The sequence below is a fragment of the Brevibacterium oceani genome, assembly GCF_017948325.1.
Taxonomy (GTDB): Bacteria; Actinomycetota; Actinomycetes; order Actinomycetales; family Brevibacteriaceae; genus Brevibacterium; species Brevibacterium oceani.
In genome coordinates this window covers 3,049,760-3,107,430 of sequence record NZ_CP072846.1, presented here as the reverse complement: position 1 = coordinate 3,107,430, position 57,671 = coordinate 3,049,760, and the positions used below count along the sequence as shown (strand labels likewise).

Here is a 57,671-nt window from a genome sequence, read left to right as displayed (position 1 = left end):
AACTGCCAAGTCGTGGAGGTACGGCCCTCAGGAAGCGCGCCAGTTGCTCTGGCGTCCTTCATCGATGAGGCGAGTGCATTCAGTTTTTCACCCAGCAGCAGAGACGCGACCGTTGCGGATGTGGGGAGTGATCGTTTGGGCGGTGGCGTATTCGGCACGCCCCACAGTGATGCACCGATCACTTGGCCTCCATCTATCGCCACATGTCCGGTCCCCGCGGCCGCATAGCTTTCGACGCTCGGCCAATAGAAGATGGCGATGGCATCAAGACGCTGGTCACGGCTCATCTCCGCTGGCGGAAACAGCCAGTTGATGAGCGGGTCGTTGGCAAAGGCCCGGGCAATGAGCGTGCGTGCCCGCGGTCCGTGGTCAGGGGTAATGCGCGCAATCGAGAGTCCCATGCGCTCATGCTACGCGGTGCGGTGCAGCTGACATGGCTCGGTTGCACGGAAAGGGGCTGGGCTGCCGCTTGGTCGCAGAGCCCACGTCGTGAAGTGCCTCCTCGGTGGACTGTTTGGTCGATCCACGGCGATTCAGGCGCTCAGAACGCCGGGGATCGACCAAACAAATGATGGAGTAGGCAGGTCGGCCTCGAGACGACGGTGGAGCGCCGAGACCACTGTGTGCGCACAGGTGTCTCGGCGCTCCACCGTTGTCTCGGCGTGCGGCGCCCCGCAACCCTTCAGCGGTAGGAATTGCGCAGGTCGCCGATGAGCGAACGGGTCACCTCGGTGAGCGACCCGGTGGCGCCGAAGACCTTCTGCAGGCGCTGGTAGGGGACACCGCGTTCGATGATCGTCGTGATCGAGTGCAGCTCCTCGGTGCAGCCGAGGCGTTCGGCGACCGGGGACAGACGTTCGATCTCATCGGCCAGGCACTCGGTGACCAGCCGCTCGTCGGCGGCGGCATTTTCGATGATGATGGCATCCATGCCGTAGCGGGCGGCTCGCCACTTGTTCTCGTTGTGGAACCAGTCGGGCATCGTCGGCAGGGTCTCACCGGCATCAAGGCGGGCCGACATGTCGTCGACGAGGCACTGGATGAACGCGGTGATCGCGAGGATCTCCTCGAGTGTCGGCAGTCCGTCGCAGACGCGGACCTCGACGGTGCCCCAGTGCGGGGCGGGACGGATGTCCCAGCGGATCTCGTTGATGTGGTCGATGATGCCGGTGGTGAGCATGTCGTCGACGTACTTCTCGTAGTCGGACCACTGTTCGAACTGGAAGGGCAGCCCGGCGGTGGGCAGCTGCTGGAACATCATCGCCCGGTTCGAGGCGTACCCGGTGTCCGTGCCGCCCCAGAACGGGGAGGAGGCGGACAGTGCCTGCAGGTGCGGGACGTAGGCGAGCAGGGCATTGACGATCGGCAGCACCTTGTCCCGGGAATCGATGCCGACATGGACGTGGACGCCGAAGATGAGCATGTTCCGACCCCACCACTGGGTGCGGTCGACGAGTTCGAGGTACCGATCCTTGGCTCGGACCTCCTGCGTGTGCCACTGGGCGAACGGATGGGTGCCCGCGGACATGAGCTCGACGCCGCGAGCCTCGGTGAGGCTCCGCAGCGCACCGATCGAGGCAGCCAGATCCTCGGCGACGGTCGACACCTGTTTGTGGACGCCGGTGACGAGCTCGATGGTGTTCGTGAGCATCTCACCGACGATCTTCTTCTCGAAGTCGGGAGCATGCTCGGCCACATCCGTCAGCAGGGTCTCGGCGGCAGGGGTCAGGTCCAGGCTCTGTGAGTCCAACAGAGCCAGTTCCCATTCGACACCGAGGGTGGAGCGGGGAGAGCGTGCAAAATCGACCATGGGTCGATCATAATCGCGCGGACCCGTTTCGCCTGATTCGGCGGTGCGTTTCGGACTGTGTGATCGCGCGCTGTCCTCACGCGGCCTGTCGCACACCCTCGACGATCCGTCGTCCCGACTCGGTGTCGAAGAGATGCAGACGCGCGGCATCGGGCACGACCCGGACGTTGTCACCGCGGCGGATCGTCGACCGTCCGGCGACCCGGGCCACGACCGTCCTCTCTTCGCCGGGCAGACCCGCCCGCCCGTGCACATAGGCATCGGCGCCGAGCTCCTCGACGAGGTCGACCGTGACATCGAAGCCGTGTTCACCCTCGGTGCGCAGGTCCTCGGGACGCACCCCGACGGTGACCGTCTCACCCGTGACCTGGCCGCGCTGCTCCGCGCTGAGTTCGATCTGCACGTCGCCGAGGCGCAGCGTCGACCCCTCGAGACCGACCTCGACGAGGTTCATCGCGGGAGATCCCATGAACCCTGCGACGAAGAGGTTCGCCGGCCGGTCGTAGAGGTTCGCGGGCGTGTCGACCTGCTGCAGGCGTCCGTCGGCGAGGACCGCAACGCGGTCGCCCATCGTCATCGCCTCGACCTGGTCGTGGGTGACATAGACGGTGGTCACGCCGAGGCGGCGCGTCAGTGACGCGATCTGCGCACGCGTCTGCACCCGCAGCTTCGCATCGAGGTTCGACAGCGGCTCGTCCATGAGGAAGACCTGCGGGGAGCGGACGATCGCCCGGCCCATCGCTACGCGCTGTCGCTGTCCGCCGGACAGCGCCTTGGGTTTGCGGTCGAGGAAGGGCTCGAGGTCGAGCAGCCGGGCGGCCTCCTCGACGCGTTCGTCTCGCTCGTTCTTCGTCACGCCCGCGATCTTGAGGGCGAAGGCCATGTTCTCGCGCACGCTCATGTGCGGGTAGAGCGCATAGTTCTGGAAGACCATCGCGATATCGCGTTCGCGTGAAGAGAGTGCGGTGACGTCGTTGTCGCCGATGCGGATGTGTCCGGAATCGACGGGTTCGAGCCCTGCGAGCATGCGCAGGGTCGTCGACTTCCCGCAGCCGGAGGGCCCGACGAGGACGAGGAACTCCCCGTCGTCGATGTCGAGACTGATCTCGTCGACGGAGGGTGCCAGTGCCTCGGGGTACTGACGCAGTGCTTTGTCGAAGGTGACAGTGGCCATGATGTTCTCAACCTTTCGCGGATGCGGACGCATCCGATGATCGACGGTGATCGTGCAGTGAGTTCTCGTGCGTATAGGTCCGGTACTGCTGCCGCACCCGAGACGGTCTCGGATGCAGGGTGGCGACGAGTTCGACCGGCCACTCCGGCAGCGACCCGGTCAGCGTCCATGCCGCCTGCCGGGCGGCACCGATGGCCACGTACTCGGCCTGTTCGGGGACATCGATAGGCACCGTGAAGATGTCGCGGGCGACCTCGCGGACCGCTGGATTCCTGGCCGCCCCGCCGATGATGAGCAGACGGCGGGCTTCGAGACCTTGCGCGAGGACCGCGTCGAGTCCGTCCGCGAGTCCGCAGAGCATGCCCTCGACGAAGGCCCGGGCGACGTTCTCGGCCGAGGCGTTGGCCAGGGTCATCCCCTCGAGCCGGGCGGTGGCATCGGGCAGGTTCGGAGTGCGCTCGCCCTCGAAGTAGGGCACGAGCGTGATCCCGTTCGCCCCCGGCCTCGAGGCCAGGGCCAGGGCCGCGACCTCGTCGTGGCTGATGCGCAGCAGGGTGCTCGCCGAGACGAGGACCCGCGCGGCGTTGAGGGTCGCGACCAACGGCAATCGCCCTCCGTCGGCGGAGGCGAAGCCGGCGACCGTGCCGCTGCGATCGGCGATGGGCAGGTCCGTGGTGCCGAAGACGGTGCCCGAGGTCCCGATCGAGACGACGACATCCCCCGAGGTGACCCCGAGTCCCAGTGCGGCCGCAGCATTGTCGCCGGCCCCGGGCCCGACGACGATGCCCTCGGCCGTGTGCCCGGCCGCCTCGTTGGGGGAGAGGACCCGGGGAAGGATGATCGCCGAGGTGGCGCTCGGGCCGGTCCCCACGGCTTCACGGGCGTGCTCGCCGAAGGCGATGCGGAAGAGATCGAGATCGTAGCCGCCCGAGGCCGGATCGAAATAGGCGGTGCCGCTGGCATCGGAGGCGTCGGTGACGAGGGCGTCGAGCACGGGTCCGTTGGCCGAGGAATCGGCGGATCCGTACCCGAGGAGCCGCCAGGTCAGCCAGTCGTGGGGGAGGGCGACAGCGGCCACCTCGGCGGCATTGGCGGGTTCGGCGTCGCGCAGCCAGCGCAGCTTCGCGCCGGTGAAGGAAGCCACCGGCAGGACACCGGTGCGGGCGACGAGATCCTCGGCCCCGACCTCGGCGATGAGGTCCCGGGCGGCAGCGTCGCTGCGCAGGTCATTCCACAGCAGCGCGTCACGGATGACGCGGCCCTCGGCATTGAGAGCGACGAGTCCGTGCTGCTGGCCGCTGATGCTCACGGCCGCGACATCGTCGAAGCCACCGGCGGACTCGATCGCCTCCTGCAGTGCGGTCCACCATTCCTCCGGGTCGACCTCGGTGCCGGGAGGGTGCGGGGCCGAACCGGTACGCAGGATGTCGCCCGTGTCGGGGTCGGCGATGACGACCTTGCAGCTCTGCGTCGAGGAATCGATGCCGGCAACGAGGCGGCGGGCGACGGTCATGACTCCTCCTCGGCGGGAGCAGCCTCGGTGGGACCAACCTCGTCGGGTGTGGCCTCGTCCGGGTCAGCCTCGGCGAGCACGGCGTCGGCGAGGGCACGGTCGATGACGGCGACGTCGAGGATGCCCGCCGCACACGCCGCCCGCACCGCACGGGCGCGTTCGGCCCCGCGGGCGACCCCGACGGTCGTCGTGGCCCGGCGCAGCTGGTCGAGAGTGACGGCGATGACGCGATTATCGATCGTGGTCACGTCCTCACCGGCGGCATCGAAGAGACGCCCGGACGCCTCGGCGACGGCACCGTCATCGATGCCAGCCTGACGCTGGGCGAGGGTGCACTTCTCCCACACCGAGGACAGCCCCTCGGCCCACGAGGCGACGGAGACCACGGCGAGATCGAGGTCGTCGGCGGCGGCGAGCGTGCCCGAGATCTCGGGCAGGGCGCGCAGGTCGGAGGCGGTCTCGGCCTCGGTGACGAGCAGCGGGGCCGGCAGGCGGACCACGCTCACAGCCGGATCCTGTCCCAGCCGGGTGAAGATCTCGGAGCTGGGACGGTGGGATTCGAGCCGCAGCGCACCGGCGAGCTGCACGATCGTGCACCGCGGCAGGGCCGGAGTGAACGCGGCCGCAGCGTCGAGGGTGCGCGACCAGGACAGGCCGATGCGCATCCCCGCCCGGGCCCTGCGGCCGACGAGTGCGAGGGCGGCCCGGCCCATCTGCTGGGAGGCCTCGGCCTGGTCGGGGATGTCGACGATGACGACCGAGTCCAGGCCGAGGGCGGCAGCCGTGCGTTCGGACAGGCTGTCGCCTTCACCGGCATCGGTCTCGATCGTGATCGTGACGACCCCGGTGTCGACGGCCTCCTGGAGGAGGCGGGCGACTTGGAATCGGCTCAGCCCGTTGGCCTTGCCGATCTCGACCTTCGACCGGCCCTCGAGGTAGTGATCGCGGGCCAGCTGCGCGAGGAATCTGCGGTGGCGGGCAGTGGGTGCTGTGCTCATCATCCTCCCTTCGGCGTCGACGACTTTGTGTTCGCTCATATGTGAAGTCTTGCACATCTGTGTGTTCCGTGACACAGTATTGCACATATGAGCACCGATGCTCATATGAATTTCTCGAAGCGAACCCGATGGCGGGCGGCAATCCCGCGATGATGAGGGAAGGCACAACGATGAAACACCAGATCACGGGCCGAGGCGCCACCTGGGCGGCCATCGGCATGGTCGGAGCACTCGCACTCTCTGGGTGCGGCGGGGCCGGCGGCAGCTCCAGCGGCGGGGGAGGCGATGAGGTCAATGTCCTCATGGTCAACAATCCGCAGATGCAGGACCTGCAGAAGCTCACGGCCGACCACTTCACCAAGGACACCGGCATCAAGGTCAATTACACCGTGCTGCCGGAGAACGAGGTGCGAGCGAAGATCGGACAGGAATTCGCCGCCCAAGCCGGCAACTACGACGTCGCGTCGATGTCGAACTACGAAGTCCCGACGTATGCGAACAACAAGTGGCTGACCCCCATGGACGAGGGCGTCGCCGATGCCGAGGGCTTCGACCAGGACGACATCCTCACCCCCATGGCCGAATCGCTGAGCGTCGATGACACGATCTACGGCGAACCATTCTACGGTGAGGGCTCGTTCCTCATGTACCGCACGGACATCTTCGACAAGGCCGGAGTCGAGATGCCGGAGAACCCGACCTGGGACGAGGTCGCGAAGCTCGCGGCGAAGGTCGACGGGGCGGAGAAGGGCACGAAGGGCATCTGCCTGCGCGGCCTGCCCGGCTGGGGCGAGATGTTCGCTCCGCTGACCACGGTGGTCAACACCTTCGGCGGCACCTGGTACGACGAGGACTGGAACGCCCAGGTCGATTCGAAGGAGTTCAAGGAAGCCACGAACTTCTACGTCGACCTCATCAAGGACCACGGCGAATCCGGTGCCCCTCAGGCCGGGTACACCGAATGCCTGACGAACCTGCAGCAGGGCAAGGTCGCCATGTGGTACGACTCGACCGCCGCCACCGGCACCCTCGAAGCCGATGACTCACCGGTCAAGGGCAAGATCGGCTATGTCGCCGCACCGGTGAAGGAGACCGAGTCGAGCTCGTGGCTCTACACCTGGGCCTGGGGCATCCAGGCCGCCGGCAAGAACCAGGACGCCGCGAAGCAGTTCGTCGCATGGGCCTCGTCGAAGGACTACGAGGAGACCGTGGCCGAAGAGCTCGGCTGGCAGCACGTGCCGGCCGGCAAACGGACCTCGACCTATGAGAACGCGGACTATCAGAAGGCCGCGAAACCCTTCTACAAGCAGACCGAGGACGCCATCAACTCGGCCGATCCGGAGAACCCGGGTGTCCAGCCGCGGCCGACACTGGGCGTGCAGTTCGTGACGATCCCGGAGTTCGCGGACCTCGCCACAGGCATCTCCGAAGACGTCAGCTCCGCCATCGCCGGACGCACCACCGCGGACAAGGCGCTGGAGAAGGGCCAGAAGGAAGCCGAGAAGGTCGGAGACAAATACAAGAAGTGACCGTGCGGCCACAGCGTTGACTGCGCAGCCTCGGGGCGGATGATCGACCCCGCCCCGAGGCACAGGCCCTCGCCCGCGCAGACCCTGCCCCCGAGGAGCGACCCCAGCCCCGAGGCCGCACCCGCTTCAGCCCCACCACCGCCCCACAATGCGAAGGATGTTCGACGTGTCAGCACCCGCCGCCGAGCGTGCATCGAGACCGATCACGCCGCCGAAGACCCCAGCCAAGGACCGATGGCTCAAACGCGCGCCCATGCTGCCGGCGCTGATCTTCGTCATCATCGTCACCCAGATCCCGTTCGCGATCACGATCATCATCTCGTTCATGAACTGGAACGCGGCCTACCCCGATGACATCGCCTTCGGCACGCTCCAGAACTACGTCACCGTGTTCACCGACTCGAACCTGCTGCGAGCCGTGCTCGTCACCGTCGGACTCACGGTCGGGGTGGTGCTCGCCTCGGCGCTGTTGGGGTTGGGCATCGCGCTGCTGCTCGACCGGAAGTTCATCGGCCGCGGATTCGTCCGCACCCTGATGATCACCCCGTTCCTCGTCGTGCCCGTGGCCGCGGCGCTGCTGTTCAAGCACGCGATCTTCAACCCCTCGTACGGTCTGCTCAACGGGCTGCTGACCGTGGTCTTCGGTGACAACGCCCCGCAGCCGGACCTCATGTCCTCCTCACCGCTGCTGGGTATCGGGCTCGTGCTCGTGTGGCAGTGGACGCCGTTCATGATGCTCATCATGCTCGCCGGACTCCAGTCACGGCCGATGGACGTCTACGAGGCGGCGCTCGTCGACGGCGCCGGACCCTGGCAGACCTTCCGCTTCATCACTCTGCCGCACCTGCGCCGCTACATCGAACTCGCCGCCCTGCTGGGCACGATCTACATCGTGCAGAACTTCGACATGGTCTTCACCATGACCTCCGGCGGACTGGGCACCGCCACCCTGCCCTACGTCATCTACCAGGAGTTCTTCGTCGCGCAGGACTACGGAGTCTCCTCGGCCGTCGGCGTCATCGTCGTCATCGCCTCGCTCATCATCGCGACCTTCGCCCTGCGCACCGCATCCACCCTGCTCAAGGAGGAGAACTCATGAGCACCCCCGAGACCCAGGCGCCCCTGAGCACCCGCCCCGAGCCCGGCATCACCCCCACCCCGACCGAACCCGGCTCACCCGGTTCCGTGGGGCCGCCTCGGCGGAAGGCGAACGCACCGAGGCGGCCCGGCCAAGGTCGGACCGGAAAGATCCTGCTCGGCCTGCTGGCCTGGCTCGTCGGGCTGCTGTTCGTCTCACCGCTGTTGTGGATGCTGCTGACCAGCCTCCACGCCGAGACCGACGCATCGACGAACCCGCCGAGCTTCTTCGCCCCGCTCACACTCGACTCGTATGTGAACTTCTTCGGCGGCGGCAACGGCGCGAACCCGTGGCCGTTCCTCATCAACTCCGCCGTGGCCGCGATCGTCTCGACCCTCATCGTCCTCGTCCTGTCGACGATGGCCGCGTATTCCCTGGCCATCCGTCGCATCGAACGCTGGTCCGATGTGCTCTTCTTCCTGCTGTCGACGAAGATGCTGCCGATGGTCGCCGGTCTCCTGCCCGTCTACCTCGTCGCGAAATCAACCGGCATCCTCGACACGTGGCTGCTGCTCATCATCATCTACTCGGCGATGAACATGCCGATCGCGGTGTGGATGATGCGCTCCTTCCTCGCCGAGGTGCCCATCGAAGTCCTCGAGGCCGCCGAACTCGACGGCGCGCGGCTGCCACGCGTGTTCGTGCAGATCCTGCTGCCGCTGACCGCGCCGGGACTGGCCGCCACGGCGCTCATCTGCTTCATCTTCTCGTGGAACGAACTCCTCTTCGCCACCGTGCTCACCTCGACCGCGGCATCGACGGCTCCGGTGTTCCTCACGAGCTTCGTCACCTCCCAGGGGCTGTTCCTGTCCCAGGTGTGCGCGGCCTCGCTCATCATCTCCGTGCCGGTGCTCGTCGCCGGAATCGCCGCCCAGGACAAACTCGTCCAGGGCCTGTCCATGGGAGCCGTCAAATGACCGCACCGACCCCTGCCGGAAACCCCGATCCCCGCCGAGGCGGCCCCACCCTGGCCGCGTCCGCGCAGAACCTCGATCTGTCTGAGCAGAACCTCGCCGAGGTGGCCGACCGCGGTATCACCGTGCCCACCTATGATCGGTCGGCAGTGCGGCCGGGCATCGTCCACTTCGGGGTCGGAGGTTTCCACCGAGCGCATATGGCGATGGTCCTCGACGACCTCATGCAGGCAGGATCGGCCACCGATTGGGGGATCGTCGGCGCCGGTGTGCTGCCCCACGATATTGCGATGCGTGATGCGCTGGCCGGCCAGGACCACCTCTATTCGCTCACCCTCAAACACCCGGACGGTGCCAAGGAACGGAGGGTCATCGGGTCGATCATCGACTACCGGTTCGGTCCCGACGATCCTGCCGGCCTCCTCGAGCTGCTGACCGATCCGACGATCCGCATCGTCTCGCTCACCGTCACCGAGGGCGGGTACAACGTCAACCCCGTCACCGGGAAGTTCATCACCGATGAACCGACGATCGCTGCGGACGCCGAGGCGCTGCGGGCCGGTACACTGCCGGCGACGGTCTTCGGGTATGTCGTCGCCGCGCTGAGGCAGCGACGGGAGGCCGGCACTCCGGCGTTCACGGTGCAGTCGTGTGACAACATCTCGGAAAACGGGGAGGTCGCCGCGAAGATGTTCACGGCCTTCGCCCGTCTAGTCGATTCCGAACTCGCCGAGTGGATCGAAGCGAACGTGGCCTTCCCGAACTCGATGGTCGACCGGATCACTCCGGCCACCACCGATGCGGACCGTGCTGAGCTGCTCACCGACACCGGTCTCACCGATGCCTGGCCAGTCGTGGCCGAACCCTTCTTCCAATGGGTGCTCGAAGACGCCTTCACCGACGGTCGCCCGCCGTACGAACAGGCACGGGTTCAGGTCGTCGACGACGTCAAACCGTATGAGCACATGAAGCTGCGGCTGCTCAACTCCGGACACCAAGGATTGGCGTACTTCGGTCTGCTCGGCGGGTACACCTTCGCGCACGAAGCGATGGCGAACCCGGACATCCCGGCCTACCTGCGCCGGTACATGGATGACGAGGGCACACCGAGCCTGGCACCCCTGCCCGGCATCGACCTCGAGGAGTACAAGGACACGCTCATCGAACGGTTCAGCAACCCAGAGATCCGCGACACTCTCGCCCGCCTCGGCGCCGAATCCTCCGACCGCATCCCCAAATGGCTGCTTCCCGTGGTCAGGGACAACCTCGCCTCGGGCCATCCCGTCGAGGTGGCCGCGGCGATCTGCGCCTCCTGGGCCCGCTACGCCGAAGGCCACGACGAGACCGGCGGTCGGTTCACCATCGTCGACCGCTACGCCGAGGAGCTGCAGGCGGTCGCGAGCACACAGGACGCCGACCCGCTCGCCTTCATCCGACAGGAGCAGTTCTTCGGGGATGTCGCCGAAGATCCGCGCTTCACCGAACCGTACCTCGCGGCACTGACATCACTGCACGCACGTGGAGCGAAGGAGACCGTGCGGCGCTTGGCCGCCGGCGAAGCGCTGTAAGCAGCCCGGCTCGGGAAAGCTGAGGGGGTCGGCCCGAGCAGGTCGGCACTGTCGGGTTGTGGGCTCGTCCTGGTGAGCAGTTCAATGGGCGCCGAGTCAGGGTCAGCGTCTAGCATGGAGGCATGTTGCGTTCTCGCCTGAGCATTCTGGCCCTGACCACGACTCTCGCGCTCGCCGGCTGTTCCGGTTCGACATCCGCGCCCGACGGGGAGAAGTCCCCGAACGGATCCGGCCAGCAGGCAGAGGCGCAGACCGAGCAGACTCCGCAGCAGGACCCTGCCGACATCGATCCGTCCGATTACGAAGATGAAGCCGCCGAAATCGTCGACGGCTTCTCCGATGACGAACTCGCCGGCTCCCTCATCGTCGGCACGTGGAACGGCACCGACACGCAGACTCCGGTGGACATGATCAAGCAGAACCACCTCGGCGGAGTCATCGTCATGGGGTACAACCTGTCTGAGAATCCGACGAGTGACCAGGTCACGGGGCTGACGAAAGCGCTCAAGGGTGCGCGCACGAAGGGTCAGCCGGTGTCGATCGGCGTCGACCAGGAGGGCGGCCCGGTGTCCCGGCTGAGTTCGGCGGCACTGCCGTTCCCACCACTCATGGGGCTGGCCGCGACCGATGACTCCGATCTCATCACCGAAGCGACGACGGTGCAGGGGCAGAACCTCACCGACCTCGGCTTCACCATCGACTTCGCCCCGGACTCCGATGTCACCGTGGGGCCGAAGGACAAGGCGATCAACGTCCGCTCGGCCGGCACCGACCACAAGGACGCCGCCGACGTCGTGGCCGATGCGGTCACCGGGTACAAGGCCGGCGGGGTCGGCAGCTCGGCGAAGCATTTCCCCGGCCACGGCCGCCTCGGCGTGGATTCGCATGAGAGCCTGCCCGTGTCGGAGAAATCGATCGACGAGCTCGAGGACACGGACCTTCTGCCGTTCAAATCCGCGGTCGAGGCCGACGTGCCGATGGTGATGATGGGCCACATCGGCCTGCCCGATGCGAAGACCACCCCGGCCACACTCAATAAGAAGGCGTATTCGGCGCTGCGGGACAAACTCGACTTCGACGGCGTCATCATCACCGACGCTCTGAACATGAAGGCCGTGCCGCAGAATCTCAAGGGCGGGGAGACCGTCAAGGCGCTCGCCGCCGGCGCGGACCTCGCGCTCATGCCACCGGACTCGGGTGCCGCGCAGAAGGCGATCGTCACAGCCATGGGTGATGGGACGCTGAAGAAGAAGGACCTCGAGGAGAAGTCCGAACGCGTCGTCGCCATGCAGCTGGCCACCGCGGAAGCGCAGAAGAGCGTGAAGGCGGAGGACTCGGGAGAGTCCGGGAACGGTTCCGACGGGAAGAAGACCCTCACCGAGGTGGCCGAGAAGTCCCTGACCGTGCTCAAGGGCGAATGCTCCTTCGACGGTACGGACTCGCTCTCGATCGTCGGAGGCAGCGACAAGGAGAAGGCCGAACTGACGAAGGCGGCCGAGGACGTCGGACTGAGCGTCGGATCGGGCGGAACTTCGGTGAGCCTGAGTCCGTCGACCTCAGCCGATGTTGCCGTCGGCACCGCGGCCCCATGGACGATGCGCAGCACCTCGGCGAAGTCGGCGGTGACCGCCTATGATTCGAACCCCTACGCGTTGAAAGCCGTGGCGAAATGGCTCAAGGGCGACCTCAAGGCTTCGGGCAAACTGCCCGCTGAGTACGAGGGAAGCGACGCGGCACCCGACTGCGGGTGAGCAGAGAAAACCCCTCGCCGGTGAGAGTGCCGACGAGGGGCTCTGGTGGAAACAGATCAGAGGACGCGGATGAACTGGGCGCCCTGCGCTGTCATCCAATCGACGCTGCGGTAGCTGGTGTCTACGCGTGAGTTCCCGGCGTCGTACATCATGCCGTCGCCTGCGTAGATGCCGACATGTCCCGGTGACCAGATGATGTCGCCCGCCTTCGCCTCGGAGGCCGAGACGGTCTGCCCGGCGCCCTTCTGCGCCGAAGACGTGCGCGGCAGATTCACGCCGACCTTGCCGTAGACGTACGAGGTGTAACCGGAGCAGTCCCATCCGCTGGGCGAGGTTCCGCCGGAGACGTATGGAGTGCCGACGTACTGCTTCGCGATGGCGATGACCTGCTCGGCCTTCGACCCGTCCGGAACCTTGACATCCCCGGAGCCGGAGTCCGCCCCGTCGTCCTTGCTCTTGTCCTTGCCTGAATCCGAGGGAGCGTCATCGTCGGATGACTTCTTGGGAGCGGTCGTCTCCTTCGGCTCGTCGGACGAATCCTCTGCGGGCGCCGGGGCGGCAGTGGTCGTCGGCTCTGGGTCGGGCTTCGGCTTGGGTTTGGGCTTCGGCTTGGGGGCAGCCTCGGCGGTGACGGTGCCGGCGTCGACGGTGACCGCAGCGCCGTGATCGCCGGACTTCGATTCGCTGCCGGCGTCGATGGTCGGTGTCTGATTCCTGAACTCGACCGGCGCTTGCTTCTCGGTCTCGGCGGATACCGAAGCCTCGTCGTCGGTTCCCTGCCCTGCTGCGGGCAGGACTGCTGCGGTGAGCAGACCGCCGCTGGCGGCCACCACTGCAGCCCGGCGGCCGAATGCTCCGGAGTTCGCAGCGAGCAGTTCGCTCAGCTCGGTCAGCGGTGTCTTGGCCTTGGTAGCGGCGGCGCGGCGGCCGTGTTGCTTAGGTGCCACGGTTTCCTCTCATTGCCTGTCTGACTTGAACGATAGCCACCACTGTAACGAAGTTGTGATCTTCTGTCACGTTATTGTTACAAAAGGATTGCCGACGCCGGTTTTCGGTATCAGTCCAGGTCAGAGGGTTAATTGCGACATAATCAGTGGTGAGAGGGTTATGGTTTGAGCCGAGCCGGGCAAATGATTCGGCGCGTACTTCTTGCCCTGAATAACGTTTCGTGACATTCGCGGAGCGTGGATTCGTACTCCTCGAAGCGCGCTGGGCGTATGGCGAGCGGCCGAGTTCCGGACGATCTGTGCGGTGAAACCGGCCGAATTCCCGCACGAATCGTCCTGAACTCACCGGCATTGTCCCGAGAACAGAGCGGGAGACCTCGAGACAACACACAGGAGTGGCCCGCGCGCGGCAAGAAGCAATTCTCGGTTTCAGGCCCCGGTCTCGACGGGGCGATCCGGGTCGGCCGACCATCCGGACCAGCTGGCCGGGTAGAGACTCGCCTCGATTCCGAGGCTCGCCAAGGCCAAGGCGTTGTGGCAGGCGGTGACGCCGGAGCCGCAGTAGACGCCGACAGGTCCATCGAGGGCGCCGAGGTCGGCGAAACGTTCACGCAGCAGCGCCTCGGGCAGGAACGCCCCCGCGGGGACGTTGGCGGTGGCCGGGGCGTTCTTCGCCCCGGGGATGTGCCCGGCCTGCGGGTCCAGCGGTTCGGTCTCCCCGCGGAAGCGCTCACCGGCACGGGCATCGAGCAGCACGCCGTTCCACGCCGCGGCATCGTCGGCGTCGATGACGGGCAGGGAGCCGGGGGAGATCTCCACCGAACTCGGCTCCACCGCACGAGAGTCGCCTGTCTCGAGCTCACCGCCGGCCTCCCGGTAGGCGGCGAGTCCGCCGTCGAGAACGCGCGCGTTCAGCCCGGCCCATCGCAGCAGCCACCAGGCGCGAGCCGCGCCGAGCGAGGAATTGTCGTCATAGACCACGACCTCGGTGTCGGTGTCGATGCCCCACGTGCGCACCGTGTTCTCGAACGCCTCGGGGCTCGGCAGCGGGTGCCGGCCAGCGGTGGCATCGGTGCTGTCGTGGTCGGCGAGCTCAGTGTCGAGGTCGACGTAGATCGCGCCGGGGATGTGCCCGGCGGCGAAGTCGTCCCGGCCATCGGGTTTGGTCAGGGTCCAGCGGACGTCGAGCAGCCTCGGCGGGGGTGTCGATGTCAGTCGGCTCAGCAGCTCATCGGCGGTGATGAGGACGTCGGAGCGGGTCATGGTGTCTCCTTCTGCGGGTGCGTGAGCAGGACGACGTGCTTGTCGCCGAGGCGGGTGAACACGAGTGTCGCCTTGTCTCCTTTGGGCAGCTTGAGTTGGCGGCGCACCTGGTCGGGCACGATGTCGGCGCCGCGCTTCTTGATCACGACCGAGCCGATGCCGCGGGAGACGAGTTCCTTGCGCAGGCTCGGGATCTTCGCGGGCAGGATGTCGACGATCTCGTAGGCGGTGACTCCGGCGGCGGCGGGTCCGCTCGGTTCGACGTCGGTGGTCAGATACGCGATCGTCGGATTGAGCCGGCGGGCCTGCAGGGGTGCGCACAGGGCCGTGATGAGGCCGGCGCGCACGATCGCTCCATCGGGTTCGAGCAGGTACCGGCCGAGTTCTCCGATGCCCTCTTCATCCGTTTCGGGCAGATCGTCCTCGTGGACGAGGAGGGTGCGCTCGCCCATGATCAGCGCGCTGCGGCCTGGACGCTGCCGGGCGGTGCCGAAGTAGAGGCAGACCTCGACGACTTCGCCGTGGTGGGAGACCCATTGGGCTTCGGCTTCGGCGGGGATGAGGTCGTGGTCGAGGGCCGGGCCGAGCTTCACACCGGCGGCCTTCGCCTGCATCGCCTGGTCGACGACCCAGGACAGGGAGGGGGAGAAGGCCTCGGGGTCGGTGATGCGTGCTGTCGATCCGCGCTTGTCGGCCTTGCCGATCGTGCGGCGGGCCGGATCGAACCAGAGAGCGTCGAAACCGGCGAGGTCGACGTCCTCGGCGCGGGCATGCTCGACCGCGGCATCGGGAAGATGGCGGAGGTTGAAGGCGGCGATGGCGGCGGTGACCTCGTCGGCGTCGACGGCAGACACGTGGGCCCCCATTCCGGCGAAGGCGACCGAGTCCGCGCCGATACCGCACCCGAGGTCGGCGATGCGGAACGTCTCGTCGTCGGGAACCGCGCCGATGAGGCGGCGGGCGTGGTGGGCGGCGACCGGAAGCCGGGTGGCCTGGGCGAGCCCGTCGCGAGTGAAGAGCATGTCCTCGGCGAAGGGGCCGAGCTTCGCGGCCGCCTCTTTCCGCAGCTGAGCCTGGGTGAGCAGGGCCGCGGTCACCTCGGCGGAGTAGCCTTCTTTCCGCAGCGCCTTCGACCGGGCGAGGTCGTCGTCGGGCAGATCGTCGATGCGATCGAGCCGGTCGAGCACGGCGACGTCGAGCAGTTCGGTCAGAGTCTGCGGATCCATAGCCTTCACCCTATCGTCCGCGGGGTGGCCGCAGATACCTCGCCGAGGCGGCCCCGCCGTCCGCCCGGACGCAGACCTGTCCGCCCGGACGCGGGCCGGTCCGTGTGCGCTGGTGCGGGACGGCCCGTCCGCGCAGATGCGGCCCGGCCCGTCTGCCGCCGAACCGCCGGACGCGCGGTGATTGTGCCAGACGGACAGTGCTGTAAGTTGTTGGCTGTGACGTTACTGACCGCCCGCGACATCCGCGAACTTGCCGCTGACATCGGTCTGCGCCCGACGAAGCAGAAGGGGCAGAACTTCGTCATCGACCCCAATACCGTGCGCTCGATCGTCACCGCCGCCGGCCTCGAAGATGCTTCGAATGTCGTCGAGATCGGGCCGGGCCTCGGCTCGCTCACCCTCGGCCTCCTGGAGGCCGGGCACAGCGTCACCGCCGTCGAGATCGACGACGTGCTCGCACAGAAGCTGCCGAGCACCGTGGACAGGTATGCCGGTGCCGAAGCCCCATTCGCCCTGGTCAACGCCGATGCGCTCAGGGTCACCGAGCTGCCGGCCCCGAACAACCCCGACGCCCTCGTGGCGAACCTGCCGTACAACGTGGCCGTGCCCGTGCTCCTGCATTTCCTCGAGACCTTCCCGAGCCTGACCACCGTGCTCGTCATGGTCCAGCTCGAGGTCGCCGAGCGCCTGGCCGCCGCACCCGGCTCCCGCACCTACGGCGTCCCCAGCGTCAAGGCCCAGTGGTACGGCGATGTGCGCCTGGCCGGACGGATCGGCAAGAACGTGTTCTGGCCGGCTCCGAACATCGACTCCGGTCTCGTCCGCATCGACGTCACTCGCACCGACCGTGACCCGGCAATCCGCCGACGCCTCTTCACCCTCATCGATGCCGCCTTCGCCCAGCGCCGCAAGACCCTGCGGGCAGCCCTGTCCGGGTGGGCCGGGAGTGCGCAGCGGGCCGAGGAGCTGCTCACCGCCGCCGGCATCGACCCGAAGACCCGCGGCGAAGCGCTCGGCGTCGCCGACTTCGAACGCCTCGCAGCCGTCGCTGACCCCGCCGAGAGACCCTCGACATGACGACGCGGCTGCACCCGATTTCGACGGACCCCGCCCCGGTGAAGGTGTGGGCACCGGGGAAGATCAACGTCCACCTCGGTGTGGGCGGCGCCGCTGATGACGGGTATCACGAGCTCGCGACCGTGTTTCAGGCGCTCAACCTCGGCGAGACGCTGACCCTCATTCCCGGTGGGACGCGGTCGATCATCGTCCAGGGTCGTTACGCGGATGCCGCGGTTCCCAGCGATGAGTCGAACCTCGCCCGGCGCGCCGTCGACACCCTCATCGCCGCCCTCGAGGACGGCCGGGACGTCGACGTGCTGCGCGACCTCGACATCGTCATCGACAAACAGGTGCCGGTGGCCGGTGGAATGGGCGGGGGATCGGCGGACGCGGCCGCCGCGCTCGTCGGCGCCGCCCACCTCATCGGGGGAGTCGATGACGACGTCCTCCACGAGGCGGCCGTGGCCGTCGGTGCGGATGTCGCCTTCCTCCTGCGCGGGGGCACGGCCATCGGCCATGGGCGCGGGGAGAGACTCAGCCCCGTCCTCACCCGCGGGACCTTCCACTGGGTGATGGCCACCTCGGCGAGTCCGTTGCCGACCCCCGATGTCTACGCCCGCTTCGACGAACTCCACCCCACCCCGGTCCAGGCCGTCGTCCCTGACGAGGTGCTCACGGCGCTCGCCGCCGGCGAGCCGGAGGCGCTCGCGGCCAACGCGGCCAACGACCTCACCGAGGCAGCCGTGGCCTGCATGCCCGAGATCGCCGAGGTGATGGAGGCCGGGTGCGACGCCGGTGCCCTGCTGCCCCTGCTCAGCGGATCGGGGCCGACGATCGGATTCCTCGCCCGCGATGCCCACCATGCCCTCGACCTCGCGGTGCTGCTCCAGGCCACGCGCGGAGTCAACGAGGCCCTGCGCACGACCGGCCCGGCCCCCGGCGCGCACGTGGTGGCGGGATCGTGACGCGCAGTCCCCGCAATCTTCACGAGCACCTGCGAGACCAGGTCGGGCAGGACATCGTGGCCGGTCGACTGGCTGCGGGGACGATCGTCAAGGCCGAGGATCTGCGGGCCCGCTACGACGTGTCGTTGTCCGTCGTGCGCGAAGTCGTCCGCGTCCTCGAATCACTCGGCATGCTGCGGCCGGTCAAACGGGTCGGACTCGTCGTGCTCGCGATGCGTGAATGGACGCTGCTCGACCCGCTCGTCATCAGGTGGCGGATGACTGAGGCTCCGGCTGGGCAGCTGCGATCGCTGACCGAACTGCGCGTGGCCATCGAACCCGAGGCGGCGGCGCTGGCAGCACGGCATGCCACGGCCGAGGTCGCCGAGGAGATCATGACCCTGGCTGCGCGGATGCGCTCGAGCGGTCGGCAGGGAGATGTCGAGGCATTCCTCGATGCCGATGTCGCCTTCCACCGCGCGGTACTGGGCGCCGGTGGCAATGAGCTCTTCGCAGCCTTCGACACGGTCATCGGCGAGATCCTCGCCGGACGCACCGGAGCCGGACTCATGCCGCAGTTCCCGCACCCCGATGCCCTGCAGTGGCACTTCGACGTCGCCGACTCCATCGGCCGACAGGAGCCGGGCCGGGCGCGAGAGGCGATGGCGAAGATCGTCGCCAAAGCCGACGACGAGATGGGCAGCGTCTGGGCCGACGAACCCCGTCACCCCGGCCGCTGAAGCCGTCCGAATCGGGACTCGGACCTCAGTACGGGCTGACGAACCCGATCAGAACAGGCTGACGATCCCGTAGAGGGCGAGGCTGAACAGGAATCCGACGGTGCCGAGCAGCGTTTCGGCGACGGTCCATGTCTTCAGCGTCGTCTTCGTGTCCATGCCGAAGAAGCGAGAGACCAGCCAGAAGCCGGAATCGTTGACATGGCTGGCGAAGACCGAACCGGCGGCCAGCGAAAGCACGATGGCGACGACCTGCAGGCTCGAGAAATCCGGGTTGCCCACGACGATCGGCTGCACGAGCGCGGCCGCCGTGGTCAGCGCCACTGTGGCCGAACCCTGGGCGATGCGCACGATCGCGGCGATGACGAAGCCGGCGACGATGACCGGCAGACCGAACGAGGCGAGCGATTCGGCCAGGGAGTCGCCGATGCCGCTGGCGCGCAGGACACCGCCGAACATGCCGCCGGCGCCGGTGATGAGGATGATCGAGCAGACCGGTCCGAGGGCTGAGTCGACGACGGTCTCGACGAGGCTGGGCCCCTTGTTCTGTCGCCAGCCGAGCAGCCACATGGCCATGACGACGGTGATCAGCAGCGCGATCGGGGTCTCTCCGAGCAGGCGCAGGGACGCGACGAGCGTGGACTCGGTGTCGACCCAGCCGGCCTCCCCGGCAAAGTTGAGCCCGGTGTTGAGGAAGATGAGGATCAGCGGAAGGGCGAGCAGGACGATGACGTGGCCGAGCTTCGGCTTGGAGGAGAACTCGGCGAAGGCATCGTGCTTCCCGCCCGAGAGGACGTCGGGCACGGCGACGTCGATGCGCCGGCCGATGATGAGTCCGAAGAGGTAGCCGGCGAGGTACCAGGAGGGGATCGCGATGATGAGCCCGCAGATGAGGACGAGTCCGACGTTCGCCCCGAGCAGACCGGACGCGGCGACGGGGCCGGGGTGCGGGGGCACGAAGATGTGCATCGCGGAGAACGCCATCGCCGCGGGCATCGCGTAGAGGAGCAGGGAACCGCCGAGGCGGCGCGCGATCGTGAAGATGATCGGCAGCATGACGACGAGGCCGGCGTCGAAGAAGATGGGGAACCCGAAGAGCAGGGACGTCACTCCGAGTGCCAGCGGTGCGCGCTTCTCACCGAAGACTCGGATGAGGGAGTCGGTGAGCACCTCGGCGCCGCCGGAGAGTTCGAGCATGCGCCCGAGCATCGCGCCGAGTCCGACGAGCAGCGCGACGCTGGCAAGGGTGGAGCCGAAGCCGTCATAGAGGACATCGATGAGGTCGCCGGGGCGGATGCCTGCGGCCAGGGCAGTGAGCACGCTGACGATGACGAGGGCGATGAAGGCGTGCAGCCGCGCCTTGATGATGAGCAGGAGCAGCAGGGCGATGGCCACGGCGGCGAGTCCGAGGAGCGCCGGGGAGGACAGGGTCCAGGCCAAGTCGAGATCGGTCATTGTTCCTCTTCCTTGAGGTCAGGCGGACGGGTGGGCGGTGTGGTTGAGAATCATGATCACAGACCGTCGGTGCTGCCGGCTGAACCGGTGCGATCGAGACGGTCGAGCGCAACGAGGACGGCGTCGAGGACCGCCGGGATCGTCTGATCGACATCGACGACGGCGTGGGCCTCCTCGACCGCGAGGGGTTCGAGCGTGGCCAGCTGTGAGTCGAGCAGGTCCGGGGACATGAACTCGTGGTCGCGGCGGGCGAGATGGTCGGCGATGACATCTCGGGGACCATCGAGGTGGATGAAGACGAGGTCGGGCGCTGCCTTGCGCAGCAGGTCGCGGTAGGAGCGTTTGAGCGCCGAGCAGGCGATGACGGGTGCCGGCTCACGCCCGGCTTCGGCGGCCACGGAATCGAGCCAGGGGGCGCGATCGTCGTCGTCGAGCGGTGTCCCCGAAGCCATCTTGGCCTTGTTGGCCGCCGAGTGGAGATCATCGGCATCGACGAACGGGCGCTCGAGAGCCTGCGCCACCTGTGCGCCGAGGACGGTCTTGCCGGTTCCCGAGACACCCATGATGACGAGCGGCGAAGAGGAAGGGCGTTGACCCATGTCCGAAACCTCTCGATAAAATATGAGGAAAAACCTATAATCGCTTATTAAAACAGATTTATTGCACCGTAGTGCTGGTGGCGAGTGACTGTCAACAGCGCCGCTCCCAGGAAAGGGGAATGCAGATGAAGGCCGACGTCGCGGTGATCGGAACCGGTGTGATGGGGTCGAACCTGGCGCGCAACCTCGCTCGGTCCTCGGGCCACAGGGTGGCGATCTACGACCGCGACCTCGCCCGAGCGCAGTCGGTGGCAACGGACTTCCCCGAGGCTGAGTTCATCGTCGCCTCGAGTCCGGCCGACCTTGCCGACAAGCTCGCCGGCCCGCGCGTGGCCATCCTCATGGTCAATGCCGGACAGGCCACTGATTCGGCGATCGCCGACCTCACCGAGGTGTTCGCCCCCGGTGACATCATCGTCGACGGTGGCAATTCGCACTTCCAGGACACCATCGCCCGCGGCAGGCGGTTGGAGGACACGAGTATCGAGTTCGCCGGCGTCGGCATCTCCGGGGGAGAGGTCGGTGCCCTGCTCGGCCCCTCGCTCATGGTCGGCGGATCGGCCGCGGCGTGGGAGCGTCTGCGTCCGCTCCTCGAACCCATCGCGGCCAGGGCGGAGTCAGCGTCGGCCGACGATTCCGATGCGGTGGCCGATTCCGAATCGCCCGCCGTTTCCGGTGCGGCCGCCGACCCTGGTGCGGCCTGCGTCGCCCATATCGGCACCGATGGGGCCGGCCACTTCGTCAAGATGGTCCACAACGGCATCGAATACGCCGATATGCAGCTCATCGCCGAAGCGTTCACCCTCCTGCGTGACGGTCTCGGGATGGCCCCGACGGAGATCGCCGAGGTGTTTGCGCGCTGGAACGACACCGAGCTCGAGTCCTACCTCGTCGAGATCACCGCCGATGTGCTGGCCCACGTCGACGCCGCCTCGGGGCGGCCGTTCGTCGACATTGTCGCCGACGCGGCGAAGGCCAAGGGCACCGGTGCGTGGACAGCGCAGGCGGGCCTCGACCTCGGGGTTCCGGTGCCGACCATCGCCGAGGCGGTCTTCTCCCGTTCTCTGTCATCCGCGGCCGATCTGCGCGCCGAAGGCAGGCGGCTCGAGGGGCCGCGCCCCCATACTGACGCCGTCCCCGCCGACGGCGGCACTGTCGCTGTGACGACTGTTCCGGACGGTGACGAGCGTGCGGCACGCATCGACGAGATCGGACGGGCCCTGCTGTTGGGCAAGGTGATGGCCTACGTGCAGGGCTTCCACGAGATCTCGGCCGGTGCGGACGAACACGGGTGGGAGGTCGACCTCGGCGAGCTCGCCTCCATCTGGCGGGCCGGGTGCATCATCCGGGCGCGCCTGCTCGATCGCATCGTCGACGCCTACGGCACCGAGGCCCGGGCTGCGACCCTGCTCGCCGATGGCTATGTCCGCGACGTCGCCGGACGGTGTCAGGATGCTCTGCGCTCGACTGTGATCCGTGCGATCGGCCGCGGGATTCCGGTGCCCGGGCTCACCTCGACCCTGGCCTACTACGACGGGCTGCGTACCGAGGCCGGCAGTGCGGCGCTGATCCAGGCGCAGCGGGACCGCTTCGGCTCTCACACGTATGCGCGCAAGGACCGTCCGGGAGTCTTCCATACTCTGTGGTCGGGGGATCGCAGCGAAGTCGAAATCTGAACGGTCAGCCGCCTCGGCGACGGGGATGTGAGCGTCCGGGTCGCCCCGGTCAGGGGCGAGACCGGCGTCGGGCCGCCTCGGCGACGGTCGATTCGGTCTCATGCCGCGACGCCGGTGGCCGGAATGCCGAATGAGTGGCTATGTTAGAACCATGACTTTGCCACACGAAGATGTTGACCCAGACGGCCTGCTCGAATACTCGGTGGTCTTCACCGACCGCTCGCTCAACCACATGTCGAAGAGGTTCGTGTCCGTGATGCAGGACATCACCAGGATCCTGCGCTCGGCCTACGACGCCGAGTCCGTGGCCATCGTCCCCGGCGGCGGCAGCTACGCGATGGAATCGGTGGCCCGCCAGCTCGCCACCGGCAAGAAGGCGCTCATCGTGCGCAACGGTCTGTTCTCCTTCCGCTGGTCGCAGATCCTCGACGCGGGAGCCATCGCGTCGGAGACGACCGTGCTCAAGGCCTCGGCCGACAGCTCCGAGCACCAGTCGGCATGGTCACCGGCCCCCGTCGCCGAGGTGGTCGCCGCCATCGAGGCCGAGAAGCCCGACGTCGTATTCGCTCCCCACGTCGAGACCGCCTCGGGGATGCTGCTGCCCGATGACTACGTCCGGGCCGTCGCCGAGGCCGTGCATTCGGTCGGTGGCCTCTTCGTCCTCGACTGCATCGCCTCGGGTGCGATGTGGGCGTCGATGACCGACCTCGGCGTCGATGTGCTCATCTCCGCTCCGCAGAAGGGCTGGAGCGGTTCGCCTTGCGCCGGCTACGTCATGCTGAGCTCGGCCGGTCGGGCCGCGGTCGAAGCATCGACGTCGACGAGCTTCGCGATGGACCTGAAGAAGTGGCTGTCGATCGCCGACGACTACGAGGAGGGGCGGACCCCGTACCACGCGACGATGCCGACCGATGCGCTCACGCACAATGTCGAACTCATGCGCGAGACCGAGGAGCGCGGCTTCGACAAACTCGAATCGGCGCAGCGTGAGCTCGGAGAACGCGTGCGGCGGGTCTTCGCCGATCGCGGTCTGCCCTCGGTGGCCTCGGACGAGTTCGCCTCGCCGAGCGTGGTCGTCGTCCACACCGACAACCCGAAGCTGGCCACCGGAGCCGACTTCAAGGAAGTCGGGGTCCAGATCGCTGCGGGAGTGCCGCTGCAGTGCGATGAACCCGAGGACTTCTCGTCCTTCCGCATCGGCCTGTTCGGTCTCGACAAGCTCGGTGACATCGACGGCACGGTCGCCCGCCTCGAAGCCGCCCTCGACTCGATCGGCGTGACGCCCCAGGGCTGAGCGTCGGCGACGTTCGCAGTCGACAACACCGCCTGCCGCGGGCGTCGTCGCCCGCGTCACGTCCTACAGGTAACCGCAACACACACACTCAGCGCCATAACCTCCCGTTCCAACGAGAGGTTATGGCGCTGAGTGTATGTAGAGCAGCTGCCGGTGAGGGATGCTGCGCTGCGAGGCGGTGTCGCCCAGCCTCAGGCGGTGTCGCCGAGGGCGACGACGTTCTCGGCGAGACGTTCGTTGTCGCCGTACATGAAGTGGTTGCGCATGTTCTCGGAGAACCGGCTGGCGTCGGTGGTCAGGCCGACGGCTTCGGCGACCTCACGGATGTGCATCGGGGTCGCCCCGCAGCACACGCCGATGTAGTTGACGCCGAGTCCGTAGGCTTCCTTGGCGAACGCGCCGATCTCGTAGCGGTTGGTCTGCAGCGGATCGAGCGCGGTCGGGAACGTGCGTCCGTGCGGGGAGGCCACCTCGGCGCGGGGATCGGAGAGGTTGAAGAACGTCGGCTCGTCGGCTGTGGTGCGGTAGGGGATCGGCAGGGCGCCGACGTGACAGGACACGGCCTCACGGATCTGCTTCAGCCACGGGAGCATCGTCGCGGGCCCGCGGAAGCAGTTGAGTCCGACGACGTCGACGCCGAGCTGCTCGAGCTTCTGCGCGGTCTCGACGATCCCGACTCCGTCGGCCATCTCCTGGAACGCCATCGGTGCGAGGGTGAGGACGACGGGCAGGCCGCTGGCCTTGGCGATCTCGGCGGCGGCGATGGCCTCACCGGCGAAATAGAAGGTTTCGCCGATGATGAGGTCGGCACCTTCCTCGACGGCCCAGCCGACCATTTCGGCGAACATCGAGCGGACCTCGTTCTGCTTGGCCTCGTCGGCGGGGTCCCAGATGTTCGAGTTCGAGATGTTACCGGCCATGAAGTTCCCGGGCTTGCCGTCCGCAACGGACCGGGCGATCTGCAGGGCCGAGCGGTTGAGCGGCTCGAGGAGGTCTTCCTTGCCGATGACGCGCATCTTCTCGCGGTGACCGTTGTAGGTGAAGGCCTCGACGATGTCCGAGCCGGCGCGCTGGAAGTCGACGTGGAGGCTGCGCAGAGCATCGGGGAACTCGAGGGCCACCTCGGGGACGAATTCGCCGGCCGAGAGGTAGCCGCGCTTCTCGAGCTCGAAGAGGAAGCCTTCGGCGCAGATCACGGGGCCCGCGTCGAGGCGTTGGGTCAGTGCGTTTGTCGCGGTCATGGGTGCTCTCCGATTCGATGGTGGGGGATCGTCCATGTCCGGGTGGCGACCCAGACCACAGAATCACACCATCAATCGCTGCGGCGATGTCCGTCACAATGACATATTCCGACGTCACAGCCTTGAGAGGGCGAGTCAGCGTTCGTCGTCGGGCGGGGTGCTCAGATAGACCGGCAGGCGGCGGTACCGCACGGCACGCTGTGCGGCGTCGGCGGGCACCTCCTGAGTGGTCTCGTATGTGGCGTTGTTCTGCGGTACCTGATGTGTGCCCGGCAGCGGATACTGCTCGACTTGGGCAGGGGAGGTGAAGCCCGGCTGAATCGGCTGATGGTCGTCGACGGAAGGCTGGCCGCAGCCGGCGGACTGACCATGGCCGGAGGGCTGGCCGATGGTCTGCTCGTAGCCGGCGGAGTGGTCATAGCCGGCACCAGGCAGCGGCTGGACCCCGAAGCCGAGTCGGCTCGGGCCGTCGCCCTCGGCGTATGCGTCACCAGGGTGCGCATAGCCGTCATTCGAATAGGACTGCACGCCGCCCGCGACCGCGCCGCCCGCAGTCGCACTTCTTGCGCCCGAACCCTCCGCGCTGCGTCCGCCCGAACCACTGGATTCTCGCCGCAGGAACGGGAACGGCTTGAGGAGGAGGCCCGTGATGGTCGAGGTCCACCAGCGCAGAGCCCGCTCGAACGGCGACCAGGACAGCAGCCCCGTCCACACCACAGCAAGCGCCACGCAGATGAGCAGGACGATGGCGTCATGGAGCACATTGCGGCTGTCGTCGAGGACCGGCTGCAGGCCGCGGACGACGAAGCCGTGGAGAACATAGACGGCCAGGCTGTTCCTGCCGATCTTGGCAAGCGTGTCCTTCGTATTGCTCAGCCACGACAGGAGCGCCAATGTCATGAGGAGTGCGCCGATGTCCATGATGAGTCGCAGACCCACACCTTCGGGCACGCCGACTTTGAAATGCGCGAAGTTGAGGCTGCCGTAGAGCCAGTTGTAATCGACCTGGTCGTGGTAGAAGTATGCGACGACCCCGAGGGCCGCGATGCTGAAGCCGAGCTTCTGCCAGATCGCGAGGCTGCCTGCCCAGCCGATGATCTGCTTGCCGTAGAGCTTGCCGATGACGAAGAAGGGCCAGAACGCCATCGTCCGCGCCGCGGAGAGTTCGGTGTCGAGGATCGGCAGCATTCCGCCGAAGAGCCCGACGACGAGTGAGGCGACGAGCATCGTGCGCGGGAAGCGTTCGATGAAGGGGACCGTGATCATCCACCACGCCATGGAGAGCAGGAACCACGTGTACCAGAACGGCCGGAGGAATTCGTAGTCGGGATTGAGCCCGAATGCCCACATCCACACCCACATCAGCGGCAGCACCGTGGCCAGCAGGACGAAGTAGGTCAGCACCCGCTCTGCGAGTCGGTTGGACTTCGCCGTGATGCCGGCGAGGAAGACGAAGGCCGGCATGTGGAACGAGTAGATGAGGTACATCGGGGCGCCGAGAATCGGAGACTCCCACGGTCCCGTCCGTGCGAGCAGATGCCCGAGGACCACCGTGAAGATGAGGATCCCCTTGGCGCGGTCGATGCGATAATCCCGTGTTGACACGCCGATACATTACCGCACATGGCCCGATAACGATAAAGGTCCGAGGTGGTCAGGCGAGCCCGGCACCCACCCCGGCGATGTGTCTCGGCCGCTCCGAGGGTCAGCCGCGGGCCGCGCAGTCGACGCACTGCGCCGCATACGGGCGGATCTCCAACCGTGCCGGTGCAATGTGCGTGCCGCAGCTCGTGCAGACACCGAATCGTCCCTCATCGAGCCTGGTCAGAGCCTCGGCGATTTCATCGAGCCGATCCTGTGACTGTTCGAGCAGGGTCGCGGCCTGGGACCGTTCGAAGGCCAGCGTCGCCCCCTCCGGGTCGTGCTCGTCATCGCTGTTGTCGCCCTCTTGAGCGGCCGAGACCTCATCGATGCCCCGCGTCAGCCGGCTGATCAGCGACTGCGCATCGGCCCGCTCGGCCTCAAGCAGCTCACGGAACCGGCCCTCATCCGTCATCGTCCACTCTCTCCCGCTTCGGACTCACCTTCACGCCGCTCGTCGTCCGGACTCAGGCCTCCAGCGCCTCGGTGGCGTCGAGCCAGCGCATCTCGAGTTCGTCGAGTTCGTCCTGGGACTCTCGGATCGCCGAGGTGAGCGCACCCAATCCTTCGAAGTCCGTCTGGTCGTGGGCGGCCATCTCCTCGTGCTTGGCAGCGATCTGCGTGTTCAGCTTGTCCATCCGCCGCTCGATCGAGGCGAGTTCCTTCTTCGTCGCGCGTGCCTCGGCGCCGGTGAGCTTGGACCCGGCATCGGATCCCCCGTTCGCCGAGGCGGCCCCACCGGAACCGGCCACGTCGGCTTCCGCGGAAGCCCCGTTCCGACCCGAGCCCGCACTCGAACGGTTCGATGCGGAACCACCGGAGCGGGCCGCCTCGGCGCGCAGGCGCAGGTACTCCTCGACCCCACCGGGCACATGGCGCAGGCCGTGATCGAGGATCGCGTACTGCTGATCGGTGACGCGCTCGAGCAGGTAACGGTCGTGGGAGACGACGATGAGGGTGCCCGGCCACGAATCGAGGAGGTCCTCCATCGCCGCGAGCATGTCCGAATCCACGTCGTTCGTCGGTTCGTCGAGGATGATGACGTTCGGCTCGGCCATGAGCAGCAAGAGCAGCTGGAGGCGACGCTTCTGTCCACCGGAGAGTTCCTTGACCCGAGCGGACAGGTGCTCCTTGGCGAAGCCGAGCCGCTCGAGCAGCTGGGCCGGCGTGTAGTCCTTGCCCTCGATCGTGAACGACGTCTTCGATTCGGAGAGGACCTCCCTCACCCGGTCCTCGGCGATGCGGGCGAGGTCCTTGAACTGCTGGTCGAGGACGCCGATCTGCACCGTCTTGCCGCGCTTGACCCGTCCGGAATCAGGGTCGAGGGTGCCGGCGACGAGTCCGAGCAGGGTCGACTTGCCTGCACCGTTGGGACCGAGGATGCCCGTGCGCTCGCCGGGGCCGATGCGCCAGGTGACATCGTCGAGGATCGTGGTGTCCCCGAAGTGCTTGGACACGTCGAGCAGGTCGACGACGTCCTTGCCCAGCCGGGCGGTGGCCATCTTCTTCAGCTCGATGGGATTGCGCACCTCGGGCACATCGGCGATGAGCTCGTTGGCAGCCTCGATGCGGAACTTCGGCTTCGACGTCCTCGCCGGGGCACCACGGCGCAGCCAGGCGAGCTCCTTGCGCATGAGATTCTGACGCTTGGCCTCGGTGGCCGCGGCGATCCGGTCACGTTCGACGCGTTGGAGGACATAGGCGGCATACCCGCCTTCGAAGGGTTCGACGATGCGGTCGTGGACCTCCCAGGTCTTCGTGCACACCTCGTCGAGGAACCAGCGGTCGTGGGTGACCAGGAGCAGTGCGCCGGAGTTCTTCGGCCACCGCCGGCGCATGTGCTCAGCCAGCCAGGCGATGCCGTCGACGTCGAGGTGGTTCGTCGGCTCGTCGAGGATGAGCAGATCCCAGTCGCCGATGAGCAGGGCCGCCAGGGCCACTCGGCGACGCTGACCGCCGGAGAGGCTGGAGACCGGAGCATCCCAGTCGAGGTCGGAGATGAGGCCGGAGATGATGTCGCGGGCACGTGGGTCAGCGGCCCACTCGTGATCGGCGGCGTCCCCGACAACCGAGTAGCCGACGCTCGCCGCGTCATCGAGGTCATCGCTTTGGCCGAGCATGCCCAGACGCAGCCCGCCGCGGTAGGTGACGCGACCGGAGTCGGGTTCGACCGTGCCGGCGAGCATGCCGAGCAGGCTCGACTTGCCGTCGCCGTTGCGGCCGACGATGCCGATCATGTCGCCGGTCTCGACGCCGAGTGTCACGGAGTCGAAGACGACGCGAGTGGGGTATTCGAGGTGCAGGGCTTCGGCCCCGAGGAGATGTGCCATAACGCCCTCAAGCCTAGTTCACTCGGACGCTGAGCCCTTCACGCGGATGCGCTCGCCGTCCGTGGACGTCCGTGCTCGCAGCCCGACCTGGCTCAGGTCGTTCGCGTCTCAAAGATGGCCTGGTCAGCGTTCGCATTTCGGACGGACGAGCCCCCGCCGTGACGGTTTATTGCGTTTTCGTATCGGTGTCCGTGATTGACCTGCTAGCGGAGCTTCCGAGGACTCGGAAGTGCATTAGACTGACCGAAACTCACCAAAATATGACAGATCGTCCAGTGGTTTCACATCTTCGGCAGGGGCAGATAGGGGCCTCGACCGTGTCCGCTGTCGGTAAGAGGAAAGAGAAAACGTGAAGAAGCTCGCATCCGCGGTGTCGATGATCGCCGCATCTGCCCTGGTTCTCTCGGCCTGTGGCTCGGGAGGGGGCGGAGACTCCGCCGAAGACTACCTCGCCTGCATGGTCTCCGACTCCGGCGGTTGGGACGATCAGTCGTTCAACCAGTCCGGTAAGCAGGGGATGGAGAACGCGAAGAAGAACCTCGGCATCGAAGAGAAGGACGCGGAGTCGCAGGGCGATGCGGACTTCAAGCCGAACGTCGACAACATGGTTCAGGCCGGCTGCAACCTCACCTTCGGCGTCGGATTCCTCCTCGAGGACACGATCCAGGAAGCCGCCGAAGCGAACCCGGACCTCAACTTTGCGCTCATCGACTCCACGTTCTCCGATGCCGACGGCAAGCCCGTGACCGTCGACAACGCCAAGCCCGTCGTCTTCAACACCGCCGAGGCCGCCTACCTCGCCGGTTATGTCGCCGCGGCCTCGTCGGAGTCCGGCAAGGTCGGCACCTTCGGCGGCATCCAGATCCCGTCGGTGACGATCTTCATGGACGGCTTCGCCGATGGCGTGGACAAGTTCAACGAGGACAACAAGAAGGACGTCAAGCTGCTGGGCTGGAACAAGGACAAGCAGGACGGCTCGTTCTCCGGTGACTTCGAGAACCAGGGCCAGGGTCAGGAGCTGACCAAGCAGCTCATCTCCCAGGGCGCCGACGTCATCATGCCCGTCGCCGGTCCCGTCGGCCTCGGTGCCGCCGCGGCCGCGAAGGACGCCGGAGACACGAAGCTCATCTGGGTCGACTCCGACGGCTACGAGTCGACCGAATACGGCGACATCATCCTCACCTCGGTGGTCAAGGAGATCGCGAACGCGGTCGAGGACACCATCAAGGAAGGCAGCGAGGACAAGTTCACGAACGAGCCCTACATCGGCACCCTCGAGAACGAAGGTGTGGGACTGGCCCCGTACCACGACTTCGACGACGAGGTTCCCGAAGACGTGAAGAAGAAGGTCGAGGATCTCAAGAAGCAGATCATCGACGGCTCACTGACCGTCGAGTCGGAGAGCACGCCGAAATAAGGTCATCGGTTAGACTGCAGGGCCGGAGATCTTCGGCCCTGCAGTCTTCAAGTTTGTGAGGAGAACCGGGAGCAGTGAAACTCGAGCTTCGCGGGATGACCAAGGTGTTCGGATCGTTCGTGGCCAATGACCACATCGATCTCACCATCGAACCGGGCGAGATCCACGCCCTGTTGGGTGAGAACGGCGCCGGCAAGTCCACCATGATGAACGTCCTCTACGGACTCTACGACGCCGATGGGGGAGAGATCCTCATCGACGACGAGCCGGTGAAGTTCGCCGGCCCCGGAGACGCCGTGGCCGCCGGCATCGGCATGGTCCACCAGCATTTCATGCTCGTGCCCGTGTTCACCGTCGCCGAATCCGTGGCGCTCGGCTACGAGCCGACGAAGAACCTGGGCCTCCTCGACATCAAAGAGGCGCGCAAGCGGGTCATCGAGATCTCCTCGCGCTTCAACTTCAATATCGATCCCGATGCCCTCATCGAGGATCTGCCCGTCGGAGCCCAGCAGCGGGTCGAGATCATCAAAGCCCTGTCCCGCGATGCCGAGATCCTCATCCTCGACGAGCCCACCGCCGTGCTCACCCCGCAGGAGACAGACGAACTGATCTCGATCATGCGCCAGCTCAAGGAGCAGGGCACCTCGATCGTCTTCATCACCCACAAGCTGCGTGAGGTCCGCGCGATCGCCGACTCGATCACCGTCATCCGGCGCGGCAAGATCGTCGGCGAGGCCTCCCCGGACTCGACCGAGACCGAACTGGCCAGCCAGATGGTCGGCCGTGCCGTGTCGCTGACGACGGAGAAGGACGACGCCGACCCCGGTGACGCGACCTTCCAGGTCCGCGGGCTCACCGTCGTCGACAAAGCCGAGAACGTCGTCGTCGACGATGTCTCCTTCGATGTCCGCCGCGGCGAGATCCTCGCCGTCGCCGGTGTCCAGGGCAACGGACAGACCGAACTCGCCGAGACGATCATCGGGCTGACCGAACCCCGCCTGGGAACGATCACCCTCGACGGGAAGAACCTCGTCGGCGAATCCGTCAAGGACCGCCTCGGCGCGGGTATCGGCTTCGTCCCCGAGGATCGCTCGACCGACGGGATCATCGCCGAATTCGCGATCCGCGAGAACATGATCCTCGACGTCTACGACCGCCAGCCCTACGCCAAAGGCCTCAACCTCAGACCCAAGGTCATCACCGCCGAGGCCAGAAGCAAGGTCGACGAGTTCGACATCCGCCTCGGCAGCGTCGTCGACCCGATCTCGACACTGTCGGGCGGCAACCAGCAGAAGGTCGTGCTCTCCCGCGAGCTCGGCCGTGAGCTGCGCCTGTTCATCGCCAGCCAGCCCACTCGCGGCCTCGACGTCGGATCGATCGAATTCGTGCACAAGCGCGTCATCGCCGAACGCGACGCCGGCACTCCCTGCATCATCGTCTCGACCGAACTCGACGAGGTCTACGGGCTGGCCGACCGCATCGCCGTGATGTACTCCGGCCGCATCGTCGGCATCGTCGGGCCCGAGACCTCGCGGGAGGCGCTCGGTCTGATGATGGCCGGCGTCCCGGCCGACGAGGCACTGGCCGCGACCGCGGACTCGACGACCGACGCCACCGAGAAAACGCAGCCAGCCGCCACAGCGGCACCGGCTGCCGACGACGACTCAGCCACCACCTCGGCGGAGGAGACCGAATGACGACTGATACCTCACCGGCGGCACCATCACCGGCACCACCGCCGGAGGTCGAGGCCGAGGACGGCAAGGAGCAGAACCTGCTGCAGGAGATCCTCTCCGGGTCCTGGCTCGTCTCGCTGCTGGCGATCGTGCTCGCACTGCTGCTCGGCGGTATTCTCATCGCCGTGTCGAACACGGAGGTCGTTGCGGCCGCGGAGAACTTCTTCGCCGCTCCCGGCGACTTCTTCGCCACCCTCTTCTCCACCGTCGGTGAAGCGTATTCGGCACTGTTCCGCGGTGCCGTCTTCGACTGGGACGCACGCACGACCGAGCGCGCGATCCGCCCGCTGACCGAATCGATGGTCTCGGGCACCCCGCTCATCCTCACCGGCCTCGGCATCGCCCTGGCCTTCCGCTGCGGACTGTTCAACATCGGCGGACAGGGCCAGGTCATCCTCGGCGCGACCATCGCCGGCTTCCTCGGCTACGCGCTGCCGCTGCCCCCGGTCGTCCACATGCTCGTGGCCGCTCTCGGCGGCATCATCGGCGGAGCGATCTGGGCCGGCATCGCCGGTGTCCTCAAGGCACGCACCGGGGCCAACGAGGTGATCGTGACGATCATGCTCAACTCGATCGCCGGCTATGCGCTCGGATACCTGCTCAAGCAGAACTGGTTCACCCACACCACCTCGGCGAACCCGCAGTCGCGCGTCGTCGACGATTCCGCGCAGATGTTCCTGCTGCTGCCGGCGCCGTTCCGTCTCCACTTCGGATTCGTGCTGGCGATCCTCGCCGCGATCTTCGTGTGGTGGCTGCTCGAGCGCTCGACCATCGGCTTCGAGTTCAAGGCCGTCGGTGCGAACCCGCACGCGGCCCGCACCGCAGGCATCTCCGTGTCGAAGGTGACCATCCTCGTCATGATCGTCGCCGGTGCCCTGGCCGGACTCGGCGGAGCTGCGCAGGTGCTCGGCACCGAGTTCAAGCTCACCGGAGGCATCAGCGGCTCGATCGGATTCGACGCCATCACCGTGGCCCTACTGGGCCGGTCGAAGCCGTTGGGGACGTTCCTCGCCGGTCTGCTGTTCGGCGCCTTCAAGGCCGGCGGCTACCTCATGCAGTCGCAGACGGGAACGCCGATCGACATCGTCCTCGTCGTCCAGTCCGTCATCGTGCTGCTCATCGCGGCCCCGCCCCTGGTGAGGTCGATCTTCCGGTTGCCCACGCCGGTGCTCAAGCGGAAGGAGGACTGAGATGACCGCTCAGACCGTGGAGAACATCCCTTCGACCCAGGTCAAGGCCGTGGCGCCGATCGCCTGGAAGTTCCCGATCGTGTATTCGATCCTCGCCCTGGTGTCCTTCGTCTTCTTCGGCCTCATCGGCCGGGACGGTGAGACGACCTTCCGGGTGGCCACCGGCGGAGACTTCTTCGCCATCCCCGATATCAATGTGTCCTCGACCGCGGCCGGACTGACCCTGGGCATCCTGCTCGTCGTCATGGCAGCGGCGTCGATCTACTTGGGCGTCAAGCGCATCAGCGTCGGCTCGTGGTTCCCGATGCTCTTCGGCGTCCTCTTCGTCATCTCCTTCCTCGCCTGGGCCGGCGGCGGTTCCGGCGGCGTGATCCCGCTGACGACCCTGCTCGCCGGGGCCCTGGCACTGTCGGTGCCGCTGATCTTCGGTGCCATGTGCGGCCTCGTCGGCGAACGCTCCGGCATCATCAACATCGCCATCGAGGGCCAGCTGCTCGCCGGTGCGTTCCTCGCCGCCGTCGTCGCCTCGGTGGTGAAGAACCCGTACGCGGGGCTGCTCGCCGCGCCGATCGCCGGTGCACTGGTCGCCGTGATCCTCACGTTCTTCGCCGTGAAGTACTGGGTCAACCAGATCATCATCGGCGTCGTCCTCAACGTCCTCGTCGTCGGACTGACGAGCTTCCTCTACTCGACGGTGCTCACCGAGGACCCCGCACTGTGGAACGCGCGCCAGAAGCTGCCGAACCTGCCCATCCCGCTGCTCTCGGACATTCCGGTGCTCGGACGGGTGCTGTTCGACCAGAACATCCTCGTCTACATCATGTACGTCGTCGTCATCGCCCTGCAGATCTTCGTGTTCCGCTCGAAGTGGGGTCTGCGGATGCGGGCAGTCGGCGAGCACCCGAAGGCTGCGGACACCGTGGGCATCAAGGTCAACTTCACACGCGTGCGCAACACGCTCATGGCCGGTGCGATCGCCGGACTCGGCGGAGCCTTCTTCACGGTCGGCTCCGGGCTGGCCTTCGGCAAGGAGATGTCGGCAGGACAGGGCTATATCGCCCTGGCCGCGATGATTCTGGGCAAGTGGAACCCGAAGGGGGCGCTGCTGGCGGCACTGCTGTTCGGCTTCTCGAAGAGCCTCGGCAACACGCTGCAGTCGATCGGCACGCCCGTGGCCAACGAGCTGCTGCTCATGCTTCCCTACATCGTCACCGTCTTCGCCGTCGCCGGCTTCGTCGGCCGGGTCCGCCCGCCCGCTGCGGAAGGTGTTCCCTACGTGAAATGAGCCCCACCTCGGCGATGGGATGAATCCCACCGTGGGACCCGGCCGACCGGGTCCGCCCGAGATCTTGCGGCACCCCCTCGACATACCAGCAGTCACACCCTGAAGGAAGAGGTATCCCCATGACTGTCCCCGACACCGACGCATCCGAGCACGAGGCCTCCGAGCACGTCTGGAGCGACGAACCCACCCCGGTCAGCCCCGATGAGCTCAGCGAGGGCACCTGGTCGCTGCTGCGGGAGGAGGCGAAGCGGGCGATGGCGAAGGCCTATGTGCCGTACTCGTCGTACTCCGTGGGCGCCGCCGCGCTCGTGTGCGACGGGCGCATCGTCAGCGGCTGCAACATCGAGAACGCCTCCTTCGGCGTGACCCTGTGCGCCGAATGCTCGCTCGTATCCGATCTGTTCATGTCCGGTGGAGGACGGCTCGTCGCCTTCGACTGCGTGGACGGGGACGGCAACACCCTCGTGCCCTGCGGACGCTGCCGGCAGCTGCTGTTCGAACACGGCGGTGATGACCTCGTGCTCAATATGCCCAGCGGACGCGCCCCCATGTCCGTGGTCCTGCCCGAAGCGTTCCGACCCGACCATCTGAACGCCTCCGACGCGGCCCACACCGCGAAGCACTGACGACTCCACCTCCGCCGAGGCGGCTGTCCGTGACCGTGGCACCGCCTCGGCGGGTGGGGACGGGTGGACGGTCGTATTCGGCGGGGAGCCCAACCTCGGCGGGTGGGAGCATAACCTCAGCGGGCAAACGAACGATGACAGAGAAGGAATGAGACTGTGACAGTAGAGGCATTCGACGCCGTCGACGTCATCGCGACCAAACGTGACGGGAAGGCGCTCAGCAGGGAGCACATCGACTGGGTCATCGACGCCTACACCCGCGGGGCCGTCGCCGATGAGCAGATGGCCGCGCTGGCCATGGCGATCTTCATCAACGACATGGAACCGCGCGAGATCGCCGACTGGACGCAGGCGATGATCGCCTCCGGCGAGCGGATGGACTTCTCGACGCTGTCGCGCCCGACCTCCGACAAGCATTCGACCGGGGGAGTCGGGGACAAGATCACCCTGCCCCTGGCCCCGCTCGTCGCCGTCTTCGACGTCGCCGTGCCGCAGCTCTCCGGCCGCGGCCTCGGCCACACGGGCGGGACCCTGGACAAGCTCGAGTCCATCCCCGGGTGGCAGGCAGGGCTGAGCAACGACGCGATACTGACCCAGCTCGAGGACATCGGCGCCGTCATCTGCGCGGCCGGATCCGGACTGGCCCCGGCGGACAAGAAGCTCTACGCCCTGCGCGACACCACCTCGACGGTCGACTGCATTCCGCTCATCGCCTCGTCGATCATGTCGAAGAAGATCGCCGAGGGCACCGGCGGACTCGTCCTCGACGTCAAGGTCGGCTCGGGTGCGTTCATGAAGGACCTCGCGAAGGCACAGAAGCTGGCGCGGACCATGGTCGACCTCGGCACGGCCGCCGGGGTGAAGACCTCCGCCCTGCTCACCGACATGTCCACGCCGCTGGGTCTGACGGTCGGCAATGCCCTCGAGGTCCGCGAATCCGTCGAGGTGCTCGCCGGTGGGGGACCGGCCGACGTCGTCGACCTCACGGTGGCCCTGGCCGAGGAGATGCTGCGCCCTGCCGGAAAGTCCGACGTCGACGTGCGCGCCGCGCTGTCCGACGGTCGAGCCATGGACAAGTGGACGGCGATGATCCGAGCGCAGGGCGGCGACCCGTCGGCGGCCTTGCCCGTGGCCGAACACACCGAGATCGTCACCGCACCCGAGTCCGGGGTGCTGACCACGCTCGACGCGCTGTCGGTGGGAGTCGCCTCGTGGCGGCTGGGAGCCGGTCGCGCCCGCAAGGAGGATCCGGTGCAGGCCGTCGCCGGAATCGAACTCCACGCGAAGCCCGGCGACACCGTCACCGCAGGCCAGCCGCTCATGACCCTGCACACCGAGACGCCCGAGCGTTTCGCCCGGGCGATCGAAGCGCTGGAGTCAGCGGTCGAGATCGGCGGGGACGCCGCCTCGGTGCCGGAGTCGATCGTGTTCGAGAAGATCAGCTGAGCCCCTGCCACCCCGCTACCCTGAAGCCACCGCACCACTTCACTTGGAGGAACCCATGACCAGCCGAAACGATGTCGCCGCGATCATCGACCACACCCTGCTCAAGCCCGAAGCCACCCCGGCCGACGTCGAAGCGCTCGTGGCCGAGGCGAAGGATCTCGGGGTGCTCGCGATCTGCGTGTCCCCGTCGATGCTGCCGATCACCGATCCGGGCGAGCTCGTCGTGGCCACCGTCGTCGGATTCCCGTCCGGCCAGGTCAAGCCTGAGATCAAGGCGGCCGAGGCTAAGCGCGCGGTGGCCGACGGTGCCGCCGAGGTCGATATGGTCATCAACATCGGCCAGGCCATCGCCGGGGGCTTCGACGGGCTCGAGGCCGACATCCGTGGGGTCGTCGAGGCCAGCGGGGACGCGCTGGTCAAGGTCATCATCGAATCGGCAGCGCTGAGCGATGAGCAGATCGTCGAGGCCTGCCGCCGCGCCGAGGCCGCCGGGGCCGGATTCGTCAAGACCTCCACCGGATTCCACCCCGCCGGCGGTGCCAGCGCCCACGCCGTGGCACTCATGCGGGAGACGGTGGGCGATCGCCTCGGCGTCAAGGCCTCCGGCGGCATCCGCACCGCCGAGGCGGCCGAAGAGATGATCGCCGCCGGCGCCAGCCGCCTGGGCCTGTCCGGCAGCAAGTCCATCCTAGAATCCCTCTGATTGCTACCCGACGGCGGCCCTGCAACCTGGCGCCAGGTTGCTGGGCCGCCGTCGGGTAGCAATCAGAGGGCGAAGAAGGTTTTGAGCTCGGTGCTGATCGACGTCAGGCGTTCCGCCAGCGCCGGTTTGAGTGAGGCACTCGCCGAGGTCGCCGGCAGTCGCACTCCCGCGCTTGCCGCCGCTCGTGCATCGGCCTCGGATGCGGCGTTCAATTCGGAGGGCTCGGCGACGACCTCGAGGTAGCACTTGAGCTTCGGTTCCGTACCCGATGGGCGGACGATGACTCGTGAGTTCGATTCCGAGAGCAGCAGGATCCCGTCGGTCGGCGGCAGGCCGTCGTATCCGGCGGAGAGGTCGTGGACCTCGGCCACGGGGGATCCTGCCAGCGTCGCCGGCGGGTTCTCGCGCAGCTTCGCCATGGCCGTGGCGATGAGCGAGACGTCGTCGAGGCGGAAGGACAGCGGCGCGGTGGCGAAGTAGCCGTCTCGTCCCCGGATCCGGTCGAGTTCGGCCTCAATGCTGCTGCCCTCGGACTTCAGACGAGAGGCCAGAGCAGCAAACGTGACAGCTGCCGAGATCCCGTCCTTGTCGCGGACGGCAGCCGGGTCGACGCAGTAGCCGAGAGCCTCCTCGTAGCCGAAGACGAGTCCGGGCACGCGCGAGATCCACTTGAACCCGGTGAGCGTGTTCACTGTGGCAAAACCATTGCTCGTCGCCGCGGCCGCGAGCCCCCGAGAGGACACGATCGAATTCGCGAAGACGGGTGCCGACTCCGCGACGCCGGCAGCTGTCTCGTCAGCAGTTCCCGATCCGGACTGGTCAGCCTGATGCGTGCCCGCAGCAAGCCGGGTCGCGGCATCCTCACCGAGGAGCAGCCCCACCTCGTCGCCGGTCAGCTGTCGGTAACCGGCTGCTGTCGACGAATCCGGGATCGCCGCGGAGAACCGGTCCGCATCGGGATCGTTGGCGATGATGAGTTCGGCCCCGACCTCACGCGCGAGGTCATAGGACTCATCGAGCGCCCCGGCCTCTTCGGGATTCGGGAAGGACACTGTCGGAAAGTCCGGGTCCGGAGCCTGCTGAGAAGCCACTGGGTAAACGTCGGCGAACCCGGTGCGGGTCAGGGCCGCCTCGGCGACACCGGCACCCACACCATGCAGGGAGGTGAGCACGATCGACAGCTCCCCGCTCGCCCGCGCCCCCATCGCGTCGATACGGGCCAGATAACGCTCGACGATCGACTCATCGAGGTGCTCCCACCCGGATTCGGCACGCGGCACCGAGACGACGGATTCGACGGCGGCGATCTTCTCGGCGATGAGGGCATCGGCCGGGCTGACGATCTGTGCTCCGGCCCCGGCGAGAGCGGCATCCGGATCGGATTCGATGGCCTGCAGCGGACGCAGCCCGAGGTAGACCTTGTACCCGTTGTCCGCCGGCGGATTGTGGCTGGCCGTGACCATGACCCCGGCATCGGCGCCCAGGTGGGACAGTGCGAAGGCGAGCAGCGGGGTCGGCAGCTGTTCGGGCAGCTGGATCGCGACCCCTCCAGCGGCGGTGACGACGGCGGCGGTGTCCGCGGCGAAGTCGGAGGACTTGTAGCGGGCGTCGCAGCCGATGACGACGCGGAACCCTCCGCCCACGGTCTCGGCGAGGAATGCCGAGAGCCCGGCCGCGGCTCGGATGACCACGGCCCGGTTCATCCGGTTCGGACCCGCGGCGATCTCCCCGCGCAGGCCCGCGGTGCCGAAGACGAGGGGACCGGCAAACCGGTCCTCGAGATCGGCCACGGCCGCCGCATCCCCGGCCTCAGCCTCGGCGAGGATGTGCTCCAGGGTCGTCGCGGTCTGCGGATCGGGGTCGTCGGCGATCCAGGCGCGGACCACCTCGGCGTCGAATCCGGCGGTGAAACGATCGGCTACACGGGTCATGTTCGGTCCTTTGCGAGGTCGCGGAGAGGGAGAGGTCGAATGCGGAACGGCGCAGGGAGTGCGCGGAGCCTCAGAGCTTCGCGACGATGTCGGCGAGCAGGCGGGAGATGCGCGGGGCGGCCGCGGCTCCGGCTTCGATGACCTCGGCATGGGAGAGCGGGGTCTCCTGGATGCCGGCGGCGAGGTTCGTCACCAGCGAGATGCCCATGAGCTCGAGTCCGGCCTGACGTGCGGCGATGGCCTCGAGCGTCGTCGACATGCCCACGAGATCCGCGCCGAGGATGCCCGCCATGCGCACCTCGGCGGGCGTCTCGTAGTGGGGGCCGCGGAACTGCGCGTAGACGCCCTCGTCGAGGGTCGGGTCGATCTCCTTGGCAATGCGACGCATCCGCGGGGAGTAGAGATCGGTGAGGTCGACGAAGTTCGCGCCCTCGATCGGCGAGGTGCCGGTGAGATTGATGTGATCGGAGATGAGCACCGGGGTGCCGGCCGCCCAATTCCGGTTGAGCCCGCCGCAGCCATTAGTGAGCACGAGCGACTGGCACCCGGCGGCAGCGGCGGTGCGCGCACCGTGGGCGACGGCACGCACGCCCTTGCCTTCGTAGTAGTGGGTGCGCGATCCCAGCACGAGCGCATGCTTGCCGCTGGCTTCGATCCGCACGGTCCGCAGCATCGCCACGTGCCCTTCGACGGCTGGAGCGTGGAAGCCGGGGACCTCGGCCGCGGGAACCTCGCTGATCGTTTCGCCGAGGAGGTCGGCCGCGCCGCCCCACCCGGAGCCGAGGACGAGAGCAATGTCATGGGCGTCGATCCCGGCGGCGGAGTTGATGGTCGTGGCCGCGGCCCGGGCGGCGGCGGTAGGATCGCTTAAGTCAGTCATGACGCCAAGATTATCAAGTTCCCCACCGCCCAAGGAGCGAGCACATGCCCATTCGAGAGCTGAGCGACGGTGACGATCTGCGCCTGAACGAGGTGTTCGCGGACGCGACCACCCCGGCCGGTCATATGGCCAGGTCACTGTTCCGCCCGTCCTCGGATTCTCCGCTGGTGCGCTCCGTCATCGCCGAGGTGGTCCCCGAGGTTCCCGTCGGAGCCGCCGCGATCGCCGAATCCCCTCTTCACCCTCACCGTGCCTGGGTGCACGTCGAGGTGGCCGCCGAGGAACAGGGGCACGGTCAGGGACGTGAGCTCTTCGAAGCCGTGTGCGCCGAGACCCGTGGCACCGGGCTTGAAGGCCTCGACCTGCGAGCCCGAGTGCAGGCCGGCAGCACGGGGGAGGGCTTCGCGCAGGCCCTCGGCTTCACTCCGCTGACGACGACCCGTGTGATCCGGGTGCCCGCCGGTGCCCTGCCTCCGGCCGGAGGCGGCCGGGCGGAGGACCTCGAGATCGTGGCCACCGGTTCGGTGAAGCTGACGAAGGCGTTCCTTGCTTGGTACACCGCAGTCAACCGTGACGATGCCGTCGGCCCGCTGACGATCGGACAGGTCAACAATGCCTTCCTCTCCGAGGCTGCCGGTGCCCATGGTGCCGCACTGCTCGGCGGTGCGGCCGGGACCGCCGAGGCGGGTGGGCTGAGCGCTTTCGCCGTGTCCTATGCGCGGGAAGCCGATGAGACCGAAGGGACCGTGCCATCGGCCGGTGAACCGGGCGCCGGCACGGTTGGTGCTGGAGCCGCCGCCGGTGATAGGGCAGGTCATGCTGTCGTCGATCAGGCCGAGGAGGAAGCCCCGACCGAACTCATCCTCGGGTCGATGTTCGAGACCCGCGAGGACGCCGAGACAACTGGTGAAGACTTCGCCGCGGCAGTCGCCGATGCCGAACTGCTCCTGGCCCGGCTGTCGGTCGATGCCGATGTCGTCATCGAGGTCACGAGCGGAATGCCCGTGATCTCAGCCCTCGCCGACCGCCTGCTCGAGACCGGAGCGGCCACCGAGCTCTACCGTTACGAAACTCTCACAGGACCACCCGCCGACCTGAGCTGATCGGCCGCGACCGCGCTGGCTGTCGCGGTCCATCCCCGGCGACTGTGCCGGCCGCGGACCGGATGCGGAACAGTCTTCGGCCCTCGTCGGCGGTGAGGAGCCGCACCGCTCGGGCACGATTCTCGGTGGCGAACCATCCTGTTCCCGCCAGTCCGTCAAGCGGCGCCTGCCGGAACAGACCCAAGCCGGTGAGGTCCTGACGGGTGTGAACGCCGATGACGAGCAGAGGCCCGAGATTCTGCGCTTTCGACAGGGCAGACCCGTAGCCGGGAGCGAACCGCGTCGGCACGATGAGCACGTGCAATCGCCCGTCGAGGGGATCCCAATCGAGCGGCTCCTCCTCTTTGTGTGCATCATCGTGGACGACCACTGTTCCCAGGCACCGCATCAGTGCGGCGAACTCGCTCTTCCCGCTCTGCGGTGAACCGCGGACCGTGAGCACAGAGCCATCACGCTGCGGATCCCAGGTGACGAGCTCACCGAAGGCATCGACGCCGATGGGGAGGGCAGCGCGTTCGAAAACGGTGTCGACCGAGTCAGTGAGACTCTCGACGACCGTGCTCGCCGCGTGGTCGAGACCGCGCCATCGAGGTGCGATGCCGCGAGATGTGACACCGCGAGATGTGACACCGCGATCGCCCTCCGGGGCCTCGAATGGGTCGTCCGGAGAACCCTGATCCTGAACGAGCTGAACATCGGCGCCTTCGCTGCCGGTTGACTGCACACAGGGGCCTCGGATCACGGCACGGAACTCCGGCCAGGTTCCCGCGAAACGCTGCCGACTGAGGCCGAGACTCGTTCCGTCGTCACCGGTCTCCGGAGGGAAGATCAGCTGGGTGGAGAACCGCGAACTCCTGCTCGTCGCATTGCGGGCTCCCGAGAGCAGGAACACGAGGCCGGAGCGCGAACCGTGTCCGAGCAGCCGCTCTGCCCGCTCGGCCCAGTAGTGGTCGAGCTCATCGATGAGTTCCGCCCAGTTGCCGCAGACCAGCAGACTCGGCGGGGCGGTCGCATCGGTCGCTCCGGTGGTGAGGTGGTCGAGCACGGACTGCATCGTCCATCCCGTCGGTATCGCACAGCTGATCTCGGCCCAGTCGAGTGCCGACGCGATCCTGCCGAGGGCGATGATCCGACGTGTCGGCGCGGCCGCGCGTGCCATGCGGATGAGCACGGAGTCCGTGGTCTCCGGATCACCGTTCATGAGGATCGTCGACCCGTCGACGTCCGGGTCATACGTCCAGTTCTGCCGCCTCTGCTCGGAGGGGATGTCGATGATCCCCGTACCGTCGCCGCTCGCGTCGTCCGGGCCGGGCAGCGGTGCGAGTACGACCTGCGGCGAGCGTGCCCGCTCGCCGATCGTCTGGGCCGCGGTGATGAGGTTGTCGACGCTGACGCCGCTCGCCCCGCCCGGCAGACTGGGAACCGGTCCGGCGTTCCAGGTCCGGACGCGGGGACGCAGAACAGCCTCGGCGGGGGACACGCTGTCGAAGGGGACGGCGACTCGGAATCGGGCGACTCCGAGCCCGGTGTCCAGGCAGGCGGCACCGGGTCTGTCCACCGGCAGCAGGGCGCCGTCGTCGGTGCCGATGACGTCGAAGGAATCGGTTTCGTCGCGCACTCGCAGGCACACGCGGATGTTGATGTTCGCCTTCATCTGCCCGGTGACGACTCCGAGGGGCCGCTGAGTGGCGAGGATGAGGTGGACGCCGAGGGATCGACCGAGTGCAGTGAGGTGTTCGAGCAGGTCAGCGGCCCGCGGATGGGTGGCCATGAGGGCGTGGAATTCGTCGATGACGACGACGAGCTGCGGTGGCGGTTCGGCCAGGTCGAGAATATGGGCGCAGCCGCCCGCGGCCAGGAGGCGTTCGCGGCGGGTGATCTCAGCGCGGACAGACACGAGCGCGCGGAAGGCGAGACCAGAGTCGAAGTCGTCGAGCACGCTGTCGGTGTGCGGCAGGTCCTGCAGCGGAGCGAAGGTGGCACCGCCCTTGAAATCGATGAGGACGAATCGCAGGCGCCGAGGCGGATGGGCCAGGGCCATCGACAGCAGCCAGGTCTGGAGGAGGAGTGATTTTCCGCTGCCCGTGGTCCCCGCGACGAGAGCGTGTGGCCCATCCGCGAACAGATCGATACCGACGTCACCGTCGGCTCCGCGACCGATGACGACCGGCCCCGGTGCGGGGTGGCGCCAGCGCGAGGCGATTGCCTCGGGAGCATCATCGCAGAGCTCGCCGAGGCCGTGGTTGGGCCAGGGGTGAGGGACCTGTCCGACGTGGCGGCGTCGGTGCAGGCTGACGAAGCGGGCTGCGGGCATGAGGGTGGCGATGAGCGGCCGACCGGGGACCGGTCCACGAGGCGCGCTCGAGGCGGTGGTGCGTGCCTGGGCAAGGGGTCCCACGGTCAGCGAGATCGTCGCGACAGGACGCGGGCCGTTCATCGTGAGCTGAGCCGGGTGTGTGGTGTCGTCGAGGTGGAGGTCGACGGCGGCATCGTCCTTGGCGCCGCCTCGGGTCAGAGGGTGGGCGGTCTGCTCACCGGTATCGGCGGCGAATCGTGTGCCGGCCAGCTCCGGAAGCTGGGCGAGTGCGGGGCAGGGCCGCCAGTCATATCGGTGATCGGACAGCCACGCGAATGCCATTGTGCGCAGGGCTTCGGACTCTCCGCTGACGGTCACCGAGGTGGACATCGGGTCGACGCGGATCGGCATCGCTGCGAGCACGATGCGACCGTCGACATGGTCAGAGGCTTCTTGAAGCTGTTCGTCGATGGTGAGATCGCTGAGGACAGCGCCGAAACCCAAGCACAGCCCCGAGGAGGCGAAGGCGGTGCGGCGATGGCCGGCCTCGAGTTCGCGGAGTCGGGTGCGTGCCTCGTCGAGGGCGGCGGCACGATCGCGGAGGCACTGTTCGCTGTCTCGTGTGAAGCGCTTCTTCTCGACGAGGTAGGCGACGTACCCGGAGATCGGTGCAGAGACGCTGAAGAGTAGGAACCACCACATGCTCGTGACAACGGCCAGCACCACGCCGATGCCGATGGGAATGAGGAAGGTCCACCATTGGGGTGGTCTTGCAGGCTGGGGATCTGCGATCGTCTTCGGTGCGATGTGGATGTCCTCGCCGCGACCCGACGGCGGGGAGCGGATCTGCGGTGTCTGCGAGGCCGGGGTCGTTTCAGCCGTTGCCGCCGTGCCAGGGGTCGTCCCAGCCGTCACGGCCGTGCCAGGGGCTGGAGCGAGGACTGTTGCGCCTATTCGGACAGTGGCCTGGGAACTTGTGGCATCGAGTGTCAGCGGCATCGGAGTCCGCGAGAGGCAGGGGTCGATGATGGTGAGAGAGTCGGCGTGGGCAAGGCGTGACAGGTGTGTTCGGCGTGGATCGACAGCGAGGGTGAATCCAGAATCCGGGCCGGCCAGAACCGACACCGGTGCCAGTTCGGCCTCGGCGCGGTCAACGGTGCGCAGAGTCATCGCTCCGATGAGCGTGATCGGATTGAGAGCCTGCCACCGACCCCAGCTGATGGTCTCGAGGTTCTGGCCCTCGCACCGGTTGCCGTCGATGAGGTCCTCCGGTTCCAGCTTCGGGCCGAAGGCAGTGCGGAAGACGTCGAGTGCCGGTGCGGTCGAGTCGGCTTCGACGCTGCTGCTGGTGACTGCTCCGTTCGTCTCGATGCGATGGACGAGTCCGAGAGTTCTCATGACCACAGAGTCTCCGTGTCGCTCGGGAGGGTCAAGGGCGCTGACATGGCCTGTGGATATGGCCCGTTCGTCCACAGACCGACCATGCGCGAGTGGGGCGAGCATGCACAGGAATCGGCGTCGAAGTCGCCCGGGATCGAACCCGAGCACCGAGACTTCGTCAGTCCAGGCGCAGCGCGCCTCGGGCGTAGGCGGTGGCCTGAAGATCGATGAGTTCGGGGACGAAGGGCGAGAGCAGGGCCGGCGAGTAGCGAGCCTCGATTCGGATCCGGACCGAATGAGCGCCGTCGGCATTCGCACTCAGCCGCAGATGGTGCATCCCCTGCGGGGTCGGGACGGCGTCCAGGTAGCGTCCGGCAGCACGTTCGGCTGCGGGCGGGGAGAATACGAGGCCGGGATCATCGCCGGGAGCCGGCTCGAACGAGTCCGAGGCCGCCAGCGCCGCCGAGTCCGCAAGACCCTGAAGCTCCCGCCGTGCCATGTGCAGGTCGGTCAGGGCTGCGATGAGAAGAGCGAGCAGCAGGGCGATGACGACGAAGCCGATGGCCAACGGCGTGATCGAACCGGCATCCGGTGGCTGTCGTTGCGCATCTGCCGAGGAGCCGGCCTCAAGTTGCTCTTCGTCCGACATCTCATTCGCCTCCCGTGGCGACGACGTCGGTGTGATTGGCCCGCAGAGTGATGTGTGGCGAGTGATCGGATCCGAAGAGCAAGGGAAATCCCGGCAGCGAAACCTTCGTTTCGACACGTGCGGTGATCAGAGAACCGGCCTGTCCACAGGCCCCGGCGCACGAGTAGGTGATCGATGTCGGTGTGTCGTCGACTCCGAAGTCGGCGAAATGCATCCTCGCGACGGCCTGCGCCCTGGCCTCGGACGGGTTCGCATCCCGAGCGGCGATGCGGGAGGCGGACATCGCCGCCGAAGTGGTCGCGTAGCTGGCGGCCTGCAGCTGAGACAGGGCGAGCATGAGATAGATGACGGGAATGAGGAGGACGACCGCGGCGAAGATGAATTCAACGACGGCGGCCCCCGAATCCGCCCGATCGGTCCCGTTATCCGCTCGATCGGACCTCGCATCCGCCTGATCGGTCGCGCCGTCGTCAGCCACGGTCGATGTCCTCGACGAGGGACCGACCCCGCAGATCCCACACCTCGGCGGGCCCCCACAGCCCGAGCACGGGCAACGGGGTGCGCACACGCACCTCGACGATCTCGGCCCCACCTCGGCGGGAGGTCGAGACGGTGACCTTCTGCGCATAGCGCTCGCCGACGGACACGCGGATCAGGTCGGCGGTGAGTCTCTGCCCGTCGCGGGCGGTTTGGTCGGCCAGACTCGCCTGTCGGGCCCCGGCGATGGCGGAGTCGATGACCGTGTTGCGCACGTGGATGACGAGTCCGATCTGCAGAGCACCGGCGAGGATGAGCGCCAGCAGCGAGGCGACGAGCGCGAATTCGGCGACGGCCGAACCCGTATCGGCGCACGCCAAACCATCGGTGCGACCCACATCTGGATCGCCCGGCGGTGAGCACGCGTCGTCGTCGGCCACTTTCGGATCACCCTGCTCCGCGGACCTTGTTCATCGCATCCTGGAACATCGAGGTGAACGCCTCGCCCGCCAGGGCCCAGAGAGCAACAACCAATCCTGCTGTCATCAAGGTGATGAGAACCCAACCGGGCACGTCACCGCGATCGGGCGGATCGTACTCGCTGTCGAAATCGGTGTCCTCCCCAGGATGAGGGGCCGAGCCGGAATCGGCCTCGGTCCCGTACTCACGGTCGGTCGCCTCGCTGCGGGTGGAGCCACCTCGGCGATGGGGCGCTCCGGCGATCAGCCCGAATATGAGCGCGATGAGTCGGTAGCTGAACTGGCGGAACATGGTGTCTCCTTCTTCCGGGTGAACTGCGGGACGATCATCTGGGTCAGGTTCGACCTTCGGTCGATGGGCTGCGGCGTGCTCCGGTGCACGCGGGTCGGCGGTCACGGGCTGAGGTCGAGGACGGTCAGGGACGGGAAGACGGCGAAGATGACGGTGACGGGGAGGACGAAGACGACGACGGGTACGAGCATCCCGATCTCCTTCCTCCCGGAGAGCTCGAGCAGCCGTCGTCGTGACTGTTCGCGCACGTCAGCGGCTTGGGAGCGCAGCACCTCGGCCAACGGCGTGCCGCGGGTCATCGACACTGCCAGGCCGTCGACGAATTGGACGATCTCGGGGATCGCGATGCGCGTGGCCATGCCGTCGAGCGCTTCGACCAGAGGAGTGCCTGTGCGGGTGGCGGCCAAGGCTGCCCGGAGTTCGTCGATGAGGTCACCCGAGCACGTGCGGCACACCCGTTCGAGAGCCTCGACGATTCCCTCACCTGCGGTGATAGATAGAGCGAGGAGTTCGGCGACGGTGGGGAACTCGGCGAGGACGCGGGATTCGTGCCGGCTGATCGCCTGGCTGAGGCGCCAATCGTTGAACACATGGCCGGCGATGCCGCCGCTGATGATGAGGACGAGGGTGACGATGGGGGAGAATCCGCGCTGGGCCGACAGCAGACCGGCCAGCCCTCCGCCGGCGATCATGCCCACGAGGATGCTGAGCACCTGGTTGATGCGGAAGCGTTCGATCGTGGCATTCCCGCCGAGGCGGTCGATGCGCAGCCGCAGAGTCGCATCCGTGGTGATGCGCGAGGTCACCCAGAGCGTCGAGGTGACCAGCCACGATTTCGCCAGTCCCCAGAATCCTTCGGCACGCGGGGTCGGGGGAGCGTAGATGTCGACCAGGGACTCCTGATCGCGCAGGTACGGTGCGATCCGCGACGACAGGCTGGGACGGCGCAGGGGAGGCAGTGCGAAGACGAAGGCGCACAGGGCGAGTCCGTTGAGCAGTCCGAGTGCGAGCACGGACAGGGGATCGCCGAGGATGCTCATGCCGCCTGCCCGCCGGTCTCGTCTGCGGCGCTGATGAAGCGGCGGTGCGCTGCGCTGAGTGAGGAGCCTTCGATGACCCGCGGTTCGCTCGGGAGTCTGCCGATGCGCTTCATCGCCTGGTAGGCCAGCAGCGATACGACGAATCCTGCGGCCAACAGGATGAGGCCCGTCTGTGAGTTGTAGGCCGTCGCGGTCTCCGGCCGGGTGGACAGCAGCGCGAGCACCACCCATGGTGCGGCCACGGCCAGACGGGCGCCGTTGACGGTCCACTGCTGTCGGGCGGAGAGTTCGTTGCGGGTCCGAGCGTCATCGCGTACGAACTGCGCCAGAGCGCGCAGCATGGTGCCGAGATCACTGCCGCCGACCTGCCGAGTGACGCTCAATGCTGCGACGATGCGGTCGGCCACCGGATCCGCACTGACCTGCCTGAAGCGCTCGAGTGCGAGGGCGAACGAACCGCTGGCACGGTATTCCTCCGCGAAGACCTCGAACAGGGGACGCAGCGGCTCCGGTCCCCGATAAGCCAGTGAACTCAGCGCCTCGGGCAGGGACAGGCCCGCTCGGACTCCGGAATTGAGGTGGTCGAGGGTCTCCGGCCACAGCTCGCGCCGCATCACTTCGCGACCGCGCGCACGGTGCTGCAGCAGCCGATGCGGCAGCCACGAGGCGAAGAGGCCGAAGCACAGGGCGATCGCCCACGAACCGGTGAGCACGGTGGCGACGACCGCGACGACGCAGAAGGCGGCGATCGAGATGAGCAGCAGGTGGACCGGGCGCAGGCGAGGAAACCCGGCCCCGGTGAGCATGTCGTCGAGTTCGCGCACCCACCGCCGCTGCGTCCTCGCCCCGGCCGGTCGCTGCCACAGCGACATCCAGATGAGCAGCAGCCCGACCCCGAGGCAGGCGCCGATGAGCAGTGCGTACTGCGAATAGCTCACGCCGCCTCCAGAATGGCGTGCAGATCCCGGCCGATGGCCGCGAATCGTTCGCCGAGGTGGCCGAACCCCTGACCGCGGACGAGCTGTCCGTGTGGGGAGTGGAAGATCGTGTCGAGTTCGACGACGTCGCCTTCGACGCCGCCGGGGACGGCACAGATTTCGTCGACGCGGCGCACCCCGGTGGGGTCCCGTCGCAGGTGGACGACGACGTCGAGGCTGACGGCGACGGTGGGGACGACGAAGGCCGACGAGATGTTCGCCCCGGCGAGCAGTTAATTAGGTATATGCAAATGTATACTGGTGTTATGGGCCAAATTGGAGTGATTTACGGTCGAGCGTCGAAGGATGCCAGGCACACTGGTACCAGTGTGGACAAGCAGATCGAACGTGGAGAGCGTTGGGCCAGGGGAGAAGGGATCGACCTCCTCAAGCCCATCCGTGATGACAACATGGGGGCGACTAGGGGCTCGCGGGAACGACCGGGGTTCAAGAAGGTTCGTGAGCTGATCGAGCGACAGGCGATCGATGTCTTGATTCTGTGGGAAGTGTCCCGGTCGACGCGAGACGCCTCGGAATCCGCGGCCCTCTTGGACGCTGCTGAAGACAATAACGTCGTCATTGCCTCCGACGGAAAATGTTATGACCCAGCGGATGAAGCGGATCGACTCCAGCTCCAAATCATGTTCTTGATGGCCGAGAGTGAAGGACGTCGGACGAAGAAGCGCAACGTCGATTCGGTGACCACCAATGCCCAGCGTGGAACCCCGCACGGCCGGCTCCCATACGGCTACCGACGCGTTTACGATTCGACCAGTGGCGCACTGCTCAAACAGACTCCCTACGATGACCACGGTCAGCTTCTGTTCGAAGCAAAGGTACTCGCAGATGCCGCTCACGAGGTTCTTCGTGGAGTGCCGATACGACGAGTGTGTAAGCAGCTTAATGACCAGGGCGTCCCGAGTCCCCGAAAGCCGAGAGCGAAGACTCAGAAGGAGCGGCCCGAGGACATTGTCACGCTCTGGGAGCGGGCGACGCTACGCCAACTGCTACTGAACCCGACGATTGCCGGCAGACGCGTGCACCAGGGGAAGGACATCGGCCCTGCCCAATGGGAGCCCATCGTCGAATACGGAACTTGGTTGAAACTTAGGGCCCTGCTGACGGACCCATCCCGACTGACCGTGTCTATTCCCCGCGGACCGTCGCCTCGTCACCTTCTCACCGGGATTGCGCAATGCGGAGAGTGCGGAGCTCGACTCAAAGCTGCGGTCAACGCAAAAAGAATGAAGAAGGCCTATGTGTGCCGTCACGAAGGTTGTATGAAGGTGACGGTGACGGGAGAGAAGGTTGACGCCTTGATCGAGTCCGCAGTGCTCGCTCTGTTCGCCTCGGCGGGGTTTCGAGCGAGCCTGACTTCAGCCTATCGTGAGCGCGTCGAGTCGGAAGCGAAAGCTCCAGATATCGCTAGTCAGATCGCGGAACTCGAAGCTGAGCGCGACGAACTCGAGGCGATGCGAGCGGAAGATCCACCGACCATCACGAAGCGTGCGTATATTGCGGAGGACCTCCGCATCGAGACGGCGATCGACAAGCTTCGCGAGTCTGAGGTCGCAACGATCACATCACCTGCCCTCCGCCGGATGCTGAGTGAGAGCGATCTTGAGAGCAGTTGGAAGAGTGCGGACCTCATGGACCGGCGTGAGATCATCCGAATCCTCTTTGACATCACTATCAACCGAGCTGAGCGGAACACCGGTCAACGTTTTGACCCGAACAGAGTAGTTGTTGGACCAAGCGCATTCCTGCGCGACGATGTACTGCACGGAAGTTGATTGGCAAGCCAGGAGAGTTAAGCAGCAATCGATTCTGTTTCGGCTGCTACTGCAGCTTCTGGTTCCAAGATGTCGACGAGGCGTCGAGCGACGTTCGGGCCAGGTGCTCGAAACCTGTTGATCGTTGAAGTCAGCCATTCCTGGTACTCATCAGAGAGGTCTGTCGCATGGCTGTTGCGTGAGGCGGTCATAGCGTGGAACTTTCGGGGTCGACTGCACCCCGGCTCCCCGCTTATTCGCTTCATTCGCCGGATGATATTCGGGTGTGCACCCCACGCCTCTGAGTCGTGGCCCCGATGGGATCTCTATCTATCCACGTTCAACATTACCTATCGAATCGGCTGTCCAATAGGGGTTGAGAGGTCTATACGGAAAGTTGCGGGTGGGGACCGACTGATCTTGTCGGAAGAGCCATCTGCAACGCTTGAAATCGTAAACCAGTGCCTCGCATAACGAAATGGATACTAATGGGGTAGTGGGCAGGTTCTTGAATCATCAACATCCTATGATCCAGTCATGGCCAAAAAACTCCTTGCCACTATTGTGGCCACAACTCTCATCATCACAGGCTGCGGGCCCGACAAGTCTGGGGGCAGTTACGACGACGTCGAGGCGCTCAGGGATGCCTTCGTAGAAGCCGGAGGAGAGTGCGACGACTGGAACCAGAGCAATAAAGTCAGCGGTGCTGCGCAGTCCGGCGAATGCGGGACGGATACGGTGCTGTCGACTTACCTCACTCGAGACGCAGTCCAAGACCGCATCGCCGAGACGAAAGATTCCATCTTTGGCGAAATGGGCGGCGAGTGGCTTACTGGCGAGAACTGGGTGATCAACACGGACGATGTTCGTGGAATCCAGAAGAAGATGGGCGGGACGATCGTCTCGTTCAGCAACGACGAGGGCGAATGATGGCAACCTTCTTCGGCATGCTCATCGTCTGGGCCATCAGCCTTGTCGTACTCATTCTCGTGATCGCACAAGGTGTTCGGGTCGGAATGCGTTGGTCGAGAAAAGACGAGATTCGTGAACGTGAAAACGCGGGCAGACCATACCGTCCTGGCGAGTCAGTCTTCAACTACAAACCGGAGCAGTCGGGGACCTTCAAACCTCGCAACGACTTCAAATAGAACTTTGCTTCCCCGGCCACCACACGTCGCCAGGCAGTAGCCATACTCCGATAATTGAGCACCTGATGTCGGTGAGCTCGACGAAGATGGATCCGTCGAACCCGAGCCGTGTTGCAGTCCCCTCGAGCCATTCGGTGCCGTCTCGCTCCCACTCGATGCGAGTCCGGACCGGAACCGGTGGACGAGTACGGAACGAGCTTCTCACGCCAGTATCGTTTTGGATCTTCTGCCAGTAGCGCCACGTTGCGGTGCCATAATCTTCAGTCATGAGGCCATTGTGCGCTGAGGCGCTGACACTAGCGGCCCAGTTGTGGCCAATTCCAAACAGCCATTCATTTCTGCCACAGTTCATGATTGGTGTCCTGAAGATCATCTGAAGCAGTTGCGTGGTCCTTTTCACCTCTGACCAGACCGCACAAACCACAGCTGCTTAGAACTTCCTAGTGCACGGCGAGAATTCCAGTGCGCTGTCTCAACTTCATCTGCACTCATACGTAGTATTAGACCCATGGCTTCCCGTACATCATCGTCAGCACTGAAGCTGCTTGACCAGCTCTACTTCTCGTCGACCTCGAAGACCGATAAGGGGACGAAGTTCGAACGGTTCACTCAGTCGTTCCTGCAGACGGACCCGTTGTGGTCTGAGCAGTTTGAGAAGGTGTGGATGTGGGATCAGTGGCCAGAGCGGTGGGGGCCGGACACCGGGATCGACCTGGTCGCCGAGCGCCGCGACGGTGGCAGGGTTGCCATCCAGTGCAAGTTCTACGACCCGACCCACAGGGTCTCTAAAGCTGACATCGACACGTTCCTCTCCGCGTCCGGTCGCGGCGGTTTCACCGAGCGGATCGTCGTGTCCACCACGACCCAATGGGGCGCGAACGCAGAAGCCGCAATCCGCGAGCAAATGATCCCAGTCCGCCGCATCGGATTGGAAGACTTCGAGCAGTCACGGATCAACTGGGACCTGTTCGACCCCGAAACCCCCACGGTCTTGGAGCTCTCCGGTACATCAGACCTTCGTCCGTACCAGCGCACTGCCATTGACCAGGTCACTGAGGGGTTCGTCGACAATGACCGAGGCCGCCTGATCATGGCCTGCGGAACTGGCAAGACCTTCACTTCCCTACGGCTGGCAGAAGAGACCGCCGGATCCAGAGGAAGCGTGCTGTTCCTCGTCCCGTCGATCGCACTGCTGTCGCAGGCGCTGCGAGAGTGGTCGAACAACACCGCCGTCGGCATCTCGCCGATGGCAGTGTGCTCGGATGCAAAAGCCACTCGCGGTCGCAAAGCGAACGAAGATACTCCAGAGATCTCGGTTGTCGACCTGGCACTACCAGCGACGACGGATCCAAACCGGCTCGCACAGCGGATGAAGGACAACCGCGCCAGCGGCGAGGGAATGCGGGTGGTCTTCGCAACCTATCAGTCGATCGACGTCGTCGCCCAAGCACAGAAGATCGCCGGTCTCGAACCGTTCGACCTCGTCATCTGCGACGAGGCCCACCGGACCACCGGCGCGACCCTAGCCGGCAGCGAAGAATCCGCGTTCGTCCGTGTCCACGACAGCGACTACCTCAAGGCGTCCAAGCGGCTGTACATGACTGCGACACCACGTATCTACGACGACGCGTCGAAGGCGAAAGCCGGCAAGGCGCAGGCCGTTCTCGCCTCGATGGACGATGAAGACGTCTATGGCCCTGAGTTCTTCCGGCTCGGGTTCGGAGATGCCGTGCAGATGGGCATGCTCACCGACTACAAGGTCCTAATCCTCACAGTGAACCAAGAGACAGTCGGCGAGGCCATGCAGGATGCCTTCGCCCAAGACGGTGAGCTGACCCTTGACGATGCGACGCGACTGATCGGCTGCTGGAACGGCCTGGCCAAACGCGGAGACGTCGAGCATTCTTTCGACCTCGACCCACAACCAATGCGCCGCGCAGTCGCCTTCGCCAAGGACATCAAGTCCTCGAAGCGCGTCGCCAATCAATTCACTGACGTCGTCACCAGCTACATCGACAATCACGAAGATGAATCGCGTGATGACCTGCTCGACGTCGAGGCAAAGCACGTAGACGGTTCGATGAATGCGATGGAACGCACCGAGCTCCTCGAGTGGCTGAAAGAGGACACCGACGGCAATTCTTGCCGGGTCCTGTCCAACGCACGGTGTTTGTCTGAGGGTGTGGACGTGCCCTCCCTGGACGCCGTGATGTTCCTCAACCCCCGCCGGTCGGTCGTCGACGTGGTCCAATCTGTCGGTCGTGTGATGCGTCTGGCCAAAGGCAAGAAGTACGGTTACATCATCCTGCCTGTTGTCGTGCCGGCCGGCGTTGCCCCGGAGAAGGCGCTCGATGACAACAAGAACTTCCAAGTGGTTTGGGATGTCCTGCAGGCTCTGCGTGCCCACGACGAACGCTTCGACGCAATGGTCAACAAGGTCGAGCTGAACAAGACCCGTGACAAGAAGATCGACGTCATCGGTGTCGGTTTCCCAGGTGACGAAGACGACTCCGGCTCCAAGTCGGGGTCAGAAGCTGACTCAGGAAGTGGAGCCCAAGGAACACTCGAACTGCGGCTGTCGCAAATGGACGAACTGCGTGACGCGATCTACGCACGGATGGTCAAGAAGGTCGGCTCACGCACCTACTGGGACCAGTGGGCCAAGGACATCGCCGTGATCGCCCAGTCCCACATCACACGGATCACAGCACTGGTCGATGACCCCGATACGGCTGCGTCCCAGCAGTTCGAAGTTTTCCTCGACGCGTTGCGCCGCAACCTCAACGAATCGATCACCAGTGACGGAGCGATCGAAATGCTCGCTCAGCACATGATCACCAAACCGGTATTCGACGCTCTCTTCGAAGACTATTCATTCACCGACCGCAATCCGGTTTCAATGGTGATGAACCGGATGGTCGACTCGCTGACCGCAATGAACGTGGACTCCGAGGCTCAGTCGTTAGAGAAGTTCTATGAGTCGGTGCGATTGCGAGCGGCAGGTATCGATAATGCCGAGGGCAAGCAGAAGATCATCACTGAGCTCTACGAGTCCTTCTTCAAGAACGCTTTCCCCCGTGCTGCCGATGCCATGGGTGTCGTCTACACGCCGATCGAGATCGTCGACTTCATCCTCCGCTCGGTGAACGACGTGCTTAAGAAGGAATTCGGGCACTCGATCAGCGACGAAGGCGTGCACGTGCTCGACCCGTTCACCGGGACCGGCACGTTTATCGTCCGTCTCTTGCAGTCTGGACTCATCGACTCCGCGGACCTTGCCCGGAAGTTTGCGTCTGAGCTGCATGCGAACGAGATACTTCTGCTCGCGTACTATATCGCCGCTATCAATATCGAGACGACGTTCCATGACCTACATGCGGCGAATCGTAACGTCGATCTTGCAGCAGAGGACTACAAACCGTTCGATGGAATCGTCCTGGCGGACACGTTCCAGCTTACTGAAGATGGTGACCTTACTGACGAGATCGTGTTCCCAGCGAACAATTCTCGAGCAGAGGCTCAGAAGAAGCTCGACATCCGTGTCATCGCTGGCAATCCGCCATATTCGAGAGGACAAACCTCTGGCAATGACGACAACGCCAACGTCAAGTACCAAACCCTCGACGCCCGAATACGCGAAACATTTGCCGCACGTACCGACGCGACTAACCAGAACCTTCTTTACGATTCCTACATGCGTGCGATCCGTTGGGCAAGTGACCGCATCGGTGATGAAGGCGTAATTGGCTTCGTTACAAATGGCGGATGGATCGAAGGAAACACGGCGAAGGGGGTACGGAAGACTCTCGCAGACGAGTTCACCTCGATCTACGTGTTTAACCTTCGGGGAAATCAGCGCACCGCCGGTGAAACCAGCCGAAGGGAAGGAGGAAAAGTTTTCGGCTCGGGAAGTAGGAACACCGTCGCGATCTTCCTCCTCGTTCGCACGAAGAGCCACGCTGGCCCCGCGACGATCCACTATCGCGATATCGGTGACTACCTCAGCGCCGAGGAGAAGCTGAAGATCGTCGGTGAATCGATGCTCGATACGGTCCCGTGGCGGATCATCACGCCAAACCAGCACGGTGACTGGATCAACCAGAGAGACGAAGACTACTTGTCTTACCCTATTCTCGGCGACCGCAAACGAGTCGAACCGCCTGGGGTGCCGTACGTCTTCGCTCTCCATTCCCTCGGTGTAGCGACCGGGAGAGACGCCTGGGCGTACAACTTCGGGCATGAAGCACTCGCGGGTAATGCTGAGCGCAGCATTGCTGAGTATGATCGACAGCTTTCGGTGATCGGGGGGACCGATGCCACTCCCGAAATAGATAAAACCAAATTCTCGTGGAACGAGAACGCTCGTGCCGATCTTCGGCGCGGACGGAGCTACGTTTTCGAGTCAGAACATATTCTCACTTCACTCTATCGCCCCTTTACCAGGTCAAATCTCTACTTCGATCAATCCCTCAATGCCCGCCGGTATCAGCTCCCAAATATCTTCCCAACGGCAAATCATGACAACTATGGTTTCTATCTCACCGGGATCTCCTCCCATCACGAATTTTCCTTACTTGGCACCAGGCTAGTCCCTGACCTGCACACATTGGACTCCGGACAGTTCTTCCCTCGATACAGCTGGGAAGCTGTTGAGTCCGACGCCCTAACTCTGGATCTAGATGAGGAGATCGTCGACGGCTACCGACGTGTCGACAACATCACTAACGAGTTCCACCAGCTCATGCGCAAACGATACGGCGACTGGGTCACGAAAGACGACATCTTCTCCTTCCTCTACGGCCTGTTGCACTCGCCCGCATACCGTGAGCAGTACGCGGGTGAGTTGAAGCAAATGCTTCCGCGTGTCCCTCCCGTGTCCTCGTCGTCGTTCGGCGCGTTCGTACACGCGGGCGACGAGCTGTTCCACCTCCACGCCGACTATGAAAACGTCGAACTGTACCCACTCGAAGTCGTCGGTGGGGAACAACCACCGATGGATGCTCAGGACGACTACTACCGAGTCCAGAAGATGCGATTCCCCGCTGGGAAGAGGGCCGCATACGCTCCTGACACCTTAATCATGAATCCGCAGATCACTGTGCGTGGTATTCCCGAAGAGGCGTACCGCTACCAACTCGGGTCGCGCAGTGCGATCGAGTGGATCATGCGCCAGTACCAGGTAACGACGGACAAGGCGTCCGGCATCGTCAACGACCCGAATCAGTGGGGCATCGAGCACGGTAATCCCCGCTACATCTTCGATCTGCTCCAAAAGGTCATCACGGTCTCTGTGCGCACTGTGGAGATCACCGAATCGCTACCGTCGATCAATACCGGAGAGAGCGGATCGAGTTCATAGTGTGGAGCCTCCGTGCCAATAGCTCTGACGATTCGTATTTCAAAACGCTGAGTCCCACGCCTCGGCTATCCTGAACACATGTTCTCGACGATGAGTCCAGTATGAGCATCTGTGCAGTCGTGTGGTGTGACCGTGACGCAGTAGCGCGTGGTCTTTGCGAGCGATGCTATGCCAGATATAAGCGCGGACTCAGTCCGAACGATACTCAGCGGTATACGTCTCGGGAGACCAAAGAGCGCGTGCGATTAGAGGCGACGCAGCGTCGTGAGGCTGGCGAAAGCATCGCTGATATCGCGTCCTCGCTAAACCTGAACGAATCGACAATGGGCAAATGGCTCCGGGCGTGGGGAGTGCGGCCGACAGCGGGGAAGTATGGTCAACCACTTGCACAGAATCAATGGAAGCGGTGGACTCGAGAAGAGGCAGTTATTGCTCTCACACGCATTGACCTGTCGATTGCCGAGCGCGCCAAGCTCTTGAAACGTTCGTACACGGCCGTAGCAGGTTTTATCCACGACTATCAGCAACGACCGGATGACCTGTATGGGATCAAATAGGGACTATGGTCCGGCTCTTGTGCACCCTGATCCGACTAACGGCAACTGCACGGAAGCAATCGACGAACTCGGGCCCGTGCTCATCGCGTCAATGACGGCGCTGGCCAACGATGCCTTACTT

At 65.7% G+C, this 57,671-nt stretch carries 46 protein-coding genes (1 of these 46 cut by a window edge); 22 read left to right on the top strand and 24 right to left on the bottom strand.

The window, feature by feature from the left end:
- The 5 genes from J9314_RS19470 to J9314_RS13785 all read right to left on the bottom strand — a co-directional run.
- Positions 1-9 carry the beginning of a GNAT family N-acetyltransferase gene (locus J9314_RS19470; protein ID WP_210602939.1) on the bottom strand. The gene continues 216 nt to the left of window position 1, outside the view, so only the first 9 of its 225 coding nucleotides appear in the window; its start codon is at positions 7-9; its stop codon lies off the left edge, out of view.
- Positions 10-682: 673 nt separating this feature from the next.
- On the bottom strand, positions 683-1,810 hold the full coding sequence (locus J9314_RS13800) for a glutamate--cysteine ligase (RefSeq protein WP_210602938.1): 1,128 nt from the start codon (positions 1,808-1,810) through the stop codon (positions 683-685).
- Positions 1,811-1,886: 76 nt separating this feature from the next.
- Positions 1,887-2,984: an ABC transporter ATP-binding protein gene (locus J9314_RS13795; RefSeq protein WP_210602937.1), complete on the bottom strand. Its 1,098-nt coding sequence runs from the start codon at positions 2,982-2,984 to the stop codon at positions 1,887-1,889.
- A 7-nt stretch (positions 2,985-2,991) separates the two neighbouring features.
- On the bottom strand, positions 2,992-4,497 hold the full coding sequence (locus tag J9314_RS13790; RefSeq protein WP_210602936.1) for a xylulokinase: 1,506 nt from the start codon (positions 4,495-4,497) through the stop codon (positions 2,992-2,994).
- Positions 4,494-5,534, bottom strand: coding sequence for a sugar-binding domain-containing protein (locus J9314_RS13785; RefSeq protein WP_210602935.1), 1,041 nt, complete (start codon positions 5,532-5,534; stop codon positions 4,494-4,496). Before J9314_RS13785 ends, J9314_RS13790 begins: the two co-directional genes overlap by 4 nt.
- Before the next feature lie 131 nt (positions 5,535-5,665).
- Between J9314_RS13785 and J9314_RS13780 the strand changes: the two genes are divergently transcribed.
- The 5 genes from J9314_RS13780 (at position 5,666) to J9314_RS13760 (ending at position 12,395) form a co-directional block, all read left to right on the top strand.
- Positions 5,666-7,024: an ABC transporter substrate-binding protein gene (locus tag J9314_RS13780; protein WP_210602934.1), complete on the top strand. Its 1,359-nt coding sequence runs from the start codon at positions 5,666-5,668 to the stop codon at positions 7,022-7,024.
- Between the two features lie 157 nt (positions 7,025-7,181).
- On the top strand, positions 7,182-8,123 hold the full coding sequence (locus J9314_RS13775) for a carbohydrate ABC transporter permease (protein WP_246490397.1): 942 nt from the start codon (positions 7,182-7,184) through the stop codon (positions 8,121-8,123).
- Positions 8,120-9,079 carry a carbohydrate ABC transporter permease gene (locus J9314_RS13770; RefSeq protein ID WP_246490396.1) on the top strand — a complete coding sequence of 320 codons (960 nt, stop codon included), beginning with the start codon at positions 8,120-8,122 and terminating at the stop codon, positions 9,077-9,079. Before J9314_RS13775 ends, J9314_RS13770 begins: the two co-directional genes overlap by 4 nt.
- On the top strand, positions 9,076-10,644 hold the full coding sequence (locus J9314_RS13765) for a mannitol dehydrogenase family protein (RefSeq protein WP_210602933.1): 1,569 nt from the start codon (positions 9,076-9,078) through the stop codon (positions 10,642-10,644). Before J9314_RS13770 ends, J9314_RS13765 begins: the two co-directional genes overlap by 4 nt.
- A gap of 122 nt (positions 10,645-10,766) precedes the next feature.
- Positions 10,767-12,395 carry a glycoside hydrolase family 3 N-terminal domain-containing protein gene (locus J9314_RS13760; protein ID WP_246490395.1) on the top strand — a complete coding sequence of 543 codons (1,629 nt, stop codon included), beginning with the start codon at positions 10,767-10,769 and terminating at the stop codon, positions 12,393-12,395.
- A gap of 56 nt (positions 12,396-12,451) precedes the next feature.
- On the opposite strand, the gene J9314_RS13755 is transcribed toward J9314_RS13760, so the two are convergent.
- The 3 genes from J9314_RS13755 to J9314_RS13745 form a co-directional block, all read right to left on the bottom strand.
- Entirely contained in the window at positions 12,452-13,342 is an 891-nt protein-coding gene (locus tag J9314_RS13755; protein WP_210602932.1) for a C40 family peptidase, read from the bottom strand.
- A gap of 429 nt (positions 13,343-13,771) precedes the next feature.
- Positions 13,772-14,605 carry a sulfurtransferase gene (locus tag J9314_RS13750; protein WP_210602931.1) on the bottom strand — a complete coding sequence of 278 codons (834 nt, stop codon included), beginning with the start codon at positions 14,603-14,605 and terminating at the stop codon, positions 13,772-13,774.
- Positions 14,602-15,831: a class I SAM-dependent methyltransferase gene (locus tag J9314_RS13745; RefSeq protein WP_210602930.1), complete on the bottom strand. Its 1,230-nt coding sequence runs from the start codon at positions 15,829-15,831 to the stop codon at positions 14,602-14,604. The genes J9314_RS13750 and J9314_RS13745 overlap by 4 nt, the downstream gene beginning before the upstream one ends.
- Before the next feature lie 216 nt (positions 15,832-16,047).
- Between J9314_RS13745 and rsmA the strand changes: the two genes are divergently transcribed.
- The 3 genes from rsmA to J9314_RS13730 are packed head-to-tail and all read left to right on the top strand — an operon-like array spanning position 16,048 to position 18,574.
- Positions 16,048-16,908 (top strand): 16S rRNA (adenine(1518)-N(6)/adenine(1519)-N(6))-dimethyltransferase RsmA, encoded by an 861-nt coding sequence (rsmA, locus tag J9314_RS13740; RefSeq protein ID WP_210602929.1) that lies wholly within the window; start codon positions 16,048-16,050, stop codon positions 16,906-16,908.
- Positions 16,905-17,855, top strand: coding sequence for a 4-(cytidine 5'-diphospho)-2-C-methyl-D-erythritol kinase (locus J9314_RS13735; RefSeq protein WP_210602928.1), 951 nt, complete (start codon positions 16,905-16,907; stop codon positions 17,853-17,855). Before rsmA ends, J9314_RS13735 begins: the two co-directional genes overlap by 4 nt.
- Positions 17,852-18,574 carry a FadR/GntR family transcriptional regulator gene (locus J9314_RS13730; RefSeq protein ID WP_246490394.1) on the top strand — a complete coding sequence of 241 codons (723 nt, stop codon included), beginning with the start codon at positions 17,852-17,854 and terminating at the stop codon, positions 18,572-18,574. The genes J9314_RS13735 and J9314_RS13730 overlap by 4 nt, the downstream gene beginning before the upstream one ends.
- 48 nt (positions 18,575-18,622) lie before the next feature.
- Here J9314_RS13730 and J9314_RS13725 read toward each other — a convergent pair whose 3' ends face one another.
- Positions 18,623-20,026 (bottom strand): GntP family permease, encoded by a 1,404-nt coding sequence (locus tag J9314_RS13725; protein ID WP_210602927.1) that lies wholly within the window; start codon positions 20,024-20,026, stop codon positions 18,623-18,625.
- A 56-nt stretch (positions 20,027-20,082) separates the two neighbouring features.
- Positions 20,083-20,625 carry a gluconokinase gene (locus tag J9314_RS13720; RefSeq protein WP_210602926.1) on the bottom strand — a complete coding sequence of 181 codons (543 nt, stop codon included), beginning with the start codon at positions 20,623-20,625 and terminating at the stop codon, positions 20,083-20,085.
- 125 nt (positions 20,626-20,750) lie between these two features.
- Here J9314_RS13720 and gndA point away from each other — a divergent pair, with 125 nt between their 5' ends.
- Together gndA and J9314_RS13710 are read left to right on the top strand one after the other, a co-directional pair.
- Positions 20,751-22,301 (top strand): NADP-dependent phosphogluconate dehydrogenase, encoded by a 1,551-nt coding sequence (gndA, locus tag J9314_RS13715; RefSeq protein WP_210605683.1) that lies wholly within the window; start codon positions 20,751-20,753, stop codon positions 22,299-22,301.
- A gap of 151 nt (positions 22,302-22,452) precedes the next feature.
- Positions 22,453-23,595, top strand: a complete 1,143-nt coding sequence (locus J9314_RS13710) for an alanine--glyoxylate aminotransferase family protein (protein ID WP_210602925.1) — start codon at positions 22,453-22,455, stop codon at positions 23,593-23,595.
- Positions 23,596-23,786: 191 nt separating this feature from the next.
- Here J9314_RS13710 and J9314_RS13705 read toward each other — a convergent pair whose 3' ends face one another.
- The 4 genes from J9314_RS13705 to J9314_RS13690 form a co-directional block, all read right to left on the bottom strand.
- On the bottom strand, positions 23,787-24,836 hold the full coding sequence (locus J9314_RS13705) for a homocysteine S-methyltransferase family protein (RefSeq protein ID WP_210602924.1): 1,050 nt from the start codon (positions 24,834-24,836) through the stop codon (positions 23,787-23,789).
- 135 nt (positions 24,837-24,971) lie between these two features.
- The gene (locus J9314_RS13700) at positions 24,972-26,441 is read right to left on the bottom strand and encodes an acyltransferase family protein (RefSeq protein WP_210602923.1); all 1,470 of its coding nucleotides are present in this window, start codon (positions 26,439-26,441) and stop codon (positions 24,972-24,974) included.
- 100 nt (positions 26,442-26,541) lie between these two features.
- Positions 26,542-26,892 (bottom strand): TraR/DksA family transcriptional regulator, encoded by a 351-nt coding sequence (locus tag J9314_RS13695; RefSeq protein ID WP_210602922.1) that lies wholly within the window; start codon positions 26,890-26,892, stop codon positions 26,542-26,544.
- A gap of 52 nt (positions 26,893-26,944) precedes the next feature.
- Complete coding sequence (locus tag J9314_RS13690; RefSeq protein ID WP_210602921.1) at positions 26,945-28,807, bottom strand: ABC-F family ATP-binding cassette domain-containing protein; 1,863 nt, start codon at positions 28,805-28,807, stop codon at positions 26,945-26,947.
- 349 nt (positions 28,808-29,156) lie between these two features.
- On the opposite strand from J9314_RS13690, the gene J9314_RS13685 reads away from it, so the two are divergent.
- The 7 genes from J9314_RS13685 (at position 29,157) to deoC (ending at position 37,210) form a co-directional block, all read left to right on the top strand.
- Entirely contained in the window at positions 29,157-30,224 is a 1,068-nt protein-coding gene (locus tag J9314_RS13685; protein WP_246490393.1) for a BMP family lipoprotein, read from the top strand.
- Positions 30,225-30,298: 74 nt separating this feature from the next.
- On the top strand, positions 30,299-31,921 hold the full coding sequence (locus J9314_RS13680) for an ABC transporter ATP-binding protein (protein WP_210602920.1): 1,623 nt from the start codon (positions 30,299-30,301) through the stop codon (positions 31,919-31,921).
- The gene (locus tag J9314_RS13675; protein ID WP_210602919.1) at positions 31,918-33,150 is read left to right on the top strand and encodes an ABC transporter permease; all 1,233 of its coding nucleotides are present in this window, start codon (positions 31,918-31,920) and stop codon (positions 33,148-33,150) included. The genes J9314_RS13680 and J9314_RS13675 overlap by 4 nt, the downstream gene beginning before the upstream one ends.
- Before the next feature lies 1 nt (position 33,151).
- The gene (locus tag J9314_RS13670) at positions 33,152-34,435 is read left to right on the top strand and encodes an ABC transporter permease (protein ID WP_210602918.1); all 1,284 of its coding nucleotides are present in this window, start codon (positions 33,152-33,154) and stop codon (positions 34,433-34,435) included.
- A gap of 119 nt (positions 34,436-34,554) precedes the next feature.
- Positions 34,555-35,061, top strand: coding sequence for a cytidine deaminase (locus tag J9314_RS13665; protein WP_210602917.1), 507 nt, complete (start codon positions 34,555-34,557; stop codon positions 35,059-35,061).
- 156 nt (positions 35,062-35,217) lie between these two features.
- On the top strand, positions 35,218-36,507 hold the full coding sequence (locus J9314_RS13660; protein WP_210602916.1) for a thymidine phosphorylase: 1,290 nt from the start codon (positions 35,218-35,220) through the stop codon (positions 36,505-36,507).
- Between the two features lie 55 nt (positions 36,508-36,562).
- Positions 36,563-37,210: a deoxyribose-phosphate aldolase gene (gene deoC, locus J9314_RS13655; RefSeq protein WP_210602915.1), complete on the top strand. Its 648-nt coding sequence runs from the start codon at positions 36,563-36,565 to the stop codon at positions 37,208-37,210.
- Positions 37,211-37,272: 62 nt separating this feature from the next.
- Here the strand turns inward: deoC and J9314_RS13650 are convergent, their stop codons facing one another.
- Positions 37,273-39,141 (bottom strand): phospho-sugar mutase, encoded by a 1,869-nt coding sequence (locus J9314_RS13650; protein WP_210602914.1) that lies wholly within the window; start codon positions 39,139-39,141, stop codon positions 37,273-37,275.
- A 70-nt stretch (positions 39,142-39,211) separates the two neighbouring features.
- Complete coding sequence (locus tag J9314_RS13645) at positions 39,212-40,021, bottom strand: purine-nucleoside phosphorylase (RefSeq protein ID WP_210602913.1); 810 nt, start codon at positions 40,019-40,021, stop codon at positions 39,212-39,214.
- A gap of 44 nt (positions 40,022-40,065) precedes the next feature.
- Between J9314_RS13645 and J9314_RS13640 the strand changes: the two genes are divergently transcribed.
- Positions 40,066-41,124: a GNAT family N-acetyltransferase gene (locus J9314_RS13640; RefSeq protein ID WP_210602912.1), complete on the top strand. Its 1,059-nt coding sequence runs from the start codon at positions 40,066-40,068 to the stop codon at positions 41,122-41,124.
- On the opposite strand, the gene J9314_RS13635 is transcribed toward J9314_RS13640, so the two are convergent.
- The 7 genes from J9314_RS13635 to J9314_RS13605 all read right to left on the bottom strand — a co-directional run bounded on the left by J9314_RS13635 (position 41,096) and on the right by J9314_RS13605 (position 48,675).
- On the bottom strand, positions 41,096-44,818 hold the full coding sequence (locus tag J9314_RS13635) for an FtsK/SpoIIIE domain-containing protein (RefSeq protein WP_210602907.1): 3,723 nt from the start codon (positions 44,816-44,818) through the stop codon (positions 41,096-41,098). The two genes, J9314_RS13640 and J9314_RS13635, sit on opposite strands and share 29 nt — an antisense overlap.
- Positions 44,819-44,978: 160 nt before the next feature.
- Positions 44,979-45,449: a pilus assembly protein TadG-related protein gene (locus tag J9314_RS13630; RefSeq protein ID WP_181273201.1), complete on the bottom strand. Its 471-nt coding sequence runs from the start codon at positions 45,447-45,449 to the stop codon at positions 44,979-44,981.
- A gap of 1 nt (position 45,450) precedes the next feature.
- On the bottom strand, positions 45,451-45,927 hold the full coding sequence (locus J9314_RS13625; RefSeq protein ID WP_210602906.1) for a hypothetical protein: 477 nt from the start codon (positions 45,925-45,927) through the stop codon (positions 45,451-45,453).
- Entirely contained in the window at positions 45,920-46,324 is a 405-nt protein-coding gene (locus tag J9314_RS13620; RefSeq protein WP_210602905.1) for a TadE/TadG family type IV pilus assembly protein, read from the bottom strand. The genes J9314_RS13625 and J9314_RS13620 overlap by 8 nt, the downstream gene beginning before the upstream one ends.
- Positions 46,325-46,373: 49 nt before the next feature.
- Positions 46,374-46,697, bottom strand: coding sequence for a hypothetical protein (locus tag J9314_RS13615; RefSeq protein WP_210605786.1), 324 nt, complete (start codon positions 46,695-46,697; stop codon positions 46,374-46,376).
- A gap of 101 nt (positions 46,698-46,798) precedes the next feature.
- On the bottom strand, positions 46,799-47,737 hold the full coding sequence (locus J9314_RS13610) for a type II secretion system F family protein (protein ID WP_210602904.1): 939 nt from the start codon (positions 47,735-47,737) through the stop codon (positions 46,799-46,801).
- Positions 47,734-48,675, bottom strand: coding sequence for a type II secretion system F family protein (locus tag J9314_RS13605; RefSeq protein ID WP_210602898.1), 942 nt, complete (start codon positions 48,673-48,675; stop codon positions 47,734-47,736). Before J9314_RS13605 ends, J9314_RS13610 begins: the two co-directional genes overlap by 4 nt.
- A 17-nt stretch (positions 48,676-48,692) precedes the next feature.
- On the opposite strand from J9314_RS13605, the gene J9314_RS13600 reads away from it, so the two are divergent.
- The 3 genes from J9314_RS13600 to J9314_RS13590 all read left to right on the top strand — a co-directional run bounded on the left by J9314_RS13600 (position 48,693) and on the right by J9314_RS13590 (position 51,634).
- Positions 48,693-50,507 (top strand): recombinase family protein, encoded by a 1,815-nt coding sequence (locus J9314_RS13600; RefSeq protein WP_210602896.1) that lies wholly within the window; start codon positions 48,693-48,695, stop codon positions 50,505-50,507.
- Positions 50,508-51,023: 516 nt separating this feature from the next.
- The gene (locus J9314_RS13595) at positions 51,024-51,416 is read left to right on the top strand and encodes a hypothetical protein (protein WP_210602894.1); all 393 of its coding nucleotides are present in this window, start codon (positions 51,024-51,026) and stop codon (positions 51,414-51,416) included.
- On the top strand, positions 51,413-51,634 hold the full coding sequence (locus J9314_RS13590) for a hypothetical protein (protein WP_210602893.1): 222 nt from the start codon (positions 51,413-51,415) through the stop codon (positions 51,632-51,634). The genes J9314_RS13595 and J9314_RS13590 overlap by 4 nt, the downstream gene beginning before the upstream one ends.
- Here the strand turns inward: J9314_RS13590 and J9314_RS13585 are convergent.
- Entirely contained in the window at positions 51,627-51,902 is a 276-nt protein-coding gene (locus J9314_RS13585; protein WP_210602892.1) for a hypothetical protein, read from the bottom strand. The genes J9314_RS13590 and J9314_RS13585 overlap by 8 nt on opposite strands.
- 240 nt (positions 51,903-52,142) lie before the next feature.
- Between J9314_RS13585 and J9314_RS13580 the strand changes: the two genes are divergently transcribed.
- On the top strand, positions 52,143-56,993 hold the full coding sequence (locus J9314_RS13580; protein WP_210602891.1) for a DEAD/DEAH box helicase: 4,851 nt from the start codon (positions 52,143-52,145) through the stop codon (positions 56,991-56,993).
- Positions 56,994-57,671 lie beyond the last annotated feature (678 nt).

Bases quoted from the DNA above. Each gene is read 5' to 3' on its own strand.
- J9314_RS13590 (WP_210602893.1), top strand. From the start codon at position 51,413: ATGATGGCAACCTTCTTCGGCATGCTCATCGTCTGGGCCATCAGCCTT.
- J9314_RS13580 (WP_210602891.1), top strand. From the start codon at position 52,143: ATGGCTTCCCGTACATCATCGTCAGCACTGAAGCTGCTTGACCAGCTC.
- J9314_RS13710 (WP_210602925.1), top strand. From the start codon at position 22,453: ATGACTTTGCCACACGAAGATGTTGACCCAGACGGCCTGCTCGAATAC.
- J9314_RS13695 (WP_210602922.1), bottom strand. From the start codon at position 26,892: ATGACGGATGAGGGCCGGTTCCGTGAGCTGCTTGAGGCCGAGCGGGCC.
- J9314_RS13650 (WP_210602914.1), bottom strand. From the start codon at position 39,141: ATGACCCGTGTAGCCGATCGTTTCACCGCCGGATTCGACGCCGAGGTG.
- J9314_RS13775 (WP_246490397.1), top strand. From the start codon at position 7,182: ATGTTCGACGTGTCAGCACCCGCCGCCGAGCGTGCATCGAGACCGATC.
- J9314_RS13610 (WP_210602904.1), bottom strand. From the start codon at position 47,737: ATGAGCATCCTCGGCGATCCCCTGTCCGTGCTCGCACTCGGACTGCTC.
- J9314_RS13745 (WP_210602930.1), bottom strand. From the start codon at position 15,831: ATGGATCCGCAGACTCTGACCGAACTGCTCGACGTCGCCGTGCTCGAC.
- J9314_RS13615 (WP_210605786.1), bottom strand. From the start codon at position 46,697: ATGTTCCGCCAGTTCAGCTACCGACTCATCGCGCTCATATTCGGGCTG.
- deoC (WP_210602915.1), top strand. From the start codon at position 36,563: ATGACCAGCCGAAACGATGTCGCCGCGATCATCGACCACACCCTGCTC.
- J9314_RS13690 (WP_210602921.1), bottom strand. From the start codon at position 28,807: ATGGCACATCTCCTCGGGGCCGAAGCCCTGCACCTCGAATACCCCACT.
- J9314_RS13665 (WP_210602917.1), top strand. From the start codon at position 34,555: ATGACTGTCCCCGACACCGACGCATCCGAGCACGAGGCCTCCGAGCAC.
- J9314_RS13645 (WP_210602913.1), bottom strand. From the start codon at position 40,021: ATGACTGACTTAAGCGATCCTACCGCCGCCGCCCGGGCCGCGGCCACG.
- J9314_RS13785 (WP_210602935.1), bottom strand. From the start codon at position 5,534: ATGAGCGAACACAAAGTCGTCGACGCCGAAGGGAGGATGATGAGCACA.
- gndA (WP_210605683.1), top strand. From the start codon at position 20,751: ATGAAGGCCGACGTCGCGGTGATCGGAACCGGTGTGATGGGGTCGAAC.
- J9314_RS13675 (WP_210602919.1), top strand. From the start codon at position 31,918: ATGACGACTGATACCTCACCGGCGGCACCATCACCGGCACCACCGCCG.
- J9314_RS13800 (WP_210602938.1), bottom strand. From the start codon at position 1,810: ATGGTCGATTTTGCACGCTCTCCCCGCTCCACCCTCGGTGTCGAATGG.
- J9314_RS13670 (WP_210602918.1), top strand. From the start codon at position 33,152: ATGACCGCTCAGACCGTGGAGAACATCCCTTCGACCCAGGTCAAGGCC.
- J9314_RS13725 (WP_210602927.1), bottom strand. From the start codon at position 20,026: ATGACCGATCTCGACTTGGCCTGGACCCTGTCCTCCCCGGCGCTCCTC.
- J9314_RS13595 (WP_210602894.1), top strand. From the start codon at position 51,024: ATGGCCAAAAAACTCCTTGCCACTATTGTGGCCACAACTCTCATCATC.
- J9314_RS13630 (WP_181273201.1), bottom strand. From the start codon at position 45,449: ATGTCGGACGAAGAGCAACTTGAGGCCGGCTCCTCGGCAGATGCGCAA.
- J9314_RS13765 (WP_210602933.1), top strand. From the start codon at position 9,076: ATGACCGCACCGACCCCTGCCGGAAACCCCGATCCCCGCCGAGGCGGC.
- J9314_RS13760 (WP_246490395.1), top strand. From the start codon at position 10,767: ATGTTGCGTTCTCGCCTGAGCATTCTGGCCCTGACCACGACTCTCGCG.
- J9314_RS13735 (WP_210602928.1), top strand. From the start codon at position 16,905: ATGACGACGCGGCTGCACCCGATTTCGACGGACCCCGCCCCGGTGAAG.
- J9314_RS13770 (WP_246490396.1), top strand. From the start codon at position 8,120: ATGAGCACCCCCGAGACCCAGGCGCCCCTGAGCACCCGCCCCGAGCCC.
- J9314_RS13640 (WP_210602912.1), top strand. From the start codon at position 40,066: ATGCCCATTCGAGAGCTGAGCGACGGTGACGATCTGCGCCTGAACGAG.
- J9314_RS13720 (WP_210602926.1), bottom strand. From the start codon at position 20,625: ATGGGTCAACGCCCTTCCTCTTCGCCGCTCGTCATCATGGGTGTCTCG.
- J9314_RS13585 (WP_210602892.1), bottom strand. From the start codon at position 51,902: ATGACTGAAGATTATGGCACCGCAACGTGGCGCTACTGGCAGAAGATC.
- J9314_RS13705 (WP_210602924.1), bottom strand. From the start codon at position 24,836: ATGACCGCGACAAACGCACTGACCCAACGCCTCGACGCGGGCCCCGTG.
- J9314_RS13750 (WP_210602931.1), bottom strand. From the start codon at position 14,605: ATGACCCGCTCCGACGTCCTCATCACCGCCGATGAGCTGCTGAGCCGA.
- J9314_RS13780 (WP_210602934.1), top strand. From the start codon at position 5,666: ATGAAACACCAGATCACGGGCCGAGGCGCCACCTGGGCGGCCATCGGC.
- J9314_RS13795 (WP_210602937.1), bottom strand. From the start codon at position 2,984: ATGGCCACTGTCACCTTCGACAAAGCACTGCGTCAGTACCCCGAGGCA.
- J9314_RS13635 (WP_210602907.1), bottom strand. From the start codon at position 44,818: ATGAGAACTCTCGGACTCGTCCATCGCATCGAGACGAACGGAGCAGTC.
- J9314_RS13790 (WP_210602936.1), bottom strand. From the start codon at position 4,497: ATGACCGTCGCCCGCCGCCTCGTTGCCGGCATCGATTCCTCGACGCAG.